The organism is Martinezella rhizogenes (assembly GCF_007002745.1).
In the GTDB taxonomy this organism is placed as follows: Bacteria; Pseudomonadota; Alphaproteobacteria; order Rhizobiales; family Rhizobiaceae; genus Agrobacterium; species Agrobacterium cucumeris.
Genome location: NZ_SGNY01000001.1, coordinates 1,018,001 through 1,071,388 on the forward strand (window position 1 = coordinate 1,018,001; position 53,388 = coordinate 1,071,388).

The 53,388-nt window shown below is 60.0% G+C and carries 63 protein-coding genes, 1 tRNA gene and 1 riboswitch (1 of these 65 running past the window's edge); of the genes, 9 read left to right on the top strand and 55 right to left on the bottom strand.

The genetic code is table 11. The features are described 5' to 3' along the window. Positions 1–12 precede the first annotated feature (12 nt). Genes EXN68_RS05070 through EXN68_RS05085 form a run of 4 tightly spaced genes read right to left on the bottom strand, consistent with a single transcriptional unit; the run spans position 13 to position 4,019 of the window. Positions 13–618, bottom strand: coding sequence for an ABC-type transport auxiliary lipoprotein family protein (locus EXN68_RS05070; RefSeq protein WP_046798384.1), 606 nt, complete (start codon positions 616–618; stop codon positions 13–15). A gap of 15 nt (positions 619–633) precedes the next feature. Beyond that, positions 634–2,004, bottom strand: coding sequence for an MlaD family protein (locus tag EXN68_RS05075; RefSeq protein WP_065115797.1), 1,371 nt, complete (start codon positions 2,002–2,004; stop codon positions 634–636). Positions 2,005–2,011: 7 nt separating this feature from the next. Further along, positions 2,012–2,848 carry an ABC transporter ATP-binding protein gene (locus tag EXN68_RS05080; protein ID WP_142839851.1) on the bottom strand — a complete coding sequence of 279 codons (837 nt, stop codon included), beginning with the start codon at positions 2,846–2,848 and terminating at the stop codon, positions 2,012–2,014. Between the two features lie 10 nt (positions 2,849–2,858). After that, positions 2,859–4,019, bottom strand: a complete 1,161-nt coding sequence (locus tag EXN68_RS05085; RefSeq protein ID WP_142839852.1) for an ABC transporter permease — start codon at positions 4,017–4,019, stop codon at positions 2,859–2,861. A 143-nt stretch (positions 4,020–4,162) separates the two neighbouring features. On the opposite strand from EXN68_RS05085, the gene dgcA reads away from it, so the two are divergent. Then, positions 4,163–5,146, top strand: coding sequence for an N-acetyl-D-Glu racemase DgcA (gene dgcA / locus EXN68_RS05090; protein WP_142839853.1), 984 nt, complete (start codon positions 4,163–4,165; stop codon positions 5,144–5,146). 509 nt (positions 5,147–5,655) lie between these two features. Here the strand turns inward: dgcA and EXN68_RS05095 are convergent. Continuing rightward, the gene (locus tag EXN68_RS05095; protein ID WP_046798379.1) at positions 5,656–6,495 is read right to left on the bottom strand and encodes a UDP-2,3-diacylglucosamine diphosphatase; all 840 of its coding nucleotides are present in this window, start codon (positions 6,493–6,495) and stop codon (positions 5,656–5,658) included. Between the two features lie 228 nt (positions 6,496–6,723). Between EXN68_RS05095 and EXN68_RS05100 the strand changes: the two genes are divergently transcribed. Beyond that, entirely contained in the window at positions 6,724–9,039 is a 2,316-nt protein-coding gene (locus tag EXN68_RS05100; protein ID WP_142839854.1) for an NADP-dependent malic enzyme, read from the top strand. A gap of 138 nt (positions 9,040–9,177) precedes the next feature. Next, positions 9,178–10,281: a DUF2865 domain-containing protein gene (locus EXN68_RS05105; RefSeq protein WP_161991198.1), complete on the top strand. Its 1,104-nt coding sequence runs from the start codon at positions 9,178–9,180 to the stop codon at positions 10,279–10,281. A gap of 198 nt (positions 10,282–10,479) precedes the next feature. Here EXN68_RS05105 and bluB read toward each other — a convergent pair whose 3' ends face one another. Continuing rightward, positions 10,480–11,196 carry a 5,6-dimethylbenzimidazole synthase gene (gene bluB, locus EXN68_RS05110; protein ID WP_161991199.1) on the bottom strand — a complete coding sequence of 239 codons (717 nt, stop codon included), beginning with the start codon at positions 11,194–11,196 and terminating at the stop codon, positions 10,480–10,482. A gap of 97 nt (positions 11,197–11,293) precedes the next feature. Then, a riboswitch (cobalamin riboswitch) is annotated at positions 11,294–11,476 on the bottom strand. A 72-nt stretch (positions 11,477–11,548) separates the two neighbouring features. Further along, positions 11,549–12,379 carry a TolB family protein gene (locus tag EXN68_RS05115; protein ID WP_142839855.1) on the bottom strand — a complete coding sequence of 277 codons (831 nt, stop codon included), beginning with the start codon at positions 12,377–12,379 and terminating at the stop codon, positions 11,549–11,551. Positions 12,380–12,571: 192 nt separating this feature from the next. Between EXN68_RS05115 and EXN68_RS05120 the strand changes: the two genes are divergently transcribed. Beyond that, positions 12,572–12,949 (top strand): glyoxalase superfamily protein, encoded by a 378-nt coding sequence (locus tag EXN68_RS05120; protein ID WP_142839856.1) that lies wholly within the window; start codon positions 12,572–12,574, stop codon positions 12,947–12,949. 280 nt (positions 12,950–13,229) lie between these two features. Here EXN68_RS05120 and EXN68_RS05125 read toward each other — a convergent pair whose 3' ends face one another. Then, complete coding sequence (locus EXN68_RS05125) at positions 13,230–14,909, bottom strand: NAD+ synthase (RefSeq protein WP_142839857.1); 1,680 nt, start codon at positions 14,907–14,909, stop codon at positions 13,230–13,232. Positions 14,910–15,130: 221 nt separating this feature from the next. Between EXN68_RS05125 and EXN68_RS05130 the strand changes: the two genes are divergently transcribed. From EXN68_RS05130 to sthA, 3 genes are all read left to right on the top strand, one after another. Further along, positions 15,131–17,071: an LTA synthase family protein gene (locus EXN68_RS05130; protein WP_161991200.1), complete on the top strand. Its 1,941-nt coding sequence runs from the start codon at positions 15,131–15,133 to the stop codon at positions 17,069–17,071. Positions 17,072–17,186: 115 nt separating this feature from the next. Continuing rightward, positions 17,187–17,720, top strand: a complete 534-nt coding sequence (locus EXN68_RS05135) for a DUF1003 domain-containing protein (protein ID WP_142839858.1) — start codon at positions 17,187–17,189, stop codon at positions 17,718–17,720. Between the two features lie 491 nt (positions 17,721–18,211). Continuing rightward, entirely contained in the window at positions 18,212–19,615 is a 1,404-nt protein-coding gene (gene sthA / locus EXN68_RS05145) for a Si-specific NAD(P)(+) transhydrogenase (protein WP_142839859.1), read from the top strand. Positions 19,616–19,872: 257 nt separating this feature from the next. Here sthA and EXN68_RS05150 read toward each other — a convergent pair whose 3' ends face one another. The 26 genes from EXN68_RS05150 to EXN68_RS05270 all read right to left on the bottom strand — a co-directional run bounded on the left by EXN68_RS05150 (position 19,873) and on the right by EXN68_RS05270 (position 39,902). Next, positions 19,873–20,352 carry a hypothetical protein gene (locus tag EXN68_RS05150; RefSeq protein ID WP_142839860.1) on the bottom strand — a complete coding sequence of 160 codons (480 nt, stop codon included), beginning with the start codon at positions 20,350–20,352 and terminating at the stop codon, positions 19,873–19,875. 82 nt (positions 20,353–20,434) lie between these two features. After that, positions 20,435–21,238, bottom strand: a complete 804-nt coding sequence (locus EXN68_RS05155) for a DNA adenine methylase (RefSeq protein WP_080823372.1) — start codon at positions 21,236–21,238, stop codon at positions 20,435–20,437. Positions 21,239–21,404: 166 nt separating this feature from the next. Beyond that, positions 21,405–22,406: a phage late control D family protein gene (locus EXN68_RS05160; RefSeq protein WP_142839861.1), complete on the bottom strand. Its 1,002-nt coding sequence runs from the start codon at positions 22,404–22,406 to the stop codon at positions 21,405–21,407. A 4-nt stretch (positions 22,407–22,410) separates the two neighbouring features. Beyond that, positions 22,411–22,626: a tail protein X gene (locus tag EXN68_RS05165; protein ID WP_072493223.1), complete on the bottom strand. Its 216-nt coding sequence runs from the start codon at positions 22,624–22,626 to the stop codon at positions 22,411–22,413. Then, complete coding sequence (locus tag EXN68_RS05170) at positions 22,626–23,099, bottom strand: phage tail protein (protein ID WP_142839862.1); 474 nt, start codon at positions 23,097–23,099, stop codon at positions 22,626–22,628. Before EXN68_RS05170 ends, EXN68_RS05165 begins: the two co-directional genes overlap by 1 nt. Continuing rightward, positions 23,096–25,372 carry a phage tail tape measure protein gene (locus EXN68_RS05175; RefSeq protein WP_142839863.1) on the bottom strand — a complete coding sequence of 759 codons (2,277 nt, stop codon included), beginning with the start codon at positions 25,370–25,372 and terminating at the stop codon, positions 23,096–23,098. Before EXN68_RS05175 ends, EXN68_RS05170 begins: the two co-directional genes overlap by 4 nt. A 145-nt stretch (positions 25,373–25,517) precedes the next feature. Beyond that, complete coding sequence (locus tag EXN68_RS05180; RefSeq protein ID WP_142839864.1) at positions 25,518–26,030, bottom strand: hypothetical protein; 513 nt, start codon at positions 26,028–26,030, stop codon at positions 25,518–25,520. A 19-nt stretch (positions 26,031–26,049) separates the two neighbouring features. Beyond that, positions 26,050–26,595, bottom strand: a complete 546-nt coding sequence (locus EXN68_RS05185) for a phage major tail tube protein (protein WP_072493227.1) — start codon at positions 26,593–26,595, stop codon at positions 26,050–26,052. A 12-nt stretch (positions 26,596–26,607) separates the two neighbouring features. After that, positions 26,608–27,864 (bottom strand): phage tail sheath family protein, encoded by a 1,257-nt coding sequence (locus EXN68_RS05190; protein WP_142839865.1) that lies wholly within the window; start codon positions 27,862–27,864, stop codon positions 26,608–26,610. A 161-nt stretch (positions 27,865–28,025) separates the two neighbouring features. Continuing rightward, complete coding sequence (locus tag EXN68_RS05195; RefSeq protein WP_142839866.1) at positions 28,026–28,457, bottom strand: hypothetical protein; 432 nt, start codon at positions 28,455–28,457, stop codon at positions 28,026–28,028. Between the two features lie 2 nt (positions 28,458–28,459). Next, positions 28,460–29,932 carry a hypothetical protein gene (locus tag EXN68_RS05200; RefSeq protein ID WP_142839867.1) on the bottom strand — a complete coding sequence of 491 codons (1,473 nt, stop codon included), beginning with the start codon at positions 29,930–29,932 and terminating at the stop codon, positions 28,460–28,462. Beyond that, the gene (locus EXN68_RS27620; RefSeq protein WP_193559499.1) at positions 29,904–30,071 is read right to left on the bottom strand and encodes a hypothetical protein; all 168 of its coding nucleotides are present in this window, start codon (positions 30,069–30,071) and stop codon (positions 29,904–29,906) included. Before EXN68_RS27620 ends, EXN68_RS05200 begins: the two co-directional genes overlap by 29 nt. 13 nt (positions 30,072–30,084) lie before the next feature. Then, the gene (locus tag EXN68_RS05205; RefSeq protein ID WP_142839868.1) at positions 30,085–32,349 is read right to left on the bottom strand and encodes a hypothetical protein; all 2,265 of its coding nucleotides are present in this window, start codon (positions 32,347–32,349) and stop codon (positions 30,085–30,087) included. 15 nt (positions 32,350–32,364) lie between these two features. Next, complete coding sequence (locus tag EXN68_RS05210; protein WP_142839869.1) at positions 32,365–32,997, bottom strand: phage tail protein I; 633 nt, start codon at positions 32,995–32,997, stop codon at positions 32,365–32,367. Then, entirely contained in the window at positions 32,994–33,932 is a 939-nt protein-coding gene (locus tag EXN68_RS05215) for a baseplate J/gp47 family protein (RefSeq protein ID WP_142839870.1), read from the bottom strand. Before EXN68_RS05215 ends, EXN68_RS05210 begins: the two co-directional genes overlap by 4 nt. Beyond that, on the bottom strand, positions 33,929–34,327 hold the full coding sequence (locus tag EXN68_RS05220) for a GPW/gp25 family protein (RefSeq protein ID WP_142839871.1): 399 nt from the start codon (positions 34,325–34,327) through the stop codon (positions 33,929–33,931). Before EXN68_RS05220 ends, EXN68_RS05215 begins: the two co-directional genes overlap by 4 nt. Positions 34,328–34,341: 14 nt before the next feature. Beyond that, entirely contained in the window at positions 34,342–34,608 is a 267-nt protein-coding gene (locus tag EXN68_RS05225) for a hypothetical protein (protein WP_142839872.1), read from the bottom strand. 12 nt (positions 34,609–34,620) lie between these two features. Beyond that, positions 34,621–35,148, bottom strand: coding sequence for a phage baseplate assembly protein V (locus tag EXN68_RS05230; protein ID WP_142839873.1), 528 nt, complete (start codon positions 35,146–35,148; stop codon positions 34,621–34,623). Then, positions 35,141–35,770 carry a hypothetical protein gene (locus tag EXN68_RS05235; protein ID WP_142839874.1) on the bottom strand — a complete coding sequence of 210 codons (630 nt, stop codon included), beginning with the start codon at positions 35,768–35,770 and terminating at the stop codon, positions 35,141–35,143. Before EXN68_RS05235 ends, EXN68_RS05230 begins: the two co-directional genes overlap by 8 nt. After that, the gene (locus tag EXN68_RS05240) at positions 35,767–36,249 is read right to left on the bottom strand and encodes a phage virion morphogenesis protein (protein WP_142839875.1); all 483 of its coding nucleotides are present in this window, start codon (positions 36,247–36,249) and stop codon (positions 35,767–35,769) included. Before EXN68_RS05240 ends, EXN68_RS05235 begins: the two co-directional genes overlap by 4 nt. Next, positions 36,246–36,707 (bottom strand): gp436 family protein, encoded by a 462-nt coding sequence (locus tag EXN68_RS05245; RefSeq protein WP_125146867.1) that lies wholly within the window; start codon positions 36,705–36,707, stop codon positions 36,246–36,248. The genes EXN68_RS05240 and EXN68_RS05245 overlap by 4 nt, the downstream gene beginning before the upstream one ends. Positions 36,708–36,802: 95 nt before the next feature. Further along, positions 36,803–36,877: transfer RNA gene (locus EXN68_RS05250), tRNA-Met, on the bottom strand. A 6-nt stretch (positions 36,878–36,883) separates the two neighbouring features. Next, positions 36,884–37,429 (bottom strand): hypothetical protein, encoded by a 546-nt coding sequence (locus EXN68_RS05255; RefSeq protein ID WP_142839876.1) that lies wholly within the window; start codon positions 37,427–37,429, stop codon positions 36,884–36,886. Positions 37,430–37,529: 100 nt separating this feature from the next. Next, the gene (locus tag EXN68_RS05260; protein ID WP_142839877.1) at positions 37,530–38,426 is read right to left on the bottom strand and encodes a Mu-like prophage major head subunit gpT family protein; all 897 of its coding nucleotides are present in this window, start codon (positions 38,424–38,426) and stop codon (positions 37,530–37,532) included. 26 nt (positions 38,427–38,452) lie between these two features. Next, on the bottom strand, positions 38,453–38,857 hold the full coding sequence (locus tag EXN68_RS05265; protein ID WP_142839878.1) for a hypothetical protein: 405 nt from the start codon (positions 38,855–38,857) through the stop codon (positions 38,453–38,455). A 28-nt stretch (positions 38,858–38,885) separates the two neighbouring features. After that, positions 38,886–39,902, bottom strand: coding sequence for a phage protease (locus EXN68_RS05270; RefSeq protein WP_161991201.1), 1,017 nt, complete (start codon positions 39,900–39,902; stop codon positions 38,886–38,888). Positions 39,903–40,156: 254 nt separating this feature from the next. Between EXN68_RS05270 and EXN68_RS05275 the strand changes: the two genes are divergently transcribed. Continuing rightward, positions 40,157–40,582, top strand: a complete 426-nt coding sequence (locus tag EXN68_RS05275) for a hypothetical protein (RefSeq protein ID WP_142839880.1) — start codon at positions 40,157–40,159, stop codon at positions 40,580–40,582. 119 nt (positions 40,583–40,701) lie between these two features. On the opposite strand, the gene EXN68_RS05280 is transcribed toward EXN68_RS05275, so the two are convergent. The 10 genes from EXN68_RS05280 to EXN68_RS05325 form a co-directional block, all read right to left on the bottom strand. Beyond that, positions 40,702–41,946, bottom strand: coding sequence for a phage head morphogenesis protein (locus EXN68_RS05280; protein ID WP_142839881.1), 1,245 nt, complete (start codon positions 41,944–41,946; stop codon positions 40,702–40,704). Between the two features lie 5 nt (positions 41,947–41,951). Further along, positions 41,952–43,622 (bottom strand): DUF935 domain-containing protein, encoded by a 1,671-nt coding sequence (locus EXN68_RS05285; RefSeq protein ID WP_142839882.1) that lies wholly within the window; start codon positions 43,620–43,622, stop codon positions 41,952–41,954. Next, positions 43,619–45,244, bottom strand: a complete 1,626-nt coding sequence (locus EXN68_RS05290) for a terminase large subunit domain-containing protein (RefSeq protein WP_142839883.1) — start codon at positions 45,242–45,244, stop codon at positions 43,619–43,621. Before EXN68_RS05290 ends, EXN68_RS05285 begins: the two co-directional genes overlap by 4 nt. Continuing rightward, positions 45,241–45,822 carry a DUF3486 family protein gene (locus EXN68_RS05295; protein WP_035243576.1) on the bottom strand — a complete coding sequence of 194 codons (582 nt, stop codon included), beginning with the start codon at positions 45,820–45,822 and terminating at the stop codon, positions 45,241–45,243. Before EXN68_RS05295 ends, EXN68_RS05290 begins: the two co-directional genes overlap by 4 nt. Positions 45,823–45,824: 2 nt before the next feature. Continuing rightward, a complete protein-coding gene (locus EXN68_RS05300; RefSeq protein ID WP_003500855.1) occupies positions 45,825–46,124 on the bottom strand; it encodes a VpaChn25_0724 family phage protein in 300 nt (99 codons plus the stop codon). Then, positions 46,121–46,486 carry a hypothetical protein gene (locus EXN68_RS05305; protein WP_237681356.1) on the bottom strand — a complete coding sequence of 122 codons (366 nt, stop codon included), beginning with the start codon at positions 46,484–46,486 and terminating at the stop codon, positions 46,121–46,123. Before EXN68_RS05305 ends, EXN68_RS05300 begins: the two co-directional genes overlap by 4 nt. Continuing rightward, positions 46,486–46,710, bottom strand: coding sequence for a TraR/DksA C4-type zinc finger protein (locus EXN68_RS05310; RefSeq protein ID WP_003500859.1), 225 nt, complete (start codon positions 46,708–46,710; stop codon positions 46,486–46,488). The genes EXN68_RS05305 and EXN68_RS05310 overlap by 1 nt, the downstream gene beginning before the upstream one ends. Continuing rightward, positions 46,707–47,240, bottom strand: a complete 534-nt coding sequence (locus tag EXN68_RS05315) for a hypothetical protein (protein ID WP_142839884.1) — start codon at positions 47,238–47,240, stop codon at positions 46,707–46,709. The genes EXN68_RS05310 and EXN68_RS05315 overlap by 4 nt, the downstream gene beginning before the upstream one ends. 1 nt (position 47,241) lies before the next feature. Continuing rightward, positions 47,242–48,213 carry a glycoside hydrolase family protein gene (locus EXN68_RS05320; protein WP_142839885.1) on the bottom strand — a complete coding sequence of 324 codons (972 nt, stop codon included), beginning with the start codon at positions 48,211–48,213 and terminating at the stop codon, positions 47,242–47,244. An 87-nt stretch (positions 48,214–48,300) separates the two neighbouring features. Next, a complete protein-coding gene (locus EXN68_RS05325) occupies positions 48,301–48,696 on the bottom strand; it encodes a hypothetical protein (protein ID WP_142839886.1) in 396 nt (131 codons plus the stop codon). A gap of 47 nt (positions 48,697–48,743) precedes the next feature. Here EXN68_RS05325 and EXN68_RS27370 point away from each other — a divergent pair, with 47 nt between their 5' ends. Then, positions 48,744–48,965, top strand: coding sequence for a hypothetical protein (locus tag EXN68_RS27370; RefSeq protein WP_161991202.1), 222 nt, complete (start codon positions 48,744–48,746; stop codon positions 48,963–48,965). Here the strand turns inward: EXN68_RS27370 and EXN68_RS05335 are convergent. From EXN68_RS05335 to EXN68_RS05385, 11 genes are all read right to left on the bottom strand, one after another. Further along, positions 48,949–49,164, bottom strand: a complete 216-nt coding sequence (locus EXN68_RS05335) for a hypothetical protein (RefSeq protein ID WP_035243578.1) — start codon at positions 49,162–49,164, stop codon at positions 48,949–48,951. The genes EXN68_RS27370 and EXN68_RS05335 overlap by 17 nt on opposite strands. Continuing rightward, entirely contained in the window at positions 49,161–49,610 is a 450-nt protein-coding gene (locus tag EXN68_RS05340; RefSeq protein WP_142839887.1) for an ASCH domain-containing protein, read from the bottom strand. Before EXN68_RS05340 ends, EXN68_RS05335 begins: the two co-directional genes overlap by 4 nt. After that, positions 49,610–50,260 carry a regulatory protein GemA gene (locus tag EXN68_RS05345; RefSeq protein ID WP_142839888.1) on the bottom strand — a complete coding sequence of 217 codons (651 nt, stop codon included), beginning with the start codon at positions 50,258–50,260 and terminating at the stop codon, positions 49,610–49,612. Before EXN68_RS05345 ends, EXN68_RS05340 begins: the two co-directional genes overlap by 1 nt. Continuing rightward, the gene (locus EXN68_RS05350) at positions 50,257–50,835 is read right to left on the bottom strand and encodes an MT-A70 family methyltransferase (RefSeq protein ID WP_142839889.1); all 579 of its coding nucleotides are present in this window, start codon (positions 50,833–50,835) and stop codon (positions 50,257–50,259) included. Before EXN68_RS05350 ends, EXN68_RS05345 begins: the two co-directional genes overlap by 4 nt. Then, positions 50,832–51,080: a hypothetical protein gene (locus EXN68_RS05355; protein ID WP_142839890.1), complete on the bottom strand. Its 249-nt coding sequence runs from the start codon at positions 51,078–51,080 to the stop codon at positions 50,832–50,834. Before EXN68_RS05355 ends, EXN68_RS05350 begins: the two co-directional genes overlap by 4 nt. A gap of 64 nt (positions 51,081–51,144) precedes the next feature. After that, positions 51,145–51,444 carry a hypothetical protein gene (locus tag EXN68_RS05360; RefSeq protein ID WP_142839891.1) on the bottom strand — a complete coding sequence of 100 codons (300 nt, stop codon included), beginning with the start codon at positions 51,442–51,444 and terminating at the stop codon, positions 51,145–51,147. Then, a complete protein-coding gene (locus EXN68_RS05365; RefSeq protein ID WP_142839892.1) occupies positions 51,437–51,700 on the bottom strand; it encodes a hypothetical protein in 264 nt (87 codons plus the stop codon). Before EXN68_RS05365 ends, EXN68_RS05360 begins: the two co-directional genes overlap by 8 nt. Beyond that, positions 51,697–52,197, bottom strand: coding sequence for a hypothetical protein (locus EXN68_RS05370; RefSeq protein WP_142839893.1), 501 nt, complete (start codon positions 52,195–52,197; stop codon positions 51,697–51,699). Before EXN68_RS05370 ends, EXN68_RS05365 begins: the two co-directional genes overlap by 4 nt. 7 nt (positions 52,198–52,204) lie before the next feature. Beyond that, positions 52,205–52,858 (bottom strand): DUF3164 family protein, encoded by a 654-nt coding sequence (locus tag EXN68_RS05375; RefSeq protein WP_080823293.1) that lies wholly within the window; start codon positions 52,856–52,858, stop codon positions 52,205–52,207. Between the two features lie 61 nt (positions 52,859–52,919). Further along, positions 52,920–53,210 carry a hypothetical protein gene (locus EXN68_RS05380; RefSeq protein ID WP_003500882.1) on the bottom strand — a complete coding sequence of 97 codons (291 nt, stop codon included), beginning with the start codon at positions 53,208–53,210 and terminating at the stop codon, positions 52,920–52,922. Next, on the bottom strand, positions 53,197–53,388 hold the 3' portion of the coding sequence (locus EXN68_RS05385) for a hypothetical protein (protein ID WP_003500883.1). Its footprint extends 207 nt past the window's final position; 192 of the gene's 399 nt are visible here — the last part of the coding sequence; the start codon falls outside the window, past its right edge; the stop codon is at positions 53,197–53,199. The genes EXN68_RS05380 and EXN68_RS05385 overlap by 14 nt, the downstream gene beginning before the upstream one ends.

Sequence of the window (53,388 nt, forward strand, 5' to 3'; positions counted from 1 at the left end):
TACCGCGAAGGCTTAAAGCGACTTCAGCGTCCAGGCGACAATCTCGCGCGTGGCAGCGGCAAAGGCCTGATCCAGCGCCTTGACGAAATTGGCGTTGCCGGAACCACTGACACGGGCGCTGGCGCGGAACACTTCCTGCGCCTTCACCGTGCCATTGCGGTCGTTCAGAAGCTTCACCGACATTTCGATATTGGCGATGTTTCTCGCCGTATCCACCTCGAAAGCGCGAATATCGGTCACGACCTGATAGTCGATCGCCAGCCCCTGCCCCGGACGGCCGACGCCGCCAAGCTTGCCGGTGTCTTCGAAAGCTTCCACGAGCTTGGACTGCACCATGCGCGGCAGGCGGTCGCTCCATTGCGAATTGCCGAGATATTGCACTTCCGAACCGGAGAGCCGCACCACGATATTTTCGCTGTCCAGCGCCTTGAGTGCGGTCGGATCGGCAATCAGCAATTGCCGGCCTTTCAGCGAAGGTCCCTGCGTTACCGTCGCCGAAGACACGGAAAGATCGAACGTGTCGTTCTTCGGCGCGCCGGCACAGCCGGCCAGCAGCGCGGCAAGCAGCGGAGCCAGAATAAGGGCACGGCGTTTATGGCCGGTCATCGATCGTGTCATTGGCCCATACCCCTCTTAGCGCCTTGTTCTGCCGTCATATTGTTTCACGGTTTCACCGCCGAAAATCAACCGCTGCGGATCGCGGTCGATATTGGTGATGGCATTGTTGAGATTGTCGACCGTCTGTCGCGTGCTGCCGATCAGCGCCTGGAAATCTTTCAGGCCAGAGCTGGAGAAGCGGGTCAGATTGTCAGCGATCGGCCCGATGCGGGCATTGAGATTGTCGGCCACGGCCTTGAACGAGGTAAGCGTCTCGCGCGCCTTGGCAAACAGCGAATTGGCGTCATCGGTACCCAGCATGCCGTCCACTTTGGCAAGAATGCCATCGACGCGGCTGGAAGCAAGGTTCAGCTTGCGGCCCATGTCGGTGAAGTCGGAAACCGCCTGGTCGATATCGGCGCGGCGGGCACCGACATCATCGGCAATCCGCTTGAAGTTCGCCACGGCATCACGCGCATCGGCGGTCGCGGCGGAAACATCACCGACCACGGTGCTGACCTTGGCGGGATCGACGGAGGCCAGAAGCTCATCCGCACGCTTCACGACCGTCTGCACTTCCGTGCTCGCCGCCTCGAAATTGCGTGCCGTGCTCTGCACCGTCTCCATGATGCCCTGAATATCGCTGGAAGCCGACGCTACATCCTTCGTCACCTTGTCGACATTCGACAGGATGGAATCGATCTTGCCGGCATCCACCGCCTTCACCAGATCCTCGATGGCGGTCAGCGTGCCGTCGAGACGCACCGAGACAGACTGCACGGTGGTGGAAAGGGAGCTGAGGCTTGCAATGAAATTCTTGATGCCATCGGAATTGGCCGCCAGCGCGTCGGAGAATTTCTCGGCGTTACGCACCGTCTGCGTCAGCGGACCACGGGCGTCCTGCACGAAGCCCTGCAATTCGCCGATGGCGCCATCGGCGCGCTTCAAGATCTTGTCGGCGGTGGCAAGCAGGTTGGTGACGCTGGAAAGATCGGCCGTCAGTTCCGCGGGAACGCCGGTCTCTGCGGATTTCTGCAGAATGCGCTCACCATCCTTGTTGCCGCCGGAAAGCTCGATATAGGCAGCGCCAGTCAGGCCCTGAATTTCAAGCACGGCACGGGTCGAAGGGAAAACCGGCGCATCCGCCTGCACCTCGGTAAAGGCGATGGAATAAGCGGGGTCGTCGCGGTCGATGGCAAGCCCGCGCACGGTGCCGACAGGAATGCCGTTAAAGCGCACCGGCGAGCCGACGGAAAGGCCGTTGGCGGAGCCGGGAATACGCACGACAAGCTGCGCCGTCGGGCCGCCACGGCCGAATTCCGCCATCCAGTAAACAAAGCCGAATGCGGCGGCGATCACGATCAGCGTGAAAATTCCGACTATGGTGTAGTTCGCCTTGGTTTCCATGCTTCTGTTACTCCACCGGATTTTCATGTTTGCCGTCCGGAAGAACGACAGAGCGCGCCCGTTTGCCGCGGAAATAGGACTGCACCCACGGGTCGTCGCAGGCGAACATGTCCTGCAATGTCCCTTCCACCAGAACCCGCTTGTCGCCGAGAACCGCAATGCGGTCACAGACGGAGAACAGGCTGTCGAGGTCGTGCGTCACCATATAAACGGTCAGGCCGAGCGAATCACGCAGGCGCGCGATCAGCATATCAAATTCCGCCGCCCCGATGGGATCGAGGCCGGATGTCGGTTCATCGAGGAAAACGAGGTCGGGATCAAGCGACAGCGCCCGGGCAAGCGCCGCGCGCTTTATCATGCCGCCTGACAGTTCCGACGGGTACTTGTCGCCGGCATCTGGCTTCAGGCCGACCATCTCGATCTTCAGATAAGCAAGCTCATCCATCAGCTTCTTCGGCAGGTCCAGATATTCCCGCATCGGCAGCTGGATGTTTTCCTTCACCGTCAGGCCGGAAAACAGCGCGCCCTGCTGGAACAGCACACCGAGCCGCTGGTCAAGCATCATGCGGTCGTCTTCACTCGCCTTGTCGTAATCGGTGCCGAGAATGCGGATCGCGCCCGCCTGCCGTGGCAGGAGCCGCAAGATCGCCCGCATCAACACGGATTTACCCGCGCCGGAGGGACCGATGAAGCCGAGGATTTCGCCGCGATAGACATCGAGATCAAGATTTTCGAGCACGTTCCGGCCGTTGAAACCGACGGTCACGCCCTCGACGGAAAGCACCACCTCGCGGCCGCCTTTTTCGGTCTTGATCTGTTGCTGTGTCTGGTCCTGCTGCTCCAACGCGCCCTCCCTAAAAATCGATGGCTGCGTAGAAGATGGCGAAAAGACCATCGACCAGAATGACGACGAAGATCGACTTCACCACCGACGAGGTGACGTGCTGGCCGAGCGATTCCGCCGAACCGCCCACCTTCATGCCTTCCACCGCCGCGACGATGCCGATGATGAGCGCCATGAACGGCGCCTTGATCATGCCCGCCGCAATGGTCGATTCCTCGACCGCGCCATGCAGGCGCGACAGGAAGACCTCGAAAGTGATGCCGGAATAAAGCAATGCCACGATGGCAGCACCGAAAAGCGCTGCGAAGTTGGCAAGAATGGTCAAGAGCGGCAACGCGATGGTGAGCGCCACCAGCCGCGGAAACACCAGCACGCCGACCGGATTGAGACCGATCACCTTCAGCGCGTCGATTTCCTCGCGCATCTTCATCGAGCCGATTTCCGCCGTGATCGCGCTGCCGGAACGGCCGGCGATCATGATCGCGGTCAAGAGAACGCCGATTTCACGCAATTGCAGAATGCCGACCAGATCGACGACAAAGACTTCCGCACCGAAATATCTGAGCTGGAATGCGCCCTGCTGGGCGATGATCGCGCCGATCAGGAACGACATCAGCATGATGATCGGCACGGCGCGCACGCCCATATGGTCGATCTGGTTGACGATCGCCGCCGGCGATACGCCGCGCCCGCGCCCGAGCTTCATCTGCGCGCCGCGCACGGCGGAGCCGAGAATATACATGCCCGCCAGAAAGTCCGCGCCGTTCTGAACCACGGCCTGACCGATCGGCGCGAAGATGCGCTCCACCAGCCCAGGCCTGGCGGCTGGCTCGCCCTGCATCTCCGCCTTATCGGGCAATTGACCGATGACGTCCTCGATCCGCTCGTTGCCGGTGAGCGTGACAGTCGCGCCGTTCGCCTCCAGATCCTTGCGCAGGCGCTGGATGATCCACGCACCCGTCGTGTCGATGGCTTCGACGGCGGAAAGATCGATCTCGACGGAGCCGCCGGATTTGCTCTTTTCGATCCTGTCGAGGCTTTCAAAAATTCCGGAGAGATTGCTGTTGCGCCAGGAGCCGCTCATGACATAACGCAAACCGCCGCCGGAGACAGAACCGTCTTCGGTGATTGCGGCCGGGTTCGCCTGTTGCCGTGTGTCCTGTTCTTGCATAATGCTCCGAGCGAGTGCAGCCGTCACGAGATTCTTAAAGGTTTCATAACGTTTTGGCCTCCGGCAAGCCACAGTGACGGCTGACAATTCGTGATAAATTTGGCGTCATGTGTCTTTTGTCGCCCAATCGGAAGTGAAAAAATATGCCCCGTTACCTGCAAGCCACAACAGAACGCTTCCCCGTCGCCGGCAGCTTCACCATCTCACGCGGCACCCGCACGCATGCGGATGTCGTAACGTGCATCATCCGCGAAGGTTCCTTCACCGGCAGAGGTGAATGTGTACCCTATCCACGTTATGGCGAAAGCATCGAGGGTGTTGTTGCCGATATCGAGGCCATGGCAGAGCGGATCGCCGCCGGCCTGACACGGCAGGAACTACAGCAGGCGATGCAACCCGGCGCCGCCCGCAATGCGGTGGATTGCGCGCTCTGGGACCTCGAAGCCAAGATCAGCGGCAAAACTGTTGCCGAGCGCATCCTTGGACAGGCGGCAAAGCCGCTCGTCACCGCTTACACCATCTCGCTTGCCGACCCCGAGACCATGGCCGCGAAGACGGCGGAAAACGCAGGCCGCCCGCTGCTGAAGATCAAGACCGGCACGGCGGATGACGAAGCGCGTCTAAGGGCCGTGCGCGCCGCCGCACCCGAAGCGCGCATCATCATCGACGCCAATGAGGGTTGGAACGATTATAATATCGAATATTATCTGCGGCTTGCGGCAGAACTGAAGATATCGCTGATCGAACAACCGCTGCCCGCCGGCAAGGATGACATCCTCGCCCGCATCGATCATCCGGTGCTGATCTGCGCCGATGAAAGCGTGCATTCCACCAGGGACCTCGCCGGCCTGCGCGACCGTTACGATGCGATCAACATCAAGCTCGACAAGACCGGCGGCCTCACCGAAGCGCTTGTCATGAAGGCGGAGGCCGAAAGGCTCGGTTTCACCATCATGGTCGGCTGCATGCTCGGCACCTCGCTCGGCATGGCGCCCGCCGTACTGGCGGCGCAGGGCACGGCATTTGCCGATCTCGACGGGCCGCTGTTGCTAGCGCAGGATCGTGATCCGGGGCTGGTTTATGAGGGTTCGCTGGCTTATCCGGCGCGGCCGGAATTGTGGGGGTAAGCTCTGAAATTAAAGCCAGATGAGGTGCAACGCCGCTGCTGGTTTCTTCTCCCCGCCGGGGAGAAGGTGGCCCGAAGGGTCGGATGAGGGGGAACGTTAGCGGTATACGGAGAGCTCGCCCCCTCATCCCGCTGCCGCGGACTTCTCCCCGGCGGGGAGAGGAAGCACGCGGCATCCACTCGCCATACAGGCGAGAGTCGGTGCTCCAATATGAAAGATCGCAAGTTATCCAGCCCGTCCGAAATTGCAGGGGTAAGCCCTGAAATTAAAGCCTGATGAGGCGCGAGGCCGCCGCTGGTTTCTTCTCCCCGTCGGGGAGAAGGTGGCCCGAAGGGTCGGATGAGGGGAAAACGTAGCCGAATTTCGGAGAGCTTGCCCCCTCATCCCGCTGCCGCGACCTTCTCCCCGGCGGGGAGAAGAAACCAGCGGCAACCACTCGTCCCACACGAGCGCGCATTGATCGCAAGGAAACACCGAAGGCCAGGTATCCCTTTAGCTCGCAGGCCCAATCAGGCCGCGTGCTTGCCAATCAACCCCGGAATATCCACCGGCTCCATCTCGTCCGATGCCTGACCGGCGGTGGCGTCGCTGGTCTGCATCCAGGTGATCAGCTCGAAGCTGCCATCGGCATTTTCGGCAATCGCCGTGCAGCTTTCCACCCAGTCGCCGGTGTTGATGTAGCGGATGCCGTCCATGTCTTCCATGACAGCATGGTGGATGTGCCCACAGATCACGCCGTCGACATTGTTGCGTCGCGCTTCATCCGCAACCACGCGCTGGAATTCGCCGATGAAGTTGACGGCGTGTTTGACCTGAAGCTTCGCCCAGGCCGAAAACGACCAGTAAGGCAGGCCGATGCGGCGGCGCACGGCGGCAATGGCGATGTTGATGGCGATCGCCGCGTCATAGGCCCAGTCGCCGAGATAGGCGAGCAGGCGGGCATTGCGCACCACCACGTCGAACTCGTCGCCATGGATGACCAGATATTTCTTGCCGTCGGCCGCCTCGTGGATCATGCGCTCGGCCACTTCGATGCCGCCGAAATGCATGCCCGGGAATTCCCGCAGGAATTCATCGTGGTTACCGGGAATATAGATGATGCGCGTGCCCTTGCGGGCCTTGCGCAGCAGCTTCTGCACCACGTCGTTGCAGCCCTGCGGCCAGTACCAGCTGCGGCGCAGGCGCCAGCCATCGACGATGTCGCCGACCATGATGATCGTTTCGGCTTCGTGATACTTTAGGAAGTCGAGCAGGAAATCCGTCTTGGCCGCCTTGGAGCCAAGATGAACATCCGAAATGAAAAGGGTTCTGAACTGTCTGGTTTCGATTTGACCGGCCACGGATTTCATCCCCCTGTTCGGTTGCGTCCCTGCGGCTTTCTTACCTCTCAGAACCAGACTCGTGTTTCAGCAACATGACAGAGGCCGGTTTTTGTATGGAATATGACTGATGGCTTCACGAAAACGCGAATAAGCCATGCCCGTATTTGCATGAATGTGCGTCAAATAACGGCTGTACCATGGGGAAGTTTGTTGTATTCAGGGGGCCGGAATGAAACCAGATATGACGGTGGAAGAATGACCTCTCACGATAAGAACAACACGCCCGCCAACACGGCAAAGGCCGACATCGAGGAACAGGCGCTCTTTTTCCACCGCTATCCGCGCCCCGGCAAGCTGGAGATCCAGGCCACCAAGCCGCTCGGCAACCAGCGCGATCTGGCGCTCGCCTATTCGCCGGGTGTGGCCGCTCCCTGCCTCGCCATCCATGAAAATCCGGAAATGGCAGCGGATTATACAGCGCGCGCCAATCTCGTCGCCGTCATCTCCAACGGCACCGCCGTGCTCGGCCTTGGCAATATCGGCCCGCTTGCTTCCAAGCCTGTCATGGAAGGCAAGGCCGTCCTCTTCAAGAAATTCGCCGGCATCGATGTCTTCGACATCGAGATCGACGCCCCCGGCATCAATGACATGGTGTCGACCATCGCCGCGCTGGAGCCCACCTTCGGCGGCATCAACCTTGAGGACATCAAGGCGCCGGAATGTTTCGAGGTGGAACGCCAGCTGCGCGAGAAGATGAACATCCCCGTCTTTCACGATGACCAGCATGGCACCGCGATCATCGTCGCCGCCGCCGTCACCAACGCGCTGGAACTGGCCGGCAAGTCGCTGTCCAGCGTCAAGATCGTCGCCTCGGGCGCCGGTGCGGCAGCCCTCGCCTGCCTCAACCTGCTGGTCGCCATGGGCGCAAAAAAGGAAAACATCTGGGTCCACGATATTGAAGGCCTGGTTTATGACGGCCGCAACGAGCTTATGGACGAGTGGAAGGAAGTCTACGCCCAGAAGACCGACAAACGCGTGCTGGCTGACTCCATCGACGGCGCCGATGTCTTCCTCGGCCTTTCGGCGGCCGGCGTGCTGAAGCCGGAACTCCTGGAGCGCATGGCGGAAAATCCGCTTATTCTTGCGCTCGCCAACCCCAATCCGGAAATCATGCCCGAAGTGGCGCGTGCGGCGCGCCCGGACGCGATGATCTGCACCGGCCGTTCGGATTTCCCGAACCAGGTCAACAACGTTCTCTGCTTCCCCTATATCTTCCGCGGCGCGCTGGATTGCGGTGCGACGACCATCAACGAAGAAATGAAGATGGCCGCCGTGCAGGCCATCGCCGAGCTTGCCCGCGAGGAAGTCTCGGAAGTGGCGGCCAGAGCCTATAGCGGCGAAACCCCGGTCTTCGGCCCGACCTATCTCATCCCCTCGCCCTTCGATCCGCGCCTCATCCTGCGCATTGCGCCGGCCGTTGCCCGCGCCGCCGCAGCAAGTGGTGTCGCCGCCCGGCCGATCACCGATTTCGAAGCCTATTTCGACCAGCTGAACCGTTTCGTCTGGCGCTCCGGCTTCATCATGAAGCCGGTCTTCAATGCCGCCAAGGCCGCCGAAAAGAAGCGCATCATCTTCGCCGAAGGCGAAGACGAACGCGTGCTGCGCGCCGCCCAGGTTCTGCTGGAAGAAGGCACCGGCATCCCGATCCTCATCGGCCGCCCGCAGATCATCGAAACGCGCCTGAAGCGCTTCGGCCTGCGCATCCGCCCGCATACGGATTTCGCCGTGGTCAATCCGGAAGACGATCCGCGCTACCGCGATTATGTCGATGATTATTTCGCGCTGGTCGGCCGCGCCGGCATCAACCCGGAAGCGGCGCGTACCATCGTGCGCACCAACTCCACCGTCATCGGCGCGCTGTCGGTCAAGCGCGGCGAAGCCGATGCGCTGATCTGCGGTCTGGAAGGCCGTTATGACCGGCATCTGCGCGACGTGAACCAGATCATCGGCAAGCAGGAGAATGTGCGCTCCTTTGCTGGCCTCAGCCTGCTCATCACCCAGCAGGGCGCGCTGTTCCTCACCGATACGTTCGTGAATAACGATCCGACGTCAGAGGAAGTGGCGGAAATGGCCATTCTTGCGGCCAAGGAAATTCGCCGTTTCGGCATCACGCCGAAGATCGCGCTCGCCAGCCACTCCAATTTCGGTTCGCGCGATTCTGAAAGTGCACGCAAGATGCGCCGCGCGCTGAAGATCGTGCAGGCGGCAGCCCCGGAGCTGGAAGTGGACGGCGAAATGCAGGGCGGTTCAGCCCTTTCGGAAGCGCTGCGCAAGCGCGCCATGCCGAACAGCGTGCTGACCGGCGAAGCGAACCTTTTGGTTTTCCCGAACCTCGATGCCGCCAACATCACGCTCGGCGTCACCCGCACCCTGACGGAAGGCCTGCATGTCGGCCCGATCCTGCTCGGCACGGCCCTGCCCGCCCACATCCTGTCGCCCAGCGTCACCTCGCGCGGCGTCGTCAACATGGCGGCCTTTGCCGTGGTCCAGGCTTCGCACCCTTCGGTGTGATGCTGCGGGCGCATTAACGCAATTTTGAACAAGCTGTTGCCGCATTGCGGCAACAGCTTATGTTATCTTCCTGAAACACGGATTTCGTGAAGTATAACGCCCCTGCCACCGGCCGGGGACATTAAACGGATCGCACAATTGACCCGGCGCAGCCGCATCATCGGCCTCCTGCTTCCCCTTGTTTTCCTCGCCCCGGCCGCCGCCTTCGCGGATCAGGTCTGCGATACGCTTTATGCGCAACTGCGCGAACCACCACGCGTCATCGGCAACACGGCAGAGGTGCGGCGTTACGCCAATGCACTCGCCCGCCAGAACATCGTCGTGCGCAAGATCAGGAACGATCTGCGCAGCTACGGCTGTTCATCCGGCAGCGTCATTGTCTACGGCAACCCCAATGCCGGCCTCTGCGCCGAGATCGGCGATGCGCTGGTGGATGCCGAGGCCGAACGTGACGCCATCATTCGTGACCGTGATGACGCGATGGCGGCTCAGCGCAGCGATGATGGCGGCATCAGGCGCCAGCGCATTCTCGCCGCACTCGACGCCAATGGCTGCAGCGCAATGCCGGAAACGGACAGGCAATCGCCGCAGGCCCCGGATGTCACCCGTTATCCCGATGCTTTCCGCCAGGGCGACCGTGAGCCGGGACGGACGGGCCTGTCGCCTTACCCCAATGCCGCCGCCGAGGGCGGACTGCGCACCCTTTGCGTACGCACCTGCGACGGCTCGTTTTTCCCGATCGCCTCCAATGCCTCGCCGCTCGATTTCCGCGCCCAGGCGGAGCAATGCCAGAAAATGTGCCCGGGCACGCAAACCGAGCTTTATTTCCACTCCATGACGGATCAGGAAACCTCCGATATGGTCTCGGCCGAAACCGGCAAACCCTACAAGGACCTGCCCACCGCCTTCGCCTATCGCAACGCGTCTACGAAAGCACCCGGCTGCGCCTGCAACATGGCCGCCTATCACGAGGACATGCAGAAGCAGGAAGAGGCCGCCCGGCCACAGGCCGAAAAGCCCTATTCCGGCATCACCACCATTCCGTCACCGCAGGGCGACAAGCCGAAGGAACCGGCCGAACAGCAACAGGCCGCAAAACCGCCGGAGCAACCGGTTCCCGAACGCGACTATGATCCGAACGACGCAAAAGTGCGCGTCATCGGCCCGAAATTCCTGCCGGACCAGACGGGCCGCATCGACCTGAAGAACCCGGCTCTGAAGGGCATTCAGCCACAGCAGTAATATGTGTCGTGAGCGAGCGCCCGACCCTTGTTTCTTCTCCCCGAGGGGGAGAAGTCCGCGGCAGCGGGATGAGGGGGCAACGTCAGCGATATTCGGTAAGCTAGCCCCCTCATCCGACCCTTCGGGCCACCTTCTCCCCGGACGGGGAGAAGAAAAAGCGGCAATGCTTCACTTCATCCGCAGACCGTTATCAGTGCCTTACCGCCCACCCCAGCGGTTGCGAAACACCAGCTCCTCCAGCGGCACACGCTGGCGCCAACCCTTCACCGCCAGTTCCGGTTCGGTATAGAGCGCATCGACGCGCCCGAGGCAAAGCCAGGCGACGATTTCGATATGCTCGGGAATATCAAGAATGGTGCGAATATCGCTGTCGTGGAAAATACTGACCCAGCCGACGCCGATGCCTTCGGCGCGGGCGGCAAGCCAGAGGTTCTGGATGGCGCAGACGGTGGAGTAGACATCCGTGCGCGGATTGTGGGTGCGCCCCAGTACCACCTTGCCACCGCGTGTGGGATCGCAGGTCACGCAGATGCTGAGCGGTGCCTTGCGGATGCCTTCGAGCTTGAGACTGCGATAAAGCGCCTGCTGCTCGCCCGTAAACATCGCCGCCGCCTCTTCATTGGCGCGGCTGAAGGCCACAAAGGCGGCCTGGCGCACGGCCCCATCGGTGACGAGCGTGAAATTCCACGGCTGCATGAAACCGACAGAGGGAGCCGAATGCGCCGCCTTCAGGAGACGCTCGACAAGCTCATCCGGCAGCGGATCAGGCAGGAACTGGTCGCGCACGTCGCGACGCGTCTCGATGGCGCGGTAGATCGCCTCGCGCTCCGCACCGGAAAACGGCTGGGCAGGCGAAAGCGCATGGTCGAATGGATCGGTTTGCAATGGATTGCCAGCGGACGGGTCGGTTGGCATCGTTTAACCCCAACAATGCGGGCGCGCGGATGCCGAAACCATGTCGGTTTTCGCATGCACGACGCGCCTCTTCAGCAACCTGCCGCCGTCCGCGCGGTTCGGTCTATCCTGCCAGGCCGGTCTTCTGACTCGGCTTCATCCGCCCTCTTCGCCTTCCCGAATGACTTCAGTGGCTTTTTGAAAAGGGCATCCGCCTCACAGCGCTGGGCACGTTCCGGTTTCTCACCGAATTCCCGATTCTCCCGCCACAAGGGCGGGCACCTGACTGAGGAAGCTATGAGCAAGAAGGCTTGCGAATGCAAGTATCGCAAGGCCGGTGCGGCAATGTGACCTTAACGAAAGCCAAATCGCATTACGCCACAGGGAAATAACGCACATATGCGAATTCATCCCCGTCCGGCGACCAGTTGGGCGAGTTCATCGTGCCCTGCCCGCCGAAAAGCTCAAACAGCGTTTCGACATTGCTGCCATCCATATCCATCAGCCGCACGCGGACATCAAGATCACGCGGATGGTCGAAAACGTCGCCGTCATAGGAAACGAACACCACCTTGTCCCCTTTGGGAGACGGGTGCGGAAACCAGTCACCATAGGAACTGTCGGTAATGCGCTCCACAGCGGAGCCATCCACCCGCACCCGCCAGATCTGCATCAGCCCGGTGCGGCTGGAATTGAAATAGACCCACGCACCGTCAGGCGAATAATCCGGCCCGTCATTGCGTCCCTCGCCATGGGTCAGGCGTGTCTCGATGCCGCTCTCTATATCCATGGAATAGATGTCGAAGACCTGATCGCGAATGCCGCAATAGGCGAAACTCTTCCCGTCCGGCGCCCAGCCATGCCAGTAGGACGGAAGGTTCTTCGTCATCAGCCTTGGCGCACCGCCCGCCGATGGCAGAAGATAAATGGCGCTCTTGCCGAATTCCACCTTGTCGGAAATAGCATAAAGCGAACCGTCAGGCGAAATGCCGTGGTCGTTGTTGCATTGCGTCGCAAAACCGGTATCGACCTTCTCCGGCGAAGCGTCACCGGATGGGGACAGGCGATAGAGCAACCCCTCGCTGTTCAACAGCAGATATTTGCCATCCGGCGACCAGTTCGGCGCTTCGAACAGCTCCGGCGTCTGCCACACCACCCGCATCTGCCGGGTGCGGATGTTGAAGATTTCGATGGAACTGCGCATGCTGCCTCCCGGGGCTGTCGACACTCTGGCTCTGATCGGGGGCGGACGCAGACATTCCATTTGCTTTCGCCGCCATGGTGATTATGATCCTATGGCCGCAGGCACCGTCCTGCAAATTCAAATCGGAAAAAACGCCAGCGTTCCGGCACCGCCCGTAACCCTTCCCGTTTCTCCCAGATCCGAGGTTCCGGGATGAATACCATCGCCGATCACGGCATCCGCTTCGGGCGGATCGCCGCAATGCTTCCTGTCAAAAATATCGAAAAGGCCCATGACTTTTATGTCGGTGTGCTGGGCTTCACAAAAACCTTCGAAAACGGCACTCCCGTCGGCTTCATGATCCTCAAACAGGGCAATGCCGAATTGCACCTGACATTGCAGCCCACCCATAAGGCAGCGCCCTTCAATGTGGCGCATATGATGGTCAGCGATGTCGATACGCTGCATGAGATTTGCAAAAGCCATGGGCTGCGCATCATCAAGGCTCTGCAGGACAAGGATTATGGCCTCAGAGCCTTCGTGTTTGAAGATCCTGACGGCAACCGTATCGATGTGGGGCAGGTTATTTAAGGTGAGTGAAGAGTGGCGCGGGGTTTTCTCTGCGCCATTCATGAACCCCCATCGTGGACCGAGCGCATGCCGCTTGTTTCTTCTCCCCGAGGGGGAGAAGGTCGCGGCAGCGGGATGAGGGGGCAAGGGTAGTGAGATACGGCAACGGTGTCCCCTCATCCGACCCTTCGGGCCACCTTCTCCCCGGCGGGGAGAAGAAACTTGCCGCGCCGCCTTACAGACAATTACTCTCGATGACACAGGACCCGCGTTAAAGGCCCCCTTCCGGAAACCGCCTTAGTTACCGATCCCGGAAGCGGTTGGTGATCGGGTAACGCCGGTCACGCCCAAAGTTCTTCTTGGTAATCTTCACGCCCGGAGCCGATTGCCGGCGCTTGTATTCGGCGAGATAGAGCAGATGCTCCACCCGGTGCACGGTCGCCACATCATGGCCGCGCGCCAGAATTTCCTCGACCGACATTTCCTTCTCGACGAGGCATTCGAGAATATCGTCCAGCACCGGATAGGGCGGCAGCGAATCCTGGTCGGTCTGGTTGGGGCGCAATTCGGCCGATGGCGCCTTGGAAATGATATTGGCGGGGATGACCTCGCCGGAAGGGCCGAGCGCACCTGGCGGCACATGGGCGTTGCGCCAGCTGGAAATGGCATAGACCTGCATCTTGTAGAGGTCCTTGATGGGGTTGAAACCGCCATTCATGTCGCCATAAAGCGTGGCGTAACCCACCGACATTTCCGATTTGTTGCCCGTCGTCACCACCATCGAGCCGAACTTGTTCGAGACGGCCATCAAAATGGTGCCGCGCGTGCGGCTCTGCAGGTTTTCCTCGGTAATGCCCTCTTCCATGCCCTCGAAGAGATCGGAAAGCGCCGAAAGGAAACCCTCCACCGGCTCGACGATCGGCACGATATCGTACCGGCAGCCCAGCGCTTTCGCGCAATCGGCGGCATCTTTCAGCGATTCTTCCGATGTATAACGGTAAGGCAGCATGATGCAGCGCACCCGCTCCTCGCCCAGCGCGTCAACGGCAAGTGCGGCGCAGATCGCCGAATCGATGCCGCCGGAAAGGCCGAGAACCACGCTCTTGAAGCCATTCTTGTTCACGTAGTCGCGAAAGCCCAGCATGCAGGCGCGGTAATCCGCCTCCTCACCCTCTGGTATTTTCGAAAATGGCCCGCTTTCGCAATGCCAGCCATCGGCCGTGCGTTTCCAGTCGGTAACGGCAAGTGTGGCCTCGAACTGGCTCATCTGGAAAGCAAGCGTCTTGTCGGCATTGAAGCCAAAGCTTGCACCGTCGAACACCAGCTCGTCCTGCCCGCCCAGCTGGTTGGCGAAAACCAGCGGCAGGCCGCTCTCGATCACCTGCCTGAGCGCTACCTGATGGCGCACGTCCAGCTTGCCGCGATAATAGGGCGAACCGTTCGGCACCAGCAGGATTTCCGCACCGCTTTCGGCCAGCGTCTCGCACACGCCCATGTCGTTCCAGATTTCCTCGCAGATCGGAATGCCGATCCTGACCCCACGGAAATTATAGGGGCCGGAAATCGAACCTTCGGCGAAAACCCGCTTCTCGTCGAACTCGCCGTAATTGGGCAGGTCAATCTTGTCGCGCAGCGCAATGATCTTGCCGCCATCCAAAAGCGCTACCGAATTGTGCCGGCCCGTCTCGCCCTGGCGTGGAAAACCGATGACGACACCCGGTCCGCCATCGGCGGTGTCTGCCGCCAGTTCTTCCACCGCCTTCAGGCAGGCCTTCAGGAAAGCCGGCTTCAGCACCAGATCTTCAGGCGGATAACCTGAAATGAACAGCTCGGTCAGAAGCAGAAGATCGGCGCCCTGCGTTGCCGCATCGGCCCTTGCCTCACGCGCCCTGGCGAGATTGCCCGCCACGTCGCCAACGGTGGGATTGAACTGCCCGACGGCAATCCGGAGATGGTTCTGGATATCGTGTCTGTCGCTCATGCCATTTCAATACCGCGCCCGTGGCCACTCCGCAACGCGGCAATTGCATGCCACCGCATGGGCGATGCGCCACGGCTGCGTTCACGCTAAGGTTATCACCGTTCCAGCCATCCTCCGCAAAGTTCATGTCGCGTTCATCGCGCTTATGTGACAGTTACATGACACTTTTGCGACGCCTGATTCATCTCCCCGGATTGGGCGGACGCCTGCAATACCGGAGTATGAGTTTGAGAGATTCGGCGCCAAAAACAACGGCTTCCGGAAAGGCTGGTTTCGTCTTTTCGCCTGCATGGACAAGGAGCCTTTCGAAGCTTTCGGCCGCGGCCTATACGCTTGGCAATCTGACGGTCGCCTCCATCGTGCTCGTCGTGGCGCTGGAATGGATCGCCCGCGGTTCGCTCCATGATGTCGGTGCTTTCCTCACCTCGTCCGCCCGCCCGGGCATGACCACCATTGCCGCCGTGCTCACTCTTCTGGTCGCGCTGGATGCGATCCTTGGCCGGCGTTATCTGTCCCTCATCGCAGTTGCGCCGCTGTGCGCGCTGACCGGGCTTATTTCCGCGCAGAAACAGACCTATCTCTCCGATCCGCTTTACCCATCCGACCTGCTGTTCGGCCGCCAGATTCTCGAGCTTTTGCCCACAATGCTGAAGGCGCAACCGCTGACGGCGGTGCTGGTCGGTCTTGGCATCTGCGCCGCCATTGCCGCTCTCGTGGCGCTCTGGCTGCTGGCGCGCCGGCATTCTCCGTCATTGAGCTGGCGTGAACGCGCCGCGGGGCTTGCACTGGCGCTGCCGCTTCTTGCCGGCCTCGCCTCGCTGATGGACTATTCGCATTATTCCTGGGTCCGCGATCGCCTCAACATCATTCCGATGATGTGGGACCAGCAGGAAAATTACCGTCACAACGGCTTCCTGATGGCCTTCGCCTTCAATATTCCCATGGCCAATGTTTCGGCGCCGCAGGGTTATGGTGAAAACAGCATCGCCGACCTGACCGCGGAACCCGCCGCCTTCGCCGCCAACAAGGGCGATTATCCTGACGTCATCATGCTGATGAGCGAATCGCTGTGGGACCCGACCCGGCTTGAAAATGTGAAGCTCTCCGCCGATCCGATGCCAACCATCCGCGCCAAGCAGTCCGGCAACGTGTTTTCGCCCGAGTTCGGCGGCATGACGGCGAATGTGGAATTCGAGGCGCTGACCGGCTTTTCCAACGCCTTCCTGCCCTATGGCAGCATTCCCTATCAGCAATATATCCGCCGCCCCGTGCCCTCGCTCGCCAGCTTCTTCCGCGGTGAAGGTTATTCGGCCATCGCCATGCACCCGTTCCAGGAATGGTTCTGGAACCGCAAGCAGGTCTATCAGAATTTCGGCTTCGAGGAATTCCGCTCCGAAGAGACTTTGCCGGCCATGGAAAAACGCGGCAACTTCGCCTCTGACGATGCGCTGATGGACGAGATCATGGCGACGGCCGACAAGGCGCAGAACCCGCTCTTCCTCTTCGCCGTCACCCTGCAGGGACATGGGCCTTACGAGGCGACCCGTTACGCCGAAAACACCATCGGCGTCGAAGGCGATCTCTCCGCATCGGCCTCGCAGGCGCTTTCCACCTATTCGCAAGGCGTCGTGGAAGCCGATGATGCGCTTTTGAAAATGATGCGCTGGGCAAAGAAGCGCGACCGTGAAACCATTATCGTCCTCTTTGGCGATCACCTGCCGCCGCTTGGCCAGGCCTTCGTGGAAAGCGGTTATATGCCGGGCATGGTCGCCAGCCGCCGTGCACCGCTTGACGTGATGAAGAAGGAGCATGAGACGCCGCTCGTTGTCTGGTCCTCGAAAAAGGGTGTGCGCAAGAATATCGGCACCATCAGCCCGGCGCTTCTGCCCTATCACGTGCTGAAGACCTCCGGCTTCTCCGATCCCTTCTACACCGGCACGCTCGGCGAGGTGCAGCAGGCCTTTTCCGTCATCGACCGTCATATGCTGGTGGCGACCGATGGCAAGGCCCTGCCCGACTGGTCCATCGCCCCGAACGCCGTTCCCGACGTGGTGCGCGATTACCGCCTGCTGCAGTTCGACATGATGTTCGGCGCCCAATATGGCCGCGAGCGCTTCTTCCCCGGTTTCAACTGGCTGCACGAGGGCGCGCCGGCCGTCTGATGATGTGTGGCGGGGACCCCTGCACCGCATGGCGGCGGAAATCGTTTGAATTCCGCCGCCATGCGGGTTTATCTCGCACGGAGCGCAGGCATCTCATCAAAACCGGAGACACACCGTGTCAGATATCTCCGACTACATCACGTCGCATTTCAAACGTTCCTCCCGCGAAATTGGTGAGGTGGAGCGCCACATTCTGGAACTGTCGCACCAGAAGAAGCTGGTTTCGAGCGACATCAATGCGGAATTTTCCGCCGGCGCCAGTCTCGGCGACAGGCTGGCCGACAATATCGCCAAGATCGGCGGTTCCTGGGGTTTCATCCTCGGCTTCTGCTTTTTCCTGATCTTCTGGGCGATCATCAACACCATAATACTGACAACAGGCGCCTTCGACCCATACCCGTTCATCTTCCTCAACCTGCTGCTTTCCATGCTGGCCGCCATTCAGGCGCCGATCATCATGATGTCACAGAACCGCCAGGCCGCCCGCGATCGTTTCGAAGCCGCCAAGGATTACGAGGTGAACCTGAAGGCGGAGCTGGAAGTGCTGTCGCTGCATGAAAAGATCGACGTCAAGGTGCTGGCCGAGCTTGCGGCGCTGAGACAGGACCTCGCCGCACTCCACCACCACGTCACCCGCAAGGACGGCTGACACCGGCAAAATTCATCCCCGCTTTTCCCCGCCATGCCGCGTGCTGTTATCCTGCATGCAGGCCTGCCGGGTGGGGGGTGGAGTATAGTGGACGGAGGCGCGTGTGGCCTTACCCCCCTCTGCCCTGCCGGGCATCTCCCCCTCAAGGGGGGAGATCGGCAAGAGGCTCTTTCATCGCTTCATCCTCAAGCTTAGAGAGGGCGAGACCTAGCCGCAGATCGATCTCCCCCCTTGAGGGGGAGATGCCCGGCAGGGCAGAGGGGGGTAAGCCCCAGGCACGGTCGGTCCACTGAAAATTCACCCCCAGTTACGAATCCGTCAGAATCTTGCGCTACAGATTGACGCAGGCGTTTGTTGCATTGCACTCTTGCGGGCAAGGTTGACGGGGGAATCACTCCCCATCGTCAAAATGGCATCACGACCATTTCGCGACGACGCCGTGCCGGATGCGACATCCGGTTATCGCAATGCATTCTGTTCCGGGGTTTTTCATGCACCAGTTCGATCTGATTGTTGTCGGCAGCGGTCCGGCGGGAAGACGGGCCGCCATTCAGGCCGCCAAGCTCGAAAAGAAGGTTCTGGTCATCGAGAAAGGCAGCCGCGTCGGCGGCGTTTCCGTACATACCGGCACCATTCCTTCCAAGACCCTGCGCGAAACCGCGCTCAACCTCACCGGCTGGCGTGAGCGCGGTTTTTACGGCCGCTCCTACCGCGTCAAGCAGGAGATCGACGCCGACGATCTGCGCCGCCGCCTGCTCATTACGCTCGATCACGAAGTCGAGGTGCTGGAGCACCAGTTTGCCCGCAACCGCGTGCAGCACATTCGCGGCACGGCAAGCTTCGTTGACGCCAATACCATGAAAGTGGTGAAGAACGACGGCGAGATCATGAATGTCACCGGCACCTCCATCCTGCTGACCATCGGCACCCGGCCCTACCGGCCGCCGCATATTCCCTTCGACGGCCAGGCGGTGCTTGATTCGGATGAGATTCTCGAAATCAAGGAACTGCCGCGCTCCATGGTCGTGGTTGGCGCCGGCGTCATCGGCATCGAATATGCGACGATCTTCAGCGCGCTCGACACGCAGGTGACGGTGGTGGAACCGCGCGAGACCATGCTGGAATTCATCGACAAGGAAATCGTCGAGGACTTCACCTATCAGCTGCGCGACCGCAACATGAAGCTGATCTTCGGCCAGAAGGCGGAAAAGGTGGAGCGCGACGAGAGTGGCAAATGCCTCGTTTCGCTCGGCAATGGCCGCGTCCTCAAAACCGAGACGGTGCTGTTTGCCGCCGGCCGTGTCGGCGCCACCGATACGCTCAACCTTTCGGCCTGCGGGCTGGAAGCCGACAGCCGTGGCCGCCTGAAGGTCGATCCCGAAACCTTCCAGACCTCGGTGCCGAACATCTATGCCGCCGGCGATATCATCGGTTTCCCGAGCCTTGCCTCCACGTCAATGGAACAGGGCCGCATCGCCGCCCGCCATGCCGTCGGCGCACCGGCCGGCGAACCGCCGCAATTCTTCCCCTACGGCATCTATGCCGTGCCGGAAATCTCCACCTGCGGGCTGACGGAAGAAGAAGTCATAGAACGCGGCATTCCCTATGAATGCGGCATCGCCCATTTCCGCGAGACCTCCCGCGGCCATATCATGGGCCTCGACAGCGGGCTCTTGAAGATGATCTTCTCGCTGAAAACCCGCCGCCTGCTGGGCGTCCACATCGTCGGCGAAGGCGCAACCGAACTGGTGCATATCGGCCAGGCGGTGCTGAACCTCAAAGGCACGGTGGAATATTTCGTGGAGAATACGTTCAATTACCCCACGCTGGCTGAGGCCTACAAGATTGCCGGGCTGGATGCTTGGAACCGCATGGGTGAGATCAAGAAGGATTGATCGGCGGATTTTCAAAGGGGTGCGAAGCTGCCGAGAGGCATGGCAAGTTGCCTTGCGCGCTTGTGGTAAGGTCGTAACATCCCCACTCCGTCACCCCGGACTTGATCCGTGGTCCAGCCAACCCAAGTCCTTGGGCTGAGAGACTCATTCCACAGCCACGATACCGCCTCCGTCATCCTCGGGCTTGGTGTAGCGCGCAAAATCGAATGGCGCGGAGCGCAAAATCGCATGGCAACACTTACCGAAATCCTATTGCGCTAATTGGCCAGTATGTCGAGCGCCGGAACCGACTGAAAAACGTCCTCACCGTTGGGGCTTATAGCCAGCCCACAGAGATATTGAGAGGACCGTTTCGACGCGAGATATCCCGGCGTTCGACCGCCACCCAAACTGTAATGAAGAGTGTGCCCGGCCAAGACACCTGTTCCTGATGCGAACGACGGACCACGCTTTGGATTTTCAGCGTACTTCAATGCGAGCTGGAAACTGGTATCCCAACCACGGGCCAACCTATGGTCTGCCACTTCCTTTTGAATGTTAACGGTCACTTCTTCGACGTCATCCCAAAACTCTGTTCCGAGGGGTCGACAAGCGTTGCGAAAAACCGTCAGCGCGGCGCGGACATCAGCTTCACTGTATCCCGCTGCTCGGATTGAAATCTTTAAATCTTGCGAAAACGAAGGCAGCGTTGAGAACGCAACAATAACGGCCGCGAGGCCAAATTTGAAAACTGCCATCAAAATCTCTCCTGTTTAGGTACTTCGGTAGCACACGCCGCTTGCGAATATAATGGTGAATGTCATCCAGCCTTGAGTGACGCTATCCAGCGCCACCCGTGATGATGACCTCCCTTACGGCTTTGGCCTGACCTTGACCATGCAGTGAGTACGTGCAGTCAATTTCCATGATCTTGAAAATCCTGAAAATCTCATAGACCTCTGGAACAGCGTTCAAAGACAGTATGAAGCGGCCTTTAATCCGACCGAGGACATCCGCCATCTCGGCGAATTCCTCACGAGCGAACACGCCGGAGCCGTAGTCTGTCTCGTTCCCGTAGTATGGCGGATCGAGATAAAACAGCATTCCCGCCCGGTCGTAACGTTCAATAAAGCGCCGCCAAGGAAGTTGCTCGATGACGACACCTGCCATCCGTTCGTGGATCGCCTCCAGTTGCGGAGCGAGCTTCAGGAGATTGAAGCGAGCGCCCTGCATCGAGACACCGAAGTTCTGCCCGGCAACCTTTCCGCCAAAAGCCGTTCTTTGAAGATAGAGAAACCGCGCTGCCCGTTCCAGATCGGTCAATGTGGAAGGGTCAGTGCGCGACAGACGATCAAATTCGCGCCGGCTCGTAACCTGATATCGCAGCGTCTCCATGAACTGCGGATAGTGCCGCTGTAATATCCTGAAGAGGTTAGCGACATCGCCGCTGATATCGTTGATCACCTCCATGCGCGGCTGAAGATTTCTTCGGAGGAAGACACCACCCATGCCAACAAACGCCTCCGCGTAACTTTCGTGCGGCGTTTCGTTAATGCGGGCGATGATGGCTTTCGCCAAAACGCGTTTTCCACCGATATAAGGGGCGGGAGGAGTGGCCGGAGCAACTGGCATCAGATTCACCATTTCAAATATCTCTCGACTCAGTCACAGCAAATCCGCCCTGCAGGGTACGGGTGTGACAGTTATCGAACAGTGCTGTCGGACGGGTTAGGTCGCCAAACTTTGGCCCGTCGCTTGGGGTGCACGAGGCACCTCAGGCCACCCGGTCTAGCCGGGTCGCGATTGCTGCCTATGTATCCTTTGCTGCGATTTCGACAGTCATCAGCCAGCCTCCGCTTTCATCGAAGGTGAAGGCGTGGGAGATGCTGCCGGCGCTGAGTGTGCTTCCTGCCCATTGACCGAAGCCGGGCAGCGACAGCGGAGCGCCCGCCATAGCTTCCACATCGCCCTCGATCGTTAGACTGCCGGCCACGGTTGCCCGCGCCAGATCGGTCGCCTGTGTCTTGCTGCGCACTTTGGCTTCAGCGGATGATGGTGCTGGATGCAGCATAGAGGTTCTGGAGGTTTTGCCCTTGCCGCTGGTTTTCTCTTCAACCCACGCGCCGGCGTCCTCATCGAAGTAGCCGGCAGCGACGGTGCCATATTCAGGTCGGCCCTCAGACGTCAGGCCAGCGTCAAAGACGATGTCGGGAGATATGACGATCGCGGGCAAAGCGTTCCCGGTAGCTGTCCGGCCGGACGACTTCGCCGTCACGATCCATTTCCCGCCAGCAAGCTTCAGGGAGCCGCCGACCTCGTCAGCCAGCGCTTGCCCGAAGCCGATCGCGGATTGATTTAATCGCAAGCGATAAGGAATTTCGACCTTCGCGATATCGCCATCGACCACGGCCGATTTCCCGGCTTCTGCAGCAAGCTTCTCGAATATCTTGCCGGCCATCGTGTTTTCATAATGCTCTAGGTCGGCCGACTTATCGGCTTCAACGAAGTCGGCCGACCTCGCGGTTATGGTCATAGTCCACGCGTCACCTGCAGACTTGTTGAGGCCGGAATTTTGATAGGTAAACACCCCTGCGTTCCGAAGCCTTTCCTTGGCCCATCCGTATTCCAAGACGTAACGCGTGCCTTTTGGTGGCGGGGCAGGAAATGGCGGAGCAACAACGAAAGTGATCTCCAGCTCGTCAGCCTCGCCGCCCTCGTTGTCGGTATAGGTGACGCTTTCGAGCAGAGATTTCCATTTCGGAATCAGGTCGGTTCCGGACTGGCCCGTGATGCGAACGATCGGTGTTTTCATGACGTCACTCCCAAGCCAGAGTGAAATCTGCGGTGCGGGCCGGCGCGAAATCCTCTGGCACGGTGATGATTGTGCCTGCCGGAACTATCGCTGAAGCCAGATGCGCGAGGCCGGGATTTGCCGTCAACAATGCCTCAACGGTGCCTTCGCGCTCGGTTTGAAGGACTTTCTTGGCAATGCGATCGAGACGTTCTCCGCCATAGGGAACCACGTATTGCATCAGAAAGCACCTCCGAGAATATCCCCGAGGCTGGAAACGCCGACAGAGGAAAACGGGGTCGACTCCGGCAGGATGATCAGGCCCATCGTCACGTCGAGTTGTCGGCCGACGCCGTCGACCGGATGCAGGCGCTCTTCATCGTAGTCGAGCGTTTCGATGACGCAGAGACCAAGCGCCTCACCGAGGTAATTTCCGCGTAGGCGAATGAACGGGACGATCGACTGGCGACGGTGGTGTGCTTTCAGGATGGCGACCGAATCCAGACCACCGAAAATATGCGGAAAGGTCATGGCCTCGATCGTCACCAGTTCGGCGTCCGGACCCGTCGCCTGATACCTCAAACCGCCCTGCACAGGATGGGCCGGAAAGCGCGCTGAAGACGAGTAACTGACGCGCTGGGGGTTCATCCCGATTATGCAAAGCCTCGCGCCTCCGATCGATATCAGCGCGCCGTTTTCAACAAAGATGCTCATGCCAGCCTCGGGCCGAGGTCATAGAACGAACGAGAGCGCGCCTGCTCGATCGCCCGCGACTGCTCCCGCCGGGCCTTCACTGCGGCAAGCTTGGCATTCGGCGTTGTAATGTTCTGTGTCAGCCTGACGTTGCTGGATTGCTGCAACGAAGAGTGCTTCTCACCGGCGGGCGCTGGCGCTGGGACTGATGCAGGAGGGACGAATGTGGGCGAAATCGTCGGCGACACTGTGAAGCCGAGTACAGACTTAATGTAGTCCGCGATGCTACTCGCCTCAGCTTTTGCCGCCTCTCCCTCGCTGGAAAGCGCGCTATTATAGGCCGCCATCCCTTCTTTAGCGGCCTGCCCGAATTCGGCGGGCCTCGGTGTCGGAACTGGTATGGCTCCAGTTGATGCACCAAGGTCTCCGCTTGTTCCGCCACCGATGGCCATGTGTTTACGGAAGCTGAAATCGGGATCGGCGGCATCGCCAAGAAGAAACCGTTTCGCGGCGGATGGCCGGCCTTCGCCACCAGTATCGACGGCAAGCTTGGTGAACCACTCCAAGAGGCCGTACGCTGGCGCGACGGAGAGAGGATTTTTTTGCTCATTTTCCCGAGCACGTTCCATTGCGGAAGAGGCATGCTCAGCTAGAGATGTGAGAAGCGGAAGCAGAGGTGCCGCAAGTGATTTGATGTTTGTGCCAATGTTCGCGGAAAGACGATCTTTTTGTGTTTCGAAATTGCCCGTTGAGGTCTCGTAGTCCTTTGCGATCGTACCTTCGGCGCCGCCCATTCGCCCGACCATCGCTTTCATCTCATCGATGTCTTTGAAAATCGCCGCCAGACCTGCATAGGACTCGCTGTTGCGGAACAGTTCTTTGAACTTTGGCTCGTCACCGCCAATCAATTTTCGATAGCCTTCGATCATAGCTAGAACGGGATCATCCCCCCGTTTCAACGCATTTTGTTTGGTTTGATTCGGGTCAAACCCCATCTTTTGGGCGCGATCGACAACCTCTGGCGCGGTCAGGTCGGAGAGGAGCGCCTCAAATCGGGTTTTCGCTTGGTCGCCGGAACCAGTGGTTTTTCGGATCGATTGAGACATGGCGGTAGCTAATTTGACCCCCTCGAAGCCTTCAGAACCCTGAGCAGCCATAGCGGCGAGCATCGATGGAAACTGGCGAGCCATGTCCTTGACCTCGAACTGCCCTTCTTTTCCACCGACAGCCATCGTGTCGTATGCGCGCATCATCTGATTGGCAGGGATTTTCATGTTGTTGCGTAAAGCAATCGAAGTATTTGCAGCGTCTTCAGGGTTTGAATTGGTTGCTTTCGCAAAAACAAGGACGTCATCCGTCATTGTCGCAGCGTCTGCGCTGGCAAGCCCGCCGGCCTGTAACGCACCAAAGACGCCCATAGCACCTTGGGTTCCGACACCGCGCCGAGCACCTGCGCGCCCGAGCATCTGACGGTATTTTTCGCGTTCCGTTTCATCGAACCCGCCAGTCGTCTGCAACTGGTCCATTGAAAATTCGTCTTTGCCCGCCGCATTTATCGCGGCTCCGCCCGCGACCGCTGCCCCGGCCGGAAGCGCACCGGCAAGATAGGCCCCACCAGCTCCGATGGCGACAGGTAGGCCGAACTGATCAACTGCGCCTTCCAGCGTGGACATCCGAGTGCCGGGTGCACCGCTGCTAGAGTGGGGACCGCGCCCGCCGGCCGACCATCCCCGCACCGACCGGAGCTTCGCATCGGCCGCATCGGCCGCCGTGCCAATCTGCTTTATCGCCGACTCGGCAGCGACCGCATCGGCCTTCAAATTTGAAAAAGCGCCATCGCCGATCCGGCCGATCGCAGCTCGCGTGACGTTAGATTGCTGCTCGATGCCCTTCAGGCTGGCCTCAGCCGATATTGCATCTGCTTTCAGGTTCCCAAAGCCGTCGCCGATACGAGCAATAGCGAGCCGCGTATTATCGGCGCGATCCCTGATCTTCGCTAAGGACGTTTCCGCCTTAGCTGCATCAGCTTTGAAGTTATCGAAACCGGACCCTGTTTTGCCGATCGCCCGACGAAGCTGATCGGCCTCTTTTTCAATCTGACCAAGTTTGATCTTGGCAGCGTCGGCTTTACGACCAACGTCAACGAGACCTCGTGAGAGCGTGTCGCCGCCCTTGACGCGGCCAAGCTGCTCAGCGGTCTTCTTGAGGTCTCTAAGGTCGCGCTCGGCTTCACCAGCCGGGCGGGAAAGCTGGTTGAGCAGCCGCAAACGCAGAGAAACATCCATAGTGCTCATCGTCGGCGGTCCCACGTTTCCTTGTAAATTGCGTCGGCCTCGATGTACCAGCGCAGCATTTCATCCCACGGCATAGCTAATGCCGTGGAAAGATCGGTCAGTACCGCCGCAGTGCGAGATGTTACCTTTCGCCAGTCGGTCAGCCTTATGACGATGCGGACTGGTCCATCTCCGCCGGGCGGAAGTAGCGGGGCAAAAAATCGTAACAAGCCTCCGCAACAAGCTCACCGTCATCGGAGATCAGGCCTCTCAGAACGCTTGCCGGTAGACCAGTCATAGCGCCGTAAATGTCGAAGTTGTCCGGAACGTCAGCGGGCCGTTTGTCGATGATGTTTCCCACTTCTCCGGTTGTCAGCCGGCGAACCGAGATCGTACGAACGGGATTTCCTTGCCAATTGAAGGGGAACTTCAGAGGGATGTTCCGAAGCACATCAGAGTTTTCTTCGAGAAGAAAATCTAGCGTCTCGATCTCCCTGTCCGGACCTTTTGTAACCACGGCGGAGGTCGCTTCTGTCGATGCACCTGATGCCGCAGTGACGCTATCGCCCCACATATCGCGGGGCGGAAGCGGGATTTCTTCGAATTCCACGTCGCTGGGGTCCGACTTGGACTGAGGGACCGCCACACGGGCGGTCAAAGTGTCGTCGCTTTTCTGCATGTACGATGCCCTTTGGCTATCATGCCGAGATCAGATTGTTGAACTCGGCCGTGTAATTCACACCGTTGATGATCAGGGTGTTGTTCTGGATGTCGAACTTGTGGATGACTTTGCCATCCATCATGTCCTGATAGAGAACGATGGAAGACCAACGGAGCCGCGTGGCCGCCGTAGACTTCTGCCCCTTGACGCCTCCCTGCTCGAAGTTGTTGAGCAAGCCTTTGAGGATAACGGTGCGGCCCTTCAACTGAGGCGAAGCTGATGCATTGGCCTCACCCGTGGAGTTGGCCGGGAATACATTGAGCAGCGCCTCGTAATAGGCGATCGTCGTCCAGTCACCGGGTTCCCGGCCGAAACGCGTCTTGAGGTCCTCGTGGACGCCGTTGACGCTCATCTCGCAAGTAAGAGGCTGGATTTCCGCCGGCAGCTCGAAGCCGAACCAGCCGCCGCCCATGACCATCGGCAACATTTCCCGGCTCAGCGCCGGCAGCGTCGTTTCGTCAATGCGGAGGCGCTGGTTGATCTCGCCGCAGTACCAGTTCGCGCCGCGAATAATGCGATCCATATGAAGGCTCCTTTACGCGGTAACGCGAATGTTGGAATTGCCGAGAGCGGCCAGCGCCGACGCGATCGCCGACTCCAGGACATCGAAGGCCTCGGGCATCGGTTCGTCGTAGAGCTGAAGATCGACCAGATCGGGCGTTTCGGCCCACCGCATTTTTACGCGCAATGCGCCGGCTTCGAGGATTGCCGCCGAGTTCAGCGCCTTCGACCAGATCAGCTCGTAGTCGATGATGGCGGTGAGCGTTTTCAGGTCGGACAGGAACTGGTCAGCGGCACGGTAGATCAGGGTCACGAGATGTGGCGTGATGTCCTCGGAAAGGTACTGCCGCATCGGGCGAAGCATGGCTTTCTCGATCGCCCGGCGTGTCCGGATTTTCTTAATCGAGCGCCAGCTATTGACGGTCGGGTCGGTCGCCGTGGTGAAAGGTGCCCACAGCAGATTGCCTTCAATGATGGTGCCGACGCCCGCCTGCGCGAGCTGGTTGGCCTCGGAGGAAATATCGCCGTCCGTATAGCCGACTGGAACCGATGGACCGAGAACGCCGGTCAGCGGCCGGTTCCATGAGGCCTTGTAGGGCCCGCCAGTTTCCTTGTCGCGCCGGACCATCGCGCCTGCCATATGTGGGGACAGCGCCCGCGTGACGTTACCAGCACCAAGGTTGACCACGGCCTGCGGGTAAAGCCCGATGACGTTCAGCGCCGTCGCGAAGTCCTCAGCCCATTCGATGGCCGCCTCGATCGAGGTGGACGGCGTGTCGCCAATCACCATGCAATCGATGATGCGATCGGCTACGACGCGGGCGGCCGCGACAACCGGATTGGCCGCTCCGCCGAGGCGAGCAGTCATGTAGCCGGGTGAAATGATGATGCCCGGTTCGATCTTCAGCTCACTCTTGGCATCGAGCAGCGCGTACATACCGGTCTTTGCGCCGGCGGAACCAACGATGTGGTTGGTCTCTTCGGAGAGCTTCTCGGCCGGAGCTGCGGCGCTCGAATGCTGCGTCCGGACGAAAGCGAGATCGGTGACAATCCCTTCCGACAGGAGCTGGTCGACGGTGTCGCGAACGACGCCGGTGCCAAGTTTCGCAACCTGCTCGACATTGTCGAGGGAGAGCCTGACAGGCTCATCGAGCGGAAAGGCGGCGTTGTCGGCCGTGGGTGCCGGCGCAACGATGCCGATTTTGGTGCTGTCGCGAGTATCGATCTTTGCGACAGTCGAACGAAGATTGGAAAACCGGCGTACGCCGACGAAATCCGTGGTGCCAGACATAAGCGGTCCCCGAAAAATAGTTTATCACGCAACTTGCGGGGAATATGGCTGACAGATGTCATGGTAGGTGGCTGACACTCGTCAGCACCATGAAAAAAGGGCGGTCGAAACCGCCCTTGAAGCCCATTTAATGACCTATTTAAGGACGCCTGTCCATCCGGTCAGGCGTAGTTCGCAAGCGCCCAAACCCAAAGATCATCAAGCTGCGCCTGAGAAATGTTTTCAAGCTCGGCCATTTGGTTCAACAGCGGATCGGTCCGACGATAAAGCTGGGCATCCTCGAAATAGACGATCGCCTGCTGCTTCTCGATGCCGTTAGGCATGGCGTCGATATGGGCTTTCACGCCCGCTTTGGTGACGCCGATTTCAGCGGCGGCAAGCCAGAAGCCAAGACGTGGGATTGGCGGGATTTCTGGAGTGGGCGGAACGTAGGCTTCTGGCACGTTGCCCGCCGCCAGCCAATCATCCCGCATCCGGCGCAAATGGGTATCGGCGGGGATGGAGAGATCATCTGCCCACGAAGTCCCGTCGCCCATAACAATCAGAATGGACGTAAACGGCGGTGGAGAAGTCCGTCGAATAGAAGTAATCATTCTCAAACCCTCGCGTCAGCGACCCATAGGTTGTTGGCTTGGAAGGTGTCCTGCCTTCCATTGATAGACGCCGTAAGTGTTTCCACCCCACCAAAGCCGGTGAAACCGGCGCTTACGGCAACACTGGGGATAGCTCGCATTCTAGTTCCGATGTCCATGTAACAAGACTTAGTTCGCACATCCGCTCCATTTCCCGTGATGCTATCCGGAAGCGCAACCTTAGGGATGGTCGAGCGGAAATAGTACCGCAAGCAAGCCCGCCAGACGTCGCCAATGTTGGGGAGTTCCCATTCCGGCAATTGCCCTCCGGCGTAAAGGCCGATGTCTGCCACCTCTACTACATTCCCCACCGTTGCCATGAACGGGGTAAGGGACGTCGTGGCGACGAAATCTCCGTTGGCCCACTCGTTTTCTTGGGCCGTAAGGAAGCTGCTGCCGCTGGAAAGCGTTATTCTAACGGATATTCCAGAAGCACTGCTGTCCTTCACCCACGTGCCAGTTTTGCACCCCGGAACTACCGCCGTTATCAGTTTATCCTTGTTCGCCTCTGCCGCCGTCACCGTGAACATTTTGACGTAGGATCGGGTGAGGCTAGTGTTGGTGAACGAAAGACCGTAATTTCCCTGAGGAAGCTTCACAACGCCGCGCCATACGAACGGCACAGCGTCAGCCGTTCCGAATTTGAGGTCGGCAACGTCGATACCCTCAATCGGAAATACGACTCCGTAATAGTCTCCCGTGCCATAAGCGGCATCGGCAGTAAGAACGGTTGCTCTGAACCGGTACGGCGAACCGCCGGGCGTGTCAGATGCGACTTGTCCCGCCCTGAGAACGCCGCCACCCGTGGAATTTACATGGACGCCGTCCATGACGTATTGAGCGGTACCGACATCGACAGTTGCGCCAAGAGCCCTGTCTTGGCAAACTTGGAAAGCCGGGTTCAGTTGTCGATTTCGCCGACTGGCTTTCGTTTCAAGTGCCGCCTTTTGCGCATCACTGATGGGCTTGTCCTTGTCAGCTGTATTATCAGCATTCGCCAGACCGACATCACCCTTCGCCAAGACCACATCGTCCGACAGTTCCTTACCATTCACCTTGCGGGAGTTCGGCACCTTGCTCGCCAGACCGTCAGACAGCGCCTGCGCCGTCGCGTAATACGAAGGCTCTTTGCCGCCAAACTTCAGCGTGTCGGGTGCTTTGCCACCGATGATGATCTGGTCGATTTGCGCTTGCGCAAGGTCAATCGATGTTTTGAGGTTGGCAAGATACGGCGCGACATTGACTTGAATATAGTCGAGTGACGCCTGAATACCCTGCGCCTTCAGTGTCTCGAAGGTCGCTTCGAGTTGCTCACGATCAGTGATACGGTCAGCAAGGTCGCCGAACACCGCGTTCCATAGATCGACCGTAAACTCGGTCGGAGGCCAAGAAGGAAGCTGATAGCGATTATTGCGCGTTGGCGTAGTCAATGACATCCTCCCCTTCCTGCTCGATGACGGTTTTCAAAACCGAGCCGGACATTTCGATTTTGTTGAGTGGCCGATACCGAAACGGCCCGAGCGTCACCGGCCGCTTCAATTTGACGTCATAGGTCTTCTTTTCATCAATTTTCATGGATGCCTCGGGGCTAAAGGGCGGAAATGAAGCCGTCCTGAAGGAACGGGACGGTGACAGGGTTGTCCGTGTTCGCCGCAAAATGCATGCGGGCGTTCTGTGTGGCAGCGCCGAGCGAATAGGTAGAGAGGAAGGTTCGCCGCGCCGGGTTGCTCGGGTCGATCGTGACTTCCGTTGTGCCAGGAGCAATAACATTGTTGCCCACCATGATCCGGGGTGTGAAGGTATGATGAGCCGGGTCGAAAGAATCGAGCGTGTATTGCGTCACGATCGCGCTGGTTGAGATGCCGAAATCGAAAGCTTTGGTGACCGCTTTCATGTTGGTGCGGTTTCTGGCCACCCGCGAGATAGCGGTCGCGTCGAGCTGGATCATCGGCTGAAGATCAGCCGTGCCGACCATCACGAGGCGCAGCTCCACCGATGCAGGCAAGCCAACGAGTGGGTTGGTGGTGGGGTCGCCGTCATCCAGCTCGACCCACGCGGTTGTTCCTACAGGGCGGATTTCCCACACAAGTGCTGTGCCGCCCGGTACCCAACCCGAGAAAAGCATATCGATCTGGGTCATGCCGTCAGCGAGATTGAGAGCCTGCATGGGGACCACGGTGCGCGGGCTGTGGAATCGCGGTCCCTTCACCCTGAAGCAGAAGTCGATGTCCATCGAGCCTTGGGCGAACACGCCGTCCGTGCAGATAAACTGCGTTCCACCGCTGTACTTGTTGCCGGTGGAAACCGACAGCGCATGTGCGCCGGTCGTCACGGTCATGATGGCGTAGCGCTTGCCGCTCTCCATCAGCGTGTAGGGCATGACGCAATTCACCCAGCCCACCGCCATGTCCTTGTGTTCGATCTTGCTCACCGCAAGCACACGGTCAAACAACGGCGTGCCTCCTGTGGAAACCTCGACCACAGCGACGTGAACATCGCCATCAAGTCCAACCTTGGCGAAATGCAGGTCGATCGACGTCATCAGCATAGGCTGGGCGACAAGGAACGACTGCGCGTAAATGGAGCCGTTCATCCCAACCTTCTCGGTGACGTACTCCCAATACGGTTCGCTATAGATTTCGTAGCGGATCTGGCGCACGCCGTAGGTTTGGTGACCGACGCCGAGATTTGCCCGGATTTCTACCACTTCAAACTGCTCGCCGGCGACATTGAGCATCTGTCCAACTCTGGCGTCTCCGCCGAGGCCAGCCCAACCCGCCGCGTTTTCGCATGCGCCCATGGTCGGTCCATAGGTCAGTCGAACGCGGGATGCCTCAAGCCGCTTTAAAGTCGTCTGCGTGTGGACGAGCTGGGAGATGTTGAGCGTGCTGTCGAGTGATGTGTTCTCGATCTTCACCACCTCGTCAAAGGCCGGGATCATGCGGCGGTTCCGGAAGGCGATCTGCGGATTGTCATCGGCCTGCACTTCGAGACGCGCCTGCGTCATCGCGGCAAATCCAAAGCGAACGCCTTCTTCGACGCGTGCCAACCAGTCGACATGCTGCATGTCCCACCGATCGGGGATGAGGCCGTTGTCATAAACATAGGCGCGGGCTTCGTCGGGCAAATCCACCTTCAGCCGAGCGGCACCGATATCGCGTTGCATCTGACGAATAATCGCCGGGCGAGGAATTTCCGTGAGGCGCGTGGCGATGTTGGTGATTTGCGTCTCGATGGTTTCGGTACGGAGGAAGAGTCCGGAAAGATTTATTTCCAGCGCCGTTACACGGCCCTCGACCTCGTAGAGCGTCTTGACGCGACTGGCGTTGCCCGGCTCGATGACATCAACACCCGTCGATTTCAGGAGAACGAACGCGATGCAGGCGTCGGTCTCTGCGACCACCGGCTTTGCCGGAACCGGGTTCGCCTCGCCAGCCTGCACGATCAGATTGACGACGCGGCGGACAGTCTTGGGGGTGACGCGCTGCACCGGGATTGATGTCTCAGGGTCCTGCGATGTCTCGAACGGCCTACTCGCCGTTTCGGTGATTTCTTCGCCGCGCAGCAGGATGGCCACCCAGCGCTGATCAGACGCCGCAGGCGGAATTTGGAGCTGAAGGTTGACGTCCTTGGACGCCGCCTGCGCGTAGACTTTCTCACCGGCAACATACCGGCCCGGCGATACGGTGATCTCTTGCACGGACTTGCGGGCAACCGTGAAGTGCGACCAGTGCGCTGGATAGCCGATTGCGTCCCGCCAGACGCCATCAATGTCCTGCTGCGCAAACAGGCTGATATTTTCAAAGTCGCTGTGATCGGCGATTTCGGCATTCGAGAAAGTAACGCGGGGCATAGGCAGGTCCTCGTATCAAAGATATTGGCGCTGGCGATAACCGCCCGGCGAAGTGCCGCCGTCGATCGTGACGGCGTCCTGCAGGGTGATTGGTCGACGCCATGCGAAGGTGACGGTGTAAAGGGTGTCCGGCGTCTTGGCGGTGACCATGGCCCGGCGTGCGCGGCGGATCGGCTCAAGATCGACGGATGTGAGAGCGGCACGGCCGAAAGCCGATCGGCCGATCTGGAAATGGTTTTTTGGAGCACGCAACGTGACGTGCACTAGGTAATGGGCGGTGAACGGCTGGTGCGCGATCGGCGTGCGGCCGATGACGGCACGGCCGAAGGTGAACCGGGCCGGATGGGCAATGCGGTCAACGATATCGGCGTCGACAAAAGCAAGATAGCGCTTCAGGCCGACAAGCGTGCCTTTCAATGCCGCCAAGGGTGAAGCGGGATAGTCAGTCGACAAGCCGGCGCACTGCGCAATCATCTCGCGCTTCCGCTCCTCGGACCAGTCATCGTACCAGAGATCGACGGAATGATGTGCGGCAAGCCATGGCAGGAAGCGCGCCGGTGTACGGTACGGGTCCATGATGACGTCATAAGGAACAGGCAGATCGTCGGTCATGCCGGCAATCAGGGCTTTTTCGAAAGCCTCGCTCATGAGCGCACCTCGACCGTGATATCGAGGCTGGTCATAACCGGTACCGCGTAAGGATCGGCGGATATGATCACCGGAGCGCGATCGATCACCTTGACGATGCCCGGCCCATAAGCAGCACCCGAGAGCAGCGCTGCAGGAACCTCGCCGTTGATCGCGATCCGGTCGGTCGCTGCGGCAATGACGCGCTTCTCCGCTTCCGCCTTCAGCAGCTCCGGCGATGGTCCCGAGGCGGCGACCTCGACAGTGAGCGCGACCTGATACTCCTGCCGCGATGCCGACATGACCGAGAGGCCAACAGCCTCCGGTGTGCGGTCGGGATGCGCGACGGCGCTCCGGATCATTGCCAGTTCGCCGGAGGTCAGCAACCGGCCGCCCGGTCCGATCAGCACAACGTCTGTATCACCGCGCCGGCCATGCACGGCCCGGCCGTTGACACGCGCATCCCAAAGCCCAAGTGTCCTGTCGGCCGACTGAGGCCAAGCGGTCCACGCATCATAGAGATAGCGCCCGGCCGACGCCGAAGACGGAAGGTCGTAAGCCAGAAGATATCGGCGCAACAGAGCGACGTCGCCTTCCATGACGGCAGCGGCGTCACCAGTCGCAGGGATAATGACCTGGCGCTGCACGTTCTTACCTGCAACTACCGTATCAAGGTTGCCTTTGGTGGCCAGAACGGCAAGCAAGGCCTTCAGGCCGTCATTCACTCGCTGGCGATCAAGCAGGCGCAGCCACGACCACGCTTGGCCAGCGATGTTGGCGCTGTCCGTTTCGAGATCGATGGTGTCATAAGCAGGCAAGGAAGGGTCTTTCGCCCGTGCTGCATTCCACGCGGTCGAAAAGCGAGCCTTGAAGGCTGCGAGCAGCGTTTCGAAATCAAGCGCCTCGATAGCTTCAGGAGCAGGCAGACGCGAAAGGTCGATGGTTTCGAGTGTCATGCCGCGAACCTCACAGCGCTGGCCGCCGACAGGCCGAGAACCACGGCCTTTTCGTAATTCCCGAAACGACCTTCAGGATAATAGAGGCCGCCATGGCGAATACCGAGTGCGCCGCCTTCCGTCATCCTGACGAGCTGGAGCTGCGTGATGCGATATTCCGGCTCCCACCTTGCGGCCGACGCCACCATTTCGTTGTAAAGCAGGAGCGCAAGCGCCGGCGACAAGTCCTCGGCCAGAAGCGACCGAAGGTCCGAGCCGAAGGACAGGCGCATGATCCGGGTGCCGATGCGGGTGTGCCAGATTTTGCCGAGCGACTGTGCAAGATGGGTCGGACCGGTAATGATCCTGCCTGTCTTCTGGTCGAAACCCGAACGGATGCGCAACGCTCCTGCCATTCTTCAAAAGCCCCTTAAACGTCGCTTGAGGCGTCAGCGCCGGCGTCGGCCTTCTCAGCGGAGCCGGCCGGGCGGATGTGTTGAGCGAGTTCTTCAGCAAGCGCCTCATGCTCGGACAGGCGGAGCGTATCGCCCACCTTGACGCGACGGTCGGCAACACGCGTGGGCGCTGTTTCCGTTACGACATAGTCCTTCTTGCCATCGTCCGGTGTGGCCACGGCAGGAACTGCTGGCTGTTCGGCCGCGTCGGTCGCTGGAGTGTTGCGGGGTGCTTTCGCCATTTCAGGTTTCCTTCAGTTGTCGGATTCGGGCGGGCCGGACACTTCGCCGCCGCGCCGCACTTCGGTGTGTTTGTGTTTTTCGCCGATGTAGACGCCCTCGTGTTCCAAGGTGCCGCCGCGCATCCGAACGTTGCCGATCAGCTCGATGCCGTCAGGCCCAAGCTCGATGCGGCCCTTGCCGGCCGTGATGACGGCGGTATCGGAGGATTTCGAAGGCGCGGCGTGGTCCCGGTCATAGGAGCCGCGCATTGCGATCGAGCCGGCTCCGATCGTGCCGGAGGGCGAGAGCATCATCATCTGCTCGCCCACGGCCGGTTCGCCGTGGATCGAAAGGCTGCCGACGCCGGCTTCCTGCCAACGCAGCCACGGCGACAGAACGTCATCGCCCTTGCTGGACGTGCCGAGCTTCAAGCGAAGGCGGCGCTTTTCGGAATCCTTCTCCGCGACTTTTCCATAAAGCACCGTCTGTGCCAGACGACGCTCTGCGGCTTCGGTGCGGGCGGCCTGCCGGCGCAGCTCCAGTTCGACCGGATCACGCATTGTCCGGCTCCTCTTTCGCCGGAATGAAAGGCCGCATGGCTTCGATCGTCGCGTCACTGGCGAACTTGATCCAGTTGTCCTCTTCGCTGTACGCGCCGGCGTCTGTCGGGAAAGCCGTCTCGCCGAGGTCGACCACGATCTGAGTCCAGGTCACGGTGTAATAGGCCACACCCTGCGAAGCATCACGAACCGTAAAGAGCGGCTTCAGCTCGGGTTGAGGCGTGGTCTCTGGCGGCAGAATGCCCGTCAGGCCCCACATCGCGGTGTCATCGTCGCCGAGGATTTGCAGGAGGCGTGCGCCGATCGCGAGCGCCAGTGCCTCTTTTTCCACGCGTCTGCCGTCGATCGCCTTCGCCTCAGCGACGATATATGCGGTCCACTCGACGGAAAGGCTGAAGGAGCCGTCGACAATCGCGATCTCGCGAATGCGGCTCCAGCCGATACCGACGCCGGGAGCGGAAACGACGCTCTTGGCTATCAGCTCGGAAATATCGACCTTTCCCGGATGGCGCACAACGGCAACGCCGGGCAGCAGTGCCTGCAGCCGGGCAACAATCGCCGACTGCAGGGGCAACAGCCGGTCATCCAGAAGGAGCGCGGAAAGCGGTTTCGGCTCGATCATTGCAGCAGCCCTCCGAAATGATCAGTGACGACATCGAGCAGCTCACGCCGGTTTTCTTCCGAAAGGCCGGCAAACGGGCGGGCCGGGATTTCGACTTCCTTGGCAAAGACAGCTTGGCCACCGATTTGGAAGGCCAGACGATCGGCGTTCTTCGGGACGATCGTCATACCGTCCTGATGAACGTGGGCGTATTCCCACGTCGACCCCCACTCGGCTTCCTCGGCCGAGGCGGTCCACACCAGCGACGACAGCAAATGCTGGCCCGTTGCCACAAGGATCGGCGTGCCGGCATGGTTCGGTTTCCATGGCGTGCCGTCCGGCGTTGTCTTCTCCTCGGCAATACGCCGGCGCGTCTGGTTTTCGCCAACCGCGCCGATCGCGCTCATGAGTTCGGAGGCTTCGAAGTCGAAGAGCGGCCGTAGCTTCCGCTCGGCCGTCTCTAGATCGGACACATCCAGAACAATCGAGATCCCGCTCATATCCGGCCGAGCCTTTCACGCGTGAACATGCGCTCCGGAGCTTCCAGAATAACTTCGTTCTGCCCGACATCGCCGCCGGCGCTGCCATTATCGCCACCACCGGAAATCGTGGTGGTCAACGCGCCCTTGCCGGCGGCGATCGCTTCTAGGCGTTTGATCGCCGCGTTGTAGCGTTCCTTGATGTTCTCGGACGAGCGGGAGAAGGCAAGCGCGATGCGGTAGAATGCGATGTCCATGGTGTAGAGGCGCAGCGCATCGAGCGAGTTCTGGTCGAGGGCGGACAGTTCGGCCGGAGAGTATCGAGCAGCCAGAATGGCGCGGACTTCGATAGAGGCGTCGGCCAGACCCTTTTCGATGCGGTCATCATCGCGAATGCCGGTCTGCTCGTCTGCTGCGACAAGCGTCAGTTCGTTCGGGAAACGTGCCTCAAGGTCGGCAAGAGTGGCATAGGCGATCATGGATATGGTCCTCAAGAATTTGCCGCTGTTTTCCGGAGGCACTCTCACCACCGGTGGGCTTCGGGTTTCCCCTCGCGGCGCTCCCACCCCGTATCTGGATGCGGAGGGCAGACTTGAACCGCCAACCTTCAGGTTATGAGCCTGATGACCTACCGTTGGTCCACTCCGCGGAAGTCTTATTCGTCGTCGCTGACCTCGATCATGCGGCTGTCGAGCTTGAGCTTCGGATCAGCGCGCAGGCTTTCGAGAACGGCTTTTCGCTCTTCATCGGTCGCGCCGAGCTGGTCATAGGTGAGGTCGACCGGCTCGGGGCCGAACGCAAAACCGGCACGGCGGCGGGGACCGCCCGGAGCCGAAACGATCAGCAAAGGCTCGACCGTGACGAAATCCGTGTCATCCGAGGTGACGGTGGCTCCTTCACTCGCAGGAGCGGCAGCCTCGGCAATTTTCTGGATGACCTGATCAGGTTCTGCGCCGGCGGCAACAGCCGCCTTGATGTTCTCGATCGTCTTGTTGAGGTGCTCATCGCGCTCCGCCTCGGGTAGAGCGTTCCAAGCATCCACCGTTAGGCCGGATGCCTGATGAGCAACCACCACCACTGCGCCGAGCTGGAGGGACTTGCCCTCGGCGACCTCGATCAGTGCCGGCAACGTGTTCGAACCGTTGAGGACTTCGGGGGCGACCGGCTTTGCGACCGGTCTGGCTGTGGTCCGCTTGGACATTCGCTTCTCCTTTGGGTTTTCGGGAAAACGGCACGCATGCCGCTTGCCGGAAAACCCGGCGGCCGGGAGGTTGGCCGCCGGGATCGCGCAGATGCCAGGACTAATCTAGCAGCGGCGCTTCCATGATCTGGACAAGGTTGCGGTCGGTGTTGGTCGAGCCGTCGATCTTTTCGGACATGAGGATGTCGCGGGCTTTGAAGAAATTGCCGTTGCCCGTGATCAGGTGCGTCGGACGAACACCGAGCTTGCGGCCTTCATCATCCGTGAATTCCTTCATGGCGGTGAAGGCGGCGCGGAGGTTGGCTGCGCTCAGCTCTGCCTTGGAGCCATAAGCCATCTGCCAGAAGCCGAAGCCGGCGGAAACGCGGGCGTCCGTACCGTAGAGATACTCGTCCCGCATGAAGACGTGGTCGGATGTCTTGCCGTCTTCCTTGGCAACGAAAGAATAGTCACGGCGCTTCTGGAAAATGAACGGCTTCAGCGGTCGGCTCATGTCGGCGAGAATCCATGTCTCGCCCGTGCCTGCCTGCATGTTGGAGACGCTGACCTGTGCTCCCTGAGGGCCGACAGGATGGTCAGCGTCAAAGAAGTTCTGGCCATCGTAGCATTCGGTGTTGAAGGCGGCGTTGATCAGCTCGAACAGGACTTCGTCCGGATGCGTCGAGGCAGACTGCCCGAGCATCTCGAAGCGCGGCGCATAGAGGCCGAGTTTGTCATCTTCGATGTCGTCGCGGGAAACGCCGATCGTTGATTCAAATTTGCGGTTCTTGATCGTGTAGCCCTTCGAAGAGAGCGACTTGATCTGACGATCGCCGATCCATTCCCGAAGCTTCGGAATGTCGCCGAGCCAGCCGTATGTTTCCTCGCCGGCGGTCGAGGTCACGACCGTGGCAAGCAGGGTGTACATCGCGGTGTAACCTGCGAAGCCCTTCTGGAAGGAGGTCTTGAAGCCGCGCTGTGCTGCGGCAAGAAGTTCGGGCGTTATGACGCGTGTCATTGAAAACGGTCCTGAGATTGGAGTTGTTAGAAGCCGACGCGGACGAAAATCTGCCCGCCTTCGATATGCATGATCTTGCCGGCGGCCGATCGCGTTCCGGCACCATCGGTCTTGGCGACCGTCTGGTCATCCACGACATAGGCCGTCTTGTTGATGTCACCGGCGGTAATGGCGTCGGCAGAATGGTTGGCGAAACCGAAGGTGCCGCGCCGGAACGGAACCTTTTCAGCGCCGTCAGCACCGGCGTTTTTTACCGTCTTCTCGGAAACCCCGAGAATGGTGAGGTTGGCCGCGACCTTGCCCGGCACTGCGAGGCCGTTTTCGGTGACGACCAGAGCGCCCTGCAGAATGGTGGTTGCGCCCTTGACGGGCGCGGTGGAGCGGAGGCCTTCGGTCTCTGCCGGCTGACGGGCCTGCGACATTGCGGTCATTGCGGTTCTCCTTCGGGGGAAATTTTGGTCAGGCGGCGGTCAGGCCGTTCGCCTTGCGATATTCGTCCTCAGACAGGCCGAGCTGCTTCATGACGTCTCGGTCCTCGGCGGTCAGGGTGGCGGTGGCATCGTCGGCGCGGCGCTGGTCAAGGTTGGAGGCAGCAAGGCCGACGCCGAGAGTTTCAATGAGCTTTTTCACCTGCTCAAAACCTTCGGGCGATGTGGCGAGGGCCTCGTAGCTTTCGCGCTGTGCCGGCGTGATCTTCTTCGCCTTCAGCGCGCCTTCGAGCAGCGTGTCGACCTTTTCCTTATGAACAGCCTTCTTGCCGTCCTCGATCTCGGTCGACAGCGTCTTGATCCTGTCGAGCGCTTCCTGATGCACGGCGGGATCGATGCGGGTTTTCAGGGTGGTGATCGCCGAGAGGCAGGAAGCCTCGGAGGCGTCTTCATTGAGGCCAAGGGCGGCGGCGAGTGCTTTCAGCATGTTCGTTTCCGTTTGAGTTGTTGTCGTGAGGGTTGCCGACGCGACGGCCGGCATTGATGCGGCGGGGGCAGCGACAAGCGCCGCCGAGTGAAGCCATGTGGCCTTGCCGTTATCGTCGGCCTTGAATGTGGGAGAGACATACCGGTGGGTGCGCGCACCAAGAACGCGGATGCCTTCCTCCAGCCACTCGACCTTACCGAACAGACCGTCCGGGCGCGCTTCGAGCTTGTTGATCCAGCCGATCGCGGGCGCGGCATCACCGAAAATGGCCTTCTTGACGGTAGCGTGATCGATATCGATCGGGAGATCGACGGCATCCGCTTCGAAGCGCGACACCAGCAATTCCGGATCGATTGTGAAAACGCGACCGTCGCGGGCGTTCAGCTTTCCTCGCGGCGCGAGCTTTATCCACTCAGGTCCCCGCTTGGTCTCGGAAGACGCGGCGGACGGATCAGCGGCATAGGCATCAAGCACGGCGATACCCGTCATCGCATCGGCGGCATTTGGGGTCGCTTCAGGAGCAAGGCAGGAAAGGAAGAGGTCGGGGCGCTGTGTCATCATGACGGCCAATCTAGCCATCAATTCCACGCACTCGGGCTGACACCTGTCAGCACGGCAAAATCAGTTCTTTTGGGGGGATGTCCGCATCTAATCCTCTTGGGGGGCGAGGATCAAGAGCAACGTCAAAATTGAAGCACGATTAAAGGCCGTGGGCGCGAATTTTAACCGTGGATGAAAGAAGGGGCGTGAAACCCCTTCACGCGCGTCTGTGGCCGTTTTATCGTGTCGGTCATCGCAACATGGGGAAATGGGTAATGAGGCAGGTTCTGGCGCTGGCAATCGTGGCCGCAATGAGCAGTTTCGCATATGCAGCCGACTGGCCTCCTGCGACGGATTATCTGAACGGCCTTGAAGACTGCAGCGCCAGCAAGCAGCCCGGCAGCTGCCAGTATTCTCGCGATGTGTGGGTGAAGGAATACGGCGAGGCGGTTAAGGGCGAATACCAAGGGCAGCGCAACGTAGCTTACTGCCTCTCCACGGGGTGTCACGGCGCGATCCGGGTAAACAAAATGCTCGGATGCGCATGGAGATTTGTTATCCTCGAAAGCGGACACCTCTCGGCTGACAGCAGCGATACTAGCAATCTGGAATATTATTGCGGCCCCGAGAACGTCGACAAGGCCGAGCGGCGTGCTGCTGAAGCGCAATCCCGCCGGATGCTGAAAATGCTCGGTATATGATTGCGCCAGCGATCCCATAAGCTTATATTTACAAAAGCGCGGCAGAGAAGTCCGTAGCCCTAGATGGCCCTTGGAGGGAGCCGGGTAAAGCCCCGGAATCGGTCCCTCCCTGCCGCGCTTCATTCCCACGGCCATTTGAAGCCTGCCCGTTCCACCTGCCTTCTTGCCTCCCTCTCGTCTTTCTGATGCAGCGAGTTCGCCCGCATGTAGCCGTTCTGGCTGATTGAAACAAAAGAGCGCCAGACCGACTTTCCTGCACGCCAGAAGATCGAGCGCGTGTTTTCCTTGCCGCGCAGGTCGGGCAGGATTTCCCCCGAAGACAATAAGTCTGGAAGGGTCGCAAAATCCTCCACAGGCATCTTGTGGCGCTCGATGCGCTCGGCGATCGCCTCACTGGTGATGGATATGACGGGCGACTTCGCGCCGAGCTGCTCCGCCAGAGCCGGGTTATGTCCTGCTGGCAACCAGACCTTTTGCGGCAACCGTGGTGCAATCTGCAGATAAGGATCGCTCCAAAGCTCCTTCAGGACGCGGGTGGCGTCACCATGATCCGCCTCGGCAAGCTTCGCCTCGAAATTCTGGATCAGCGTTTCGGTGCGAGCAAGACCGGGATTGGTCGCCCATCCGGCATCAATGCCCGCCGGCACCATCGAGATCTCGCCAGTCCGGCGGTTGCGATACGCAACATCAGGTCCGAGTTCCGGCAGCTCGTCCGTGTACCAGATGGAAATGTCGTTACCGTCCTCGTCTTTGCCAATGACGCGCTTTGTACCGATGAGTGTTTTCGCCTCACGATCAGAAATCATGCGCACCTGGCACTTGCACATCCACCCGTTGGGCGGCCAGTGCGTGCGCCAGAATGGATGGTCGATCGGCAGGATCAGCCCGACCCATGCGAGATGCTCCGGCCGGGGATCGGCAGAGGTGGTGCGGACATAGAGAACATAGGGCAGCACCCGTTTGGACCGCTGCGCCCGTTCCCACTGGCCGGCTGCTCTGGCGGAGTTCATGTTCGACCAGAAGATGGTTTTCAGACGCCGGTCGCTGGCGAAGTTCACCATGCGATCGGGATCGATGCCCTCCGGATCGGAGATCATGCGCGGTCCCCACCATCCGAGCTTCACCAGTTCCTTCTGGATATCGAGCTTCCAGTTCTCATAACCCCGGCCGGTTGTCATGGCGTGCGAAACGGTCGAGCGGAACGCATTGAGCACGTCCAGCTCGACGGCCTTGGCAACTGTGAACTTGTAAGCGTGCTCCTCGGCCCACACATCCAGCCACGAAAACGCCGGCGCATTGGTCTTTCCGTCAAAGTACCTTACGACGCCGGCCGGCGGTGTGAGGGCTTTCCTGATCTCGGCCATGCCGGTCAGTCCGCGATATCGCCGATACCGCGAGCGATCGCGGTCAGCCGGCCGAGGCGTTCTGCCAATTTCGTTGCATCAGGGCGCTGCGTTTGAAGCAGCTTTAAAGCCTCTTCAAAGCTGCCGGCCGTCTCAACGATCGCGGCGATGGGCTGCATGATCGGATCAACCATCTGCTGCCAATCGTCCATGGCGTCTATGAAGAGTTTGTCGAGCTGCTCAAGCGCGTCCGGTTCTCCGGCCTCGGCCGCCGCCAGCGCCTCACATGCTCCACAATGGCAGGCGCGACGATGATCAGAGACGATGGCCGATAGCGCAGCCACCTTGGACTTGACGTCTTCTTCCTCGGCCGTCTTTTTCGCATCCTTGACCGCCTCGGTTTTTGGAGCGGCTTTCGGTTCCGGTTTTGCCTCTCCGGTCGATGTTGCCAACGCCGCCGGCGGCGTCAGAAGTTCGTCACCGTCCTGCGGATCGGAGAGGCCGACCTTTTCGCGGATCTCGGCCTGCTTCACTCTCAAGCCGAGTGGCACCAGAGTTCCGAGCGCTTCCGACAAGGCTTTGACATCCTCGGGATCGGGAACAGGCAACTGAAGAAACGGATACCTTTCCTGCGGCCCAAAGTTCAGGTCCACGAACGGCTTGATAAGATCGCGGTTGATCGTGATGGCAAGCTGCCGGCAGTCAGCGCGCAACAGCTCCAGACGGACCTCGTTATGGATTTTGGCCTGCCCGAGCGAGGAGCCGTCATCGGATGTCATGGTCTGGCCGACGACAAGCTTCGAAATCTGCTTGTCGACATATTCAAGCAGGCCACCGAACACAGCCGAGCCGTTGCTGCCGTTCACCTCATGAAACTCGATATCCATGCCGGCCGGGATAATGGCGGCGGCGTCATTGGCGATCGAGGCAACGGCCTTCAGGAGTGTGCGCTTGTCCGCGCCGCTGGCACCGGCATTGTATTTGCCGACGCGCAGAGGCATGCCGTAGACTTCGGAGAAGGCCGCCCAGTCCTGCAGGCCGAACTGCTGGATGAGATAAGCCCACGCCGCAGGTCGGGCCATGCCACGGCGAAGTGGTAGGCCGAGACGGGTGCGAGGAATGTGGCGGATGAACTTTGCCTGCGGCAGCTCCTCGCCCTCGATCGAGCCGTCGACGGCAAGCCGAAGGTTCCGGAGCGACAGCCGGTCCATCTGAAAGAAGCGGGCATCACGATCGAGATAGGCAACCGGGCGCAAGGCTTTGCGCTCGTATTCCCACATCATCTCGCACACCGCATAGGATTTATTGATCGCGTCCGGCAGGTGGCCACGCGCTTCAAGGAAGCCGTCATCATTGATCAGTTCCTCGATCGCTTCAACGATCTTGGCGGGAGCGCCGTTTGCCTCGATCGTCGGGTCGACACTTTCGATCGCCAGCCGGCGTGTCTGGAGCTGAGACGCATAGTGCAGATAGCGCTCCTCCATTTCTTCGGCGAGTGTCAGATAGGAGCGAGCGTTGCCCTCGGCCGCATCGCGCAGGATCGTACCGAGGCGCTCAGGCGTGAGGCCCGTGGCCACGCGTTCCTCATGCGTCCGGCGGACACCGGCAACCGTGGGCGTTGCGATCTCTTCCGACAACGTCTTGAGAACGATCGGGCGGCCGTCAGGGCCGAGTATGGATGATGTGCGGGTGGTCACCAGTGCTGCCTTCCGTAATGGCCGTCTTCGTCATCGTCATCGACGCTGTCTTCGTTCAGTGCGCTCGCCGCCATGTAGGCGTATTCGAACCACTGCTGGCGGCTGGCGTAGTGGGCGAGAGCAAGCGCCACGGCAAAGTCGCCGTGGCGCTTCTTGTTGGTCTCACCCGTGCGGGCGTCGGGAATTTTTGGGATGCCCCTGATGACCTTGACCAGCCGGATGTCGCCGAGGTGCTCATCATCCTTGACCAGCTCCAGCATGCCATCTTCTTCAAAGGCCGCCTTGAGAGGTGGCATGTGAAGCCGGTACCAGTCCGAATTACTGGTGAACTTGATCGGGTCGATCAGTCCGCCACCGCCTTCGGGGTCCCGGAAACCGAATATGCGGCCCATGTCCTCGGCGACCGTCCAACCCATGCCGGTGGCGTCGAAGGCAGCGCCAACAAGCCTCGGCGCTGACTTCAAGATCATACCGGTGATCAGCTTCTGCTCATCACCTGGCACATTGCGCATCTCGACCGTGAGGGCGCTGCGCCGGCAGAGCAGCTTGTCGATCGACAACAGCTTGGCAACGGACAAGTCGGCCACGCGGCCGAAGTCGAAACCGAAAGCATGCTGCCGGTCCCGCCGCAGATTTTGCAGCGCTGCTGTGAGCTGAAGGAGACACGGTGCCATAAGAGTGGCGCGCTGCAGGCGGGAGAGCTGCAGATAGTTTGCGGGCAGCTCCAGCCGAATGATTGGAGCATCTTCCGGCTTCAGCGTCATGCGCGCTTCGATCAGGGGCGCGGGTAACCATGTGCCGCTGCCCTGCGTCGGGATGCAGAAAAGCTCCTCATCCGCGCCGTCACCATAAAACTTGATGATGTTCTGGCGCCAGTCGGCTTCCGCCTCGGCAGACCATTCCTTGCCGGTGACCAGACAAATACGCTCATAAAGTCCCTCGTTCAGCGCATCGTCAAAATCGATGCGGAGGTGCTTGTATGGTTTTCGCCCGGCGAGGATGTCCTGAATCTGTTCGTTGAAATGGTTATCGACGCCGTTATGGGTCGAGCAGACCACAACCTGACCGCCCCACATGAGGAAGGCGAGTGCTGCCTTGAGCAGCTCTTTAAGGTTATCAACGAACGCGGCCTCATCGATCATGACCACGCCCTGCTTGCCGCGCAGGGAGCGCGGAGCAGACGAAAGGCCGATGATCTCAAAGCCGGAAGCGAACTTGATCCGGAATGCCTGTATCGAACGCTGGCCTTCGTCGTCGCTATCGTCAAAGACCGTTTCTTCGATCTCGCCGGCAAGCTGATTAAAGGCTCGCGCCCACATTGCGCAGGCGTCGATAAATTCGCGGGTCATCTCCTGCGAATAGGAGATGTACATCACGTCCATGCCGCCGGCGGCTTTGGTGCGGGCGGCCTTCAGGACCGCATAGGACGCAAATCCCCACGTCAGACCGATACGGCGGCTTTTCTCGACAAACAGCACTTCGCAGCCGGCGCTCTCAAGCAGCCCAACCGTGCGCTGCTGATAAGGCAAGAGCGCCTTGCGGCGCTCGATGCGATCCAGCACGGCGTCCGTAGACAGACGCCGGGCCTTGATCCATTCCTCTTTCGAGATAGGCCCGCTCATTTCGTCACTCCAAGGAATTGATCGAGAATTTCGCGCGCGCCCTGTTCGGTGATGCCTTTGCTCTTCACGACAGCGGAAATTGCCTGCTTTGCCCGCTCGGCAAGATCAGCCTCGACCTTCTGGCGACGGGCGGTCGAAACGCCCTGTGCTCGCGATGCAGAAAACAGGGCATCGGCAAGCGCCTTCGCGCCCTTCGGATCGAACCCGGCCTCGCCACCGGCCGTCACCAGTTCGAACACGAGCGTCTTGATCGCCTCGGAAGCGATCAGGGTGAGATCGTCGGAGGCGGCGGCATCGAACTTGCCGGCGAGCGTGGTGGCAATCTCCCGCGTCTGGTTGAGGCGCTGCGTCAGCGTCGCAAGCCGGATCGAATACCGGTTGAAAGCCGAAAACGAGGGGATGGTGAAATCCAGCTCGCCGCGATATTCGCGATGCACGCCCTCAAGCTTGCTGACGAAATCCTGATAGATTTCCGTCTGCGTTCTTTCACGCTTCTGCAGCTCCTCGGCCGCCCATGCGACGGCGTCGGCGCAGGCGTCGGGCAGCAGCTCGATTCCGGACAGGCGGCCACGTCCCATCATCACACCGCCGGCGAAGGACGCTTCACGCCTTCGAGGATGGCCCGGCGCTCGACGTGATCGATACCGAGGCGGGTGATTTCAGCGATGAGAACGGTTCCGGCTTCGGTGTTGCGGACAGCACCGATGTCCGCCAGATAGCGAAGCTGCTGGCGAATCCATTCCCGCGATCGGCGATGGGCGAAGGTTTCGAGCACCGTTGAAAGGATGCTCTCGTTAAGGCGGCCATCAGGCTGGTCGTTCAAAGCCCGCAAAATGACGAGGCGAGCATCAACGGTAAGATGCTGGTTATAGTCGCTCATGCTGCCGCATTACCTTTCAGTAAAAAGTCCTCGACGCGATTGACGGTGCGCGCCACGCCGATCTGGCTTTCCTCCATCCGCCCGATTTTGCCGCTCAGTTCCGAGATCGACAGACGCATTTCCATGACGGCTTTCGCGTCGGGCAGATGCTTCATGTCGCTTTCGAGAGCTTGCGTTCGCTGGCCGAGAGCGGTGATTGCCGCCATCATCGTCTTCTTTTCTTCAGCGTCCTGCCGGCGGAACTCGGCCAGATCGCTGGCGGTCTTCTTCGCGCCGGAAGTCAGCCACAGCCAAATGGTCGCTCCGACCGAAATCACGAGCGACACCAGCCCGAGCCAAGACCTTAGGTTTTCCATGTCCATCACCGGTACCTTTGTTTCTGTTCGTGTTTGGTCTGGCACCGGATGCACCGGGTGGCGGACGGAAGGGCGAGACGGCGCTCGCGGGGAATGTCGTTCGGGCAGTCTTCGCACTGGATGGTGCCGACGCTGCGCAATGAGAGGGAGGCAGCGGCGATGCCTGCCTCCCGTTCCTGCTCGGCCCGCATGTCGGCCTGTTCGAAAGCAGCATTTCCACCGAAGTTCATGGGGTGCGCTTCCAAGTCTTGACCGCTTCCACCGCCTGCTTTCCGAACTCCTTCAGCGTATGGCCGCCCATGTAGAGGGAGATGAACCAGCCGGTCAGCGTCATCAGCGTGGTGTTGTCGATCGGCTCGATATGAATGCCGAAGACGCGCAGAACCGGGAAAAGCAGGAAGGCGCAAATCCACAGAAACGCAAGCAGATACATCCAGCCCCAGCGCCAAGCGCTCTGCCAGAAGCCCTCGGCCTGCTCGGCCTGGAGAAGTGCAAACTGCCCCTGAAGGCCCTTTTCATAGAGGGCGATCAACTCCGGCATATTGGCATTGACCTCACTGACGGCATTGCCGAGTTCCGCCCCATCGACGGACGGCAAGGCTTCCGGCTCGACACCGAGACGCTCGGCAACCTGATCGACCACGGTACCAGCGAGCGTCCCGGCAAGCCCGCCGACATGCTTCTCCAGCACGCCCTTGATGATGGGAGCGCCAACTTTCGTGGCGGCCGCGATGAGAATGGAGGTGATGGCTGCGCTCATGTCAGAAGCTCCGCAGCCAGCTCGCAAGACGCGGGGCCTTGTCGGCAACGCGAACGGCGATGATGTCACGGTACTGGTAAGCCTGCCATGCGAGATAGGCGACCGCGAGAACGGCAATGCCGCCGCCCACCCATGAAGCGAGATGATCGGGAACAGCGGAGGTCGGATCGACCGGCGCTGGCGTGGTCACCGTGCTGACGACCTGATCGCCAGCCGCGACGGTGGTGCTGGCAGCGGTCGTTACCGTGCCAGTCTTTGCCTTGCGGCGGGCGTCCAGTTCGCGCTGCAGGGTGGACAGCGTGGCTCGGCCGATCCTGCCATCAATGGTGAGGTCATAGGCCTTCTGGAACGTCTCGACTGCCGATCGCAGGATTTTGCCAGTGGCGAGGCCAGCATCAAAGCCGATGCTGGTGAAAGCCTTCCTGATGTCCTCGATTTCCGAGGGCGTTACCGACACCACAAAGACCGCAAACCGCGTGGTCTCGGAAGTGGGCGTCAGTCCGACGACATTGATGTCGGCAGGATACTTTCCGAGCAGCAGGATGTCGGCCTCTTCGGCACGGCGGCGCTCAAGGCCGCGTAGTACCTTACCGCCGGCCTTCTTCCAGAGGCCGAGCCGCTGGCGCGTTTCGGCAGGTTTTCCGGCAAGGTACGATTTCACCCAAGATGCCTTGAGGATCGCGCCCGTGTTCCAGTCGAAAGACACGCCGGCGTCGATCGCCTGTTCGCTGGCGCTTGCGCCGAGAGCCTTGACCACACGGGGCATGTAGTTTCGATCGACGGCAAGATCGAAAAGCCGATCGTTCTCCGCCTCGGTAATGACCATGCCGGCTTTCGGCACGATAACACCGGAGTCGGCGGTCAGGCCGGCACCGATCGTCCATTTGCCGACAGCATCACGATAGGCCTTTCTGACAACACCTTCGCGGGTGTAGATATATCTCCGCCCTCGCGGGCTGACGTTTCGAGGCATGAAAAAAGCTCCAGACGCGGATTGCGAACTGGAGCGACTATGCGTTTTTCAGGATGAGCGCCGGGGCTGACAGGCGTCAGGCCCAAGTTAGAAGAGACTATCTTGGCCGTCATCTTCCTCTGCTTTCATGCGCCAAATCGTCCTTTCATGCAAGCCCGCAAGGCGTGCGGCCTCTCTGGCGCTCTTGCCTTCAGCCAGCGCCTGACGCGCTTTTCGGCGGGCATTCCTCATCACAGAAACAGGTCCAAGGGGAACGACCTCTTTGCTGATGCCCTTTAAACGGCCTTCAGCGTCGAGGGTTGCGAGGCCACGGCAAATCTTATCGGCCGTTTCGAGGCCGACCAGCGTCGTCAGCCAGTGATCCGGTTCGGCGCGGGGCGGAATAGAGACGCGGGTGCCGCCATGGCTTTGTGCGATCTCAAGGGCGACGGTTGCGCCGGCGATATCGGCGATGTCGCCAAGGATGCCCGGAAGCGTGCTCATGTCGAGTCACCGCCTTTGTTTCTCAGGTCGCGGGAATGCCACTCGCGATGCAAGACTGTCGTTACGGTGTTACCCTGAAGCACAAGCTTGACGCCTTCGACCGTAACGCCGCTCGCACCGGCCTTGACGCCGTTGGTCACAAGTGCTGCGATGTGCTTCCGGAAATGAAGCACATCCAGACCGTGCGCCCGCTCCAGATACCGAATGAGCGCATGATCGGTTACGATGATCTCCAAGGATGGCGCTGCACTGTCATCGGCCATGATTGATCCTGTTCGAAATTCTCAGTTGTTCTTCGGTCAGCGCTTTGAGCCGCACTTCCAGCTCGATACGTTTGTGTGAAAATCGCGGGAGCTTGGCAGCGCGTGCCGCCAGTTCGTCCCGCTTTGCCTGCAGAACGTCTATCTCCCGCTGCTCCGGCCAGCCGAAGAGCGGCATGACGGTCATGGGAGAGACGTCCCGGTTCATGGCGTCGGTGCCTCCGGTTGCCAGCGGATCAGAACGCCGGTGAACTTCGAGACGCCCGGATGGTTTTTCATCCAGAACCGGCCCATCGTCTCCCGTGCTGTCCGGCCGTAGAGCTTGGCCGGATAGCTGTTGCCGAGCAGCTCGGGCGCGAAGCCGTCGCGGCGGGCGAATGCCTCGACCTCGGTCCTGTGCAGATGCACGCCAGCGATGACGATGCTGGCGATCAGCTCATTGATGAGGTCGCTCACCACGATCTCGATCGGAACGACATGCGTGCAGACCGGATCGGCAATGATCTTGCGGCAATACTTGGTGCGCATGGCCTCGTAGAGCTGGACGCGCTCACCCGGCCGGGCATGGCGGGCGCGGTCACCGCGCACCGTCTGCCGCTTGTGGCCGCTCTCGATATGGCCGCTGAAGAAGGGTTTGAAACCGTAGGCGACCATCACGCGCTCGCCTTTGTCTTTGGTGCACGGCGGCCGCGAATAAGCTTGCCGTAGTAATCCATGACCGTGATCCATTCTTTGTCGGTCACGTTCCTATAGGTGATGTCCTGATCGAGAATGCCGGTCACTGAAGGCCAGAAACCGTCACAGAGCATGGATTTCAGCATGGCGTGCTGCGCGATCGCGATCTTGTAACCGTAACGCATGGTGTACGCTTCGCAGGGCTTGCGATCGCCCCACACAACGCCGGCCTCGCGGGCGATCCAGCTTTTCAGGGCTTCGACAACCGCCCTGGCATCGTCGGCGTTGTTGACCCACCGGCCGCTGTCGAGACCGGTCTGGCGCTTGACGAACGCCTCCAGCGCCCGGTCTTCGCGGTCCTCGACTATACCGAGATTGTAGGCTGCGATCCACAGCGACTGCATCTTCGGCGCATAGCGGCCGTCGAGGCGACGGCGACCATTGCGGCGCACGGCCACCGGCTTGTAGCCGAGGCGGCGCAGTTCCTTCATGACGGCGTCTTGCTGCGGCGGCGTCATCAGGGAAAGGCGAGATTGCCCTGTAACGCGAGAGTAAATCTCGCGCTGGGCGTCTTCCTCAGTGATACCGAGCTGGCGGAAACCGCCGAAAATTGCACGTTGAATGCTCATGCTGCTTCTCCAAATTTTCCGGTTTCATCACCCCATGCGGTCCAACCCTTGCGGTTAGTCCGGCTGAAAAGCTCAAGCCGCCGGGCGTTCGGCATCAGCTTTTCGGCCTGCCGATAGCCTTCCTCGGGCTTGCGGGAGTGGCCACGGACCACGCCCCGGAATGAGGAGCGAACAGACTTCGTGGTTTTCGGCTCGCCGCGTTTGCCGATCAGGTAAGGTTCGTTGGATGTGCGTAAGACGTAGCCCGGCCCGAACGCCTGTTTCCCGTTCTTCGTGATCTTCTCCCACGAACCCGCCGAGACAAAATTAAAGCCCCACGCGAGCAGAACCTCATAGGCCTGAAAGACCATAGGATTGGTTGCCCAAAGCCATAGGAGGCAATTTTCCGAGGCAAGATCGAGAACTGGCATGGCTTTGATCTGATCGAGCGACATGCAGTTGTAATGAGCCTGCGCGGACTTGCCTTCGCCCTTCTCCGACCGAAGCTTATATAGCCACGGCGGGTCGGCCATGATGAGGTCGAAGGAGAATGGCGGGAGGTCACCAAACGGCCAGAGTTCGGGAAACAGTCTCACTGGATCGACCCTCCGCCGTAAGCGCGGTCGCCGTTCTCGCGGGCATAGTCGACAGTATTCAGAATGGTGTTCGCCCAAAACTGTGCGTTGCCAACAGGATCGTCCGACTGGCTGACCGCATGCGAAATGATGGACACCATGGCGGTCAGAACATTGTCGGCGCTGTGGGGCTGAATGACCGCGATGATTTTAAGCGCGATCGCCACCTGCTCATCTGAAAGGGGGTGATTTTGGATTTCGGTCATCGATCGGCTCCCATGAGATCGCAAATGACAAGAAGAAGGATGAAGCTCGCAAACAGGAGCACCGTCATTGCCGCGCTCCTCCGATAATGATCGTCTCGACAGGCGCCATCGGCCGCGTGGCGGCTTGAGCGAGCGCGAGGGATACTGCGCGATCGAGCTGGTCACGGAACATTTTGCGGTGACGGCGATCGGATATTGAGGCCAGAACCTCCGCGATGTTGGTGGCAAGCGCGCCGCCAACCGCATTCAGGATCGGGACATCGAACTGTTCACCGGTCTCGATGATCGCCTTGTGGATCGCATCGGCGAGTATCTGCGACTGGCGGGCTTCCTCAGCCTTTGCCTTGGCAATAGCGTCATTCATGATCGTCACCGTGATAGCTGATCTGTTTCATGGGAGCCGGAAGCGCCAACAGGGGCGCATCCGTCTTCTTGGAAGGGGCTTTGCGAGGCGTTTTCGCTGCCTTCTGTTCGGCCTCGATCTCATCGAGCTGGTTGAGAATGCTGGCCATCTGGTAGCGATCGGCCGTCTCGATCTCGATCTTGATCGTGGACTTTCCGCCCTTGCTGGCGGCGGAAAAGGATTTCACGGTTGCGTCGGAGAAGTAGATGCTGGTCACGCCGTACCGCCTTTCGCCGGCGTCAGACTACGCGACACCATGGCCTCGATGTCGGTAAGCGGCACGCTGGCACCTGCAACACTGGTGAGTTCTGCGACGAACCACATCCGGACGTCGTCATCGAGCGCCGCCAGCAGCGCTTTCTCCGGGTTGGCGATGACGAGGCTTTTCAGGTGCATCTCAAGCATGACAAGCTTCGTGTCAGCGATTGCCGCCGCTGTTGAACCGTCTTGTTCCAAAGGAACTAGCGCGGCAACCGCCCGATAGCCTGCAGCATTGTTCAGCACCATGACGATGTTGGCGCAAAGCAGCGCCACGGTATTGTCAGGCATAGAGCCGGAGGAATCGATAGTGAGAAGCTCATCACCATCCGCATCCAACAGTACTCCCATATCTCGCTGGGAGCATGTCAGGGGGAACGAAACTCCTAATTCGGACATGGCCTGAATGAATGCTTCCGGCGTGACTGGATTTTCTACGCGAATGTTTTCCACCACTCCGCCCTCACGCCTTCGCCAGATCGATGGTGATGGCCTGCCAGTCGGCCTCAAGACTGTCGCGCTTGTAGAAGCGGACATACTCCTTGGAGCCTGTCACGCGGATGGCGTCACGGATGGCTTCCATGGCCTTCTTCCAGCGAGTGTCCTCGATCTCCAGCTTGAGCAGCATGAACACGTCCGCACGGTTCACCTGACCTTCCTTTTCGGTATTGAATGCGCGGGTGACGATGGACTGGATTTCCGGACGGCTGTCGGCGCTCCATTCCGTCAGGCACTCATCAATGAGCGTCTTGGCGACCTGTAGTTCCGGGCCGAAAGTGATGAGGTCGGAAACCTGCACCTGAATTTTCATCAGGCCGTCATAGGTCTGATAAGTGCGATTGCCCTTCTTGCCGCCGATCGTGACGTTGTACTTTTCGCCGAGCAGCGCATCCAGCGCGGAAAGGTCCGCTGCAGTATGACCACGGAACCGGGAGAGCTGCGCGTTCAGATTAAGGGCAAACTCGATGCACTTGCGCACCGTCTGGTCTTCAAGCTTGTACTGATCCTTGACGTTGCCGATCGGATCGAGGCCGCCCTTGGCGTTGTGCATGAACTCGCGACCATTGATGATCGTGACGCCGGGCTTGCTGGTTTCTTCCAAGATAACGGACTGCATGTAAATTTCCTCGTTGTTCGAACTGGATTAAAGGGCGCTCAAACGCCCTTTGAAGGCGGCTTCAGGAGCTGTGCGGAGAGCGCGGGAACGGCACAACGTTGGTGCCAGGGCGCATCAGGTGCAGGATCGTCGCGCTTGCCGGAGGGACGAGCTTGTTCAACTCGGCGCTGTTCAAGAGCTGCATGTCGTTGAGCTGCGTTTCCATGGCGACGGCCATCTCGGCATAACCGTCGAGACGCTTCACGAGCAGCTCGACCTCTTCGCTGGACATGACAACGCCGCCATGCCGGTGTTCGGCAATCCTGTTGCGGGTGTCGCGCAAACGATCGGAAAGGTAATCAAAACGCTTCACTGTTCGTCTCCTTTATGCGGCTGTGAGGGCAATTATTCCGGCAGGCCTGATGCATGCGGACGGCGTTGGCGCTGGCGGTGCTGAAGGGGCGGCGCTGCCAACCGAGGCAGACATCCCGGCCGATCTCCTGCAGGACCGGGCAGCGCACGGTCTCGGACATGAGAGCGCCGCGCACGAG

What these genes read in the sequence shown, in the direction of transcription:
- EXN68_RS05195 (WP_142839866.1), bottom strand. Translation starts at nt 28,457, where the DNA reads ATGATTACTTCTATTCGACGGACTTCTCCACCGCCGTTTACGTCCATT.
- EXN68_RS05170 (WP_142839862.1), bottom strand. Translation starts at nt 23,099, where the DNA reads ATGAGCATCTTTGTTGAAAACGGCGCGCTGATATCGATCGGAGGCGCG.
- EXN68_RS05210 (WP_142839869.1), bottom strand. Translation starts at nt 32,997, where the DNA reads ATGAGCGAGGCTTTCGAAAAAGCCCTGATTGCCGGCATGACCGACGAT.
- EXN68_RS05220 (WP_142839871.1), bottom strand. Translation starts at nt 34,327, where the DNA reads ATGGCAGGAGCGTTGCGCATCCGTTCGGGTTTCGACCAGAAGACAGGC.
- EXN68_RS05305 (WP_237681356.1), bottom strand. Translation starts at nt 46,486, where the DNA reads ATGGACATGGAAAACCTAAGGTCTTGGCTCGGGCTGGTGTCGCTCGTG.
- EXN68_RS05345 (WP_142839888.1), bottom strand. Translation starts at nt 50,260, where the DNA reads ATGAGCATTCAACGTGCAATTTTCGGCGGTTTCCGCCAGCTCGGTATC.
- EXN68_RS05375 (WP_080823293.1), bottom strand. Translation starts at nt 52,858, where the DNA reads ATGCAGTCCGTTATCTTGGAAGAAACCAGCAAGCCCGGCGTCACGATC.
- EXN68_RS05120 (WP_142839856.1), top strand. Translation starts at nt 12,572, where the DNA reads ATGAATACCATCGCCGATCACGGCATCCGCTTCGGGCGGATCGCCGCA.
- EXN68_RS05215 (WP_142839870.1), bottom strand. Translation starts at nt 33,932, where the DNA reads ATGACACTCGAAACCATCGACCTTTCGCGTCTGCCTGCTCCTGAAGCT.
- EXN68_RS05255 (WP_142839876.1), bottom strand. Translation starts at nt 37,429, where the DNA reads ATGTCCAAGCGGACCACAGCCAGACCGGTCGCAAAGCCGGTCGCCCCC.
- EXN68_RS05320 (WP_142839885.1), bottom strand. Translation starts at nt 48,213, where the DNA reads ATGCCTCGAAACGTCAGCCCGCGAGGGCGGAGATATATCTACACCCGC.
- EXN68_RS05360 (WP_142839891.1), bottom strand. Translation starts at nt 51,444, where the DNA reads ATGAATGACGCTATTGCCAAGGCAAAGGCTGAGGAAGCCCGCCAGTCG.
- bluB (WP_161991199.1), bottom strand. Translation starts at nt 11,196, where the DNA reads ATGCCAACCGACCCGTCCGCTGGCAATCCATTGCAAACCGATCCATTC.
- EXN68_RS05085 (WP_142839852.1), bottom strand. Translation starts at nt 4,019, where the DNA reads ATGCAAGAACAGGACACACGGCAACAGGCGAACCCGGCCGCAATCACC.
- EXN68_RS05130 (WP_161991200.1), top strand. Translation starts at nt 15,131, where the DNA reads ATGAGTTTGAGAGATTCGGCGCCAAAAACAACGGCTTCCGGAAAGGCT.
- EXN68_RS05070 (WP_046798384.1), bottom strand. Translation starts at nt 618, where the DNA reads ATGACACGATCGATGACCGGCCATAAACGCCGTGCCCTTATTCTGGCT.
- EXN68_RS05175 (WP_142839863.1), bottom strand. Translation starts at nt 25,372, where the DNA reads ATGAGCACTATGGATGTTTCTCTGCGTTTGCGGCTGCTCAACCAGCTT.
- EXN68_RS27370 (WP_161991202.1), top strand. Translation starts at nt 48,744, where the DNA reads ATGCAAGACTGTCGTTACGGTGTTACCCTGAAGCACAAGCTTGACGCC.
- EXN68_RS05245 (WP_125146867.1), bottom strand. Translation starts at nt 36,707, where the DNA reads ATGATCGCCTATGCCACTCTTGCCGACCTTGAGGCACGTTTCCCGAAC.
- EXN68_RS05355 (WP_142839890.1), bottom strand. Translation starts at nt 51,080, where the DNA reads ATGACCGAAATCCAAAATCACCCCCTTTCAGATGAGCAGGTGGCGATC.
- sthA (WP_142839859.1), top strand. Translation starts at nt 18,212, where the DNA reads ATGCACCAGTTCGATCTGATTGTTGTCGGCAGCGGTCCGGCGGGAAGA.
- EXN68_RS05280 (WP_142839881.1), bottom strand. Translation starts at nt 41,946, where the DNA reads ATGGCCGAGATCAGGAAAGCCCTCACACCGCCGGCCGGCGTCGTAAGG.
- EXN68_RS27620 (WP_193559499.1), bottom strand. Translation starts at nt 30,071, where the DNA reads ATGAAAATTGATGAAAAGAAGACCTATGACGTCAAATTGAAGCGGCCG.
- EXN68_RS05265 (WP_142839878.1), bottom strand. Translation starts at nt 38,857, where the DNA reads ATGACCGCAATGTCGCAGGCCCGTCAGCCGGCAGAGACCGAAGGCCTC.
- EXN68_RS05260 (WP_142839877.1), bottom strand. Translation starts at nt 38,426, where the DNA reads ATGACACGCGTCATAACGCCCGAACTTCTTGCCGCAGCACAGCGCGGC.
- EXN68_RS05240 (WP_142839875.1), bottom strand. Translation starts at nt 36,249, where the DNA reads ATGAGCGGGATCTCGATTGTTCTGGATGTGTCCGATCTAGAGACGGCC.
- EXN68_RS05295 (WP_035243576.1), bottom strand. Translation starts at nt 45,822, where the DNA reads ATGGGACGTGGCCGCCTGTCCGGAATCGAGCTGCTGCCCGACGCCTGC.
- EXN68_RS05275 (WP_142839880.1), top strand. Translation starts at nt 40,157, where the DNA reads ATGAGGCAGGTTCTGGCGCTGGCAATCGTGGCCGCAATGAGCAGTTTC.
- EXN68_RS05300 (WP_003500855.1), bottom strand. Translation starts at nt 46,124, where the DNA reads ATGAGCGACTATAACCAGCATCTTACCGTTGATGCTCGCCTCGTCATT.
- EXN68_RS05190 (WP_142839865.1), bottom strand. Translation starts at nt 27,864, where the DNA reads ATGTCTGGCACCACGGATTTCGTCGGCGTACGCCGGTTTTCCAATCTT.
- EXN68_RS05325 (WP_142839886.1), bottom strand. Translation starts at nt 48,696, where the DNA reads ATGAGCACGCTTCCGGGCATCCTTGGCGACATCGCCGATATCGCCGGC.
- EXN68_RS05270 (WP_161991201.1), bottom strand. Translation starts at nt 39,902, where the DNA reads ATGATGACACAGCGCCCCGACCTCTTCCTTTCCTGCCTTGCTCCTGAA.
- EXN68_RS05200 (WP_142839867.1), bottom strand. Translation starts at nt 29,932, where the DNA reads ATGTCATTGACTACGCCAACGCGCAATAATCGCTATCAGCTTCCTTCT.
- EXN68_RS05230 (WP_142839873.1), bottom strand. Translation starts at nt 35,148, where the DNA reads ATGCGTGATCCGGTCGAACTGGAGCTGCGCCGGCAGGCCGCCCGCACC.
- EXN68_RS05155 (WP_080823372.1), bottom strand. Translation starts at nt 21,238, where the DNA reads ATGGTGAATCTGATGCCAGTTGCTCCGGCCACTCCTCCCGCCCCTTAT.
- EXN68_RS05335 (WP_035243578.1), bottom strand. Translation starts at nt 49,164, where the DNA reads ATGAACCGGGACGTCTCTCCCATGACCGTCATGCCGCTCTTCGGCTGG.
- EXN68_RS05180 (WP_142839864.1), bottom strand. Translation starts at nt 26,030, where the DNA reads ATGCAGAAAAGCGACGACACTTTGACCGCCCGTGTGGCGGTCCCTCAG.
- EXN68_RS05075 (WP_065115797.1), bottom strand. Translation starts at nt 2,004, where the DNA reads ATGGAAACCAAGGCGAACTACACCATAGTCGGAATTTTCACGCTGATC.
- EXN68_RS05160 (WP_142839861.1), bottom strand. Translation starts at nt 22,406, where the DNA reads ATGAAAACACCGATCGTTCGCATCACGGGCCAGTCCGGAACCGACCTG.
- EXN68_RS05290 (WP_142839883.1), bottom strand. Translation starts at nt 45,244, where the DNA reads ATGAGCGGGCCTATCTCGAAAGAGGAATGGATCAAGGCCCGGCGTCTG.
- EXN68_RS05235 (WP_142839874.1), bottom strand. Translation starts at nt 35,770, where the DNA reads ATGATCGAGCCGAAACCGCTTTCCGCGCTCCTTCTGGATGACCGGCTG.
- EXN68_RS05125 (WP_142839857.1), bottom strand. Translation starts at nt 14,909, where the DNA reads ATGAGCGACAGACACGATATCCAGAACCATCTCCGGATTGCCGTCGGG.
- EXN68_RS05205 (WP_142839868.1), bottom strand. Translation starts at nt 32,349, where the DNA reads ATGCCCCGCGTTACTTTCTCGAATGCCGAAATCGCCGATCACAGCGAC.
- dgcA (WP_142839853.1), top strand. Translation starts at nt 4,163, where the DNA reads ATGCCCCGTTACCTGCAAGCCACAACAGAACGCTTCCCCGTCGCCGGC.
- EXN68_RS05150 (WP_142839860.1), bottom strand. Translation starts at nt 20,352, where the DNA reads ATGGCAGTTTTCAAATTTGGCCTCGCGGCCGTTATTGTTGCGTTCTCA.
- EXN68_RS05100 (WP_142839854.1), top strand. Translation starts at nt 6,724, where the DNA reads ATGACCTCTCACGATAAGAACAACACGCCCGCCAACACGGCAAAGGCC.
- EXN68_RS05115 (WP_142839855.1), bottom strand. Translation starts at nt 12,379, where the DNA reads ATGCGCAGTTCCATCGAAATCTTCAACATCCGCACCCGGCAGATGCGG.
- EXN68_RS05165 (WP_072493223.1), bottom strand. Translation starts at nt 22,626, where the DNA reads ATGCAATACGTGGTTCCCTATGGCGGAGAACGTCTCGATCGCATTGCC.
- EXN68_RS05315 (WP_142839884.1), bottom strand. Translation starts at nt 47,240, where the DNA reads ATGAGCGCAGCCATCACCTCCATTCTCATCGCGGCCGCCACGAAAGTT.
- EXN68_RS05340 (WP_142839887.1), bottom strand. Translation starts at nt 49,610, where the DNA reads ATGGTCGCCTACGGTTTCAAACCCTTCTTCAGCGGCCATATCGAGAGC.
- EXN68_RS05095 (WP_046798379.1), bottom strand. Translation starts at nt 6,495, where the DNA reads ATGAAATCCGTGGCCGGTCAAATCGAAACCAGACAGTTCAGAACCCTT.
- EXN68_RS05310 (WP_003500859.1), bottom strand. Translation starts at nt 46,710, where the DNA reads ATGAACTTCGGTGGAAATGCTGCTTTCGAACAGGCCGACATGCGGGCC.
- EXN68_RS05225 (WP_142839872.1), bottom strand. Translation starts at nt 34,608, where the DNA reads ATGGCGAAAGCACCCCGCAACACTCCAGCGACCGACGCGGCCGAACAG.
- EXN68_RS05185 (WP_072493227.1), bottom strand. Translation starts at nt 26,595, where the DNA reads ATGGATCGCATTATTCGCGGCGCGAACTGGTACTGCGGCGAGATCAAC.